The following is a 54,333-nucleotide window of genomic DNA, read 5'->3' as shown; positions in this document are numbered from 1 at the left end:
TTCCAGGAATGAACGCTGTATGGGAGGGGTGGTTGGCAGACAACAAAGCGGAGGCACCCGTTCGTACTACTGTCGAGGCAGCGCTCGCCACGGAGGGGCTACGAGTTGAAGTAACTATAGTGGCGGCAGAAGGAAGCGCGGCTGTATAGGAGAGTAAGAAACCTAGCGATCGCTGTCCGAACTGCTACGCGTGCAGCCCTTAAAATGTTATGCGCGTGCGTTCTCATACGACCGCTGTGGATCCGGCTGCGGTCGTATGATCTGATGCGGCGAAGGTCAGTCATTGGCCGGCAAGCGTCCCCTGGCCGGCCAATCTCTCCGACTACACGTCAATCTGGTCCGCCAAAATATGCCTGGCGACTTGACACCACATGCCGATAGGGTCAAGTCGGCCGGCGCTGTCCATCTGGCCTCAGCGGTCGCCTAGCGATTGGGAAGAGGCGCTGACAAATTCCACACGGCGCTCTTCGAGCCGGTCGAATTCCGCGTTATGAAGCATTAGGTAGGCTGCACGCCTCTCGCATGGCTTGTTCTCAAGATCTTGCAAAGGACCAAGCTTGTTCAGATCGCAATGCGTCATGGACTTGGAGACTGCCAATTTTCCGTCCGGTCGGAAAGTGATCATATATCGATCAAACAACGCATCCAGGTTGGCTGACAGCAGTAGGCCATTCTTGGGGTCGAGCCTCTGTGCGTCGGTCGAATGCTTCCACGGCACGATGTGTGAGGCGCGCAGCGCCGAAAGAACGGTCAACCGCGTGACTGCACACGCGCTATTGAACTCTTGCTCGAGGTCGGCCCGAAATTGCCCTTGCCCCAGACGCACAGCCACTTCTGCGAGACGCTCCGTTTCGGATTTCGACTTGTCTGTCAAGATCGTCTGCAAGTCTTCCTGAATATTCGCCGCGTCCAGACTGCTTTCCGGCGGAAAGAAGGCTGCGTCAATCCGTCTCGCCCAATCGCGCATCAGCAGTAGACTTGTCGCTTCATCCTCGATCCATAGATAAGACCCGCTGTAGTCCGTATAGACGTGTAGCCGATCCGGATCACAGCCATGGTCGCGGGCGAAAGCATACTTTTCGAAATCTTGAGGCGCTTTCGCGATAGAGACCTTAACGCCTTCCTTTGGAAAGCGGTACAGGCAAGCATACGGAACTTTACTCAACCAAAGCTGCTCGCTCATCAGTCCGATGTAAATGCCGCGCCAGGTGATACGCAATGTTCGTCGTTGAGCCTTCACCGGGCCCTGCGTCGTAGCTGCGACAGTAAAGCCCTCCTTCTCCAACGAACGAATGATACCCATTGCAAAGGCATTAGGCGGGGCACCGGTATAGCCTGAAAAGGCGGATGTCGAGCCACTGGAAGTCATTGGGGTCTGGCTCGATGATTTCCCAGTTCTATCCTGCAGGAGGGAAATTTCATGCTTGATCAACGCCGCAAGTGACTCTACAGATTCCACCCTCTCCAGCGAGCGATCGCCCCCGGACGCGTGGGACTGTGCAAGCTTCAGATCCCATAGGCCCCGAGGCGCCGACTTGAGCCGAAAGATTCGGTTCAAAACACTCTTCTTGCCAAGGAAATAGCTGGTGCTATTGGTGTTCTTCTCTCGCTCCAGTTCGGGGAATCGTTCGCGAACCAAGGCGTGGATCTGTTCGAGACTTAAAGCGGTCTTCATGGGCCTATTGCTGGGAGGAAACCATCATGATACCGATTCGTTGATCTGAGCGTCGATTCACCGTCAGCGACCTTTCCATTGATGGCGGTACTTGATCGGCGAGACACCACGCGCCAACTTGAAGGCACGACTGAACGAAAACTCCGATCCATAGCCGACGCGCGACGCGATCTCACTGAGGCGTAGTTCGGTTTCCTCCAGCAGTTGCGCGGCAATGCCCATGCGCCAACGCGTCAGGTACTGATGCGGTGGTTCGCCCACCAGGGCGCAGAAGTTGCGGGCGAAAGCGGCTCGCGACAAGGTGGCTTCTTTGGCGAGTGCCGTGAGCGTCCAGGCACGTTCTGGTGCTTCGTGCATCCGCGCAAGGACCCGCGTCATTTGCGGCGACCGTAGGGCCGAGAACCAAGCGTTATCTGTAGGGGACGCATTTTCAGCCCATTCGCGCATCAAGTAGACGAACAAGGACGAAAGCAGATTCCGCACCACGATGTGGTTGCCAAAGTTCGGCGTCTCTACTTCGTTACGGAGCATGCGCAGCGTATCGCTCAGAGGAGAATGCCCGGGTTCCATCCCGGCGCGAAGCAGCACGGCCTGCGGAAGCGCCCTTAACGCGGGGAGCGCCAGATGCTGATCCAGGTCGAACTGGCCGCAAATGAGCGTGGTGGCCTTGGGATCCGGGTCAACGACGCCGTCGCGTCTGGCAAGGAATGTATCGAGTGGAATGGCCTTGCCTCGCTTCGAATGCACGACTTCATGCGCACCACCGCGCGGGAACAGAACCAGTTCACCAGCACGCAATTCCAGCGTCTGCGCATCAGATTGACGCACGAAGGCATGTCCTTCCGCAGCGAAATGGAACACCACGGCATCGCGACGCTGCACCGCAAAGCCCCATGGCCCTGCCACGCGCGTGCGTACCAGCACCAGGCCATCGGCTCGGACCGCCTTTAACCAACCGTTCAACGCTTCCATGACCTCATCATAGCTGCTGAATGAGACGAAATGATATGAATTCTGGATGCATCGATATGGATCATCTTCCCTTGGGCTGCTTTACTACGGAACACCCCTCCCCGAAAGGCGAACCATGAACAGAGAACGCATTCAAGCTGCCATCGACACCATCTACGCACGCATCTTCAACAACGGCGAGTCCGAGCTATTGCCGGGCCTGGTTGCGGGTCCGTACATCCAGCACAACCCCCTGTTTCCGGATGGCACCGACTTCATCGCCGGCTACATCAAGCAGGCCGGCAAAGTGCCGTGCGAGGTCAAACGTATCGCGATCGATGGCGACCTCGCATTCATTCACGTGCGCTATCTGGACTGGGGCGGCAAGGAAACCGCAGGCGTCGACATTTTCCGCTTTGACGCCAATGGAAAGATCGTTGAGCACTGGGACGTGCTGCAGCCGGTACCGGAGACGGCCAACAACACGAACACGATGTTCTGAGCAGGCGAGGGACTCGCACGAAGCAACCCGTACGATGTTGGCCTGGCGCGCTGTCAACCTGAGTCAAAGGGAGCTGGCCCATGTCCGCCTATGAAACCGTGCGGGTCAATACATCACATGTGGTGATGACCCGGTGATGACCGTCACCCTATTCAATCCACCGATCCACCTTGAAACGGACGCGATGATGGCGGACCTCGATCGCCTTCACCGCCGTCTTGATCCTTGGCCCTGACTGGCTGTAGCCGCCACATTTGCCCGCGCCGAGTGCCATTTTTGGGTTCATCGCCGATTTGCGTGGGCAGCTTTGCGGGTTGCGTGTGGTGGTTCGTATGCAGCAGCCCGGTGTCCGGGCCTTGTTACCGTTGTCACGCTTGGCTGGGCCTGCTTCGCCGACGCCGCGGCCGCGGCGACGACCCATTCCCAACGGTTATGGCGTTATGCCGGGCAGCCTATTGCCGGATATCCGCTACACGCCGCATCCTCCGTTGCAACGCGCTAATCGAAGCGCGGGCAAACGGAGGAGACAAGGTGCGGTTCCCATTTTCCATTGGCAAGCCAGGCGTACGGCGCTGTAACGCAATCGCAGCGATGGCACTGCTGGGCACGCTGCCGGCGGTGACGTTGGCGCAGCCGCAGGCTGCCCTGTCGGCGGCAACCCCGACGTCAATTCCGGCGGCAGACCCGGCCACCAGCATCATGCAAGGGTTTCCGCCGCCACCCGACGCACAGGTCAACAGCAGCAACGCGTTTCGCTACCCCTACCTGCGCTGGGCCTTCCGGCACGCGCGCGAACTTTCGCCCACAGCAGGCATTCGGCACTCGGCACAGCCCCTGCCCATGCCGGTGCAACCCGTTGCGGGCCTGGACCTGGTCAGCTTTGAAGTCGACCGTCAGACCATCCGGCTTGATGAGTACTTGCGCCAGACCCATACGGACGGCTTCATCGTGCTGCACGAAGGGCGCATCGTCTACGAGCGCTACTTCAACGGTTTCGGCGCTGAACAGATGCATATCTGGGCATCGATGACCAAATCGGTCACCGGGCTGCTGGCTGCCATGCTGGTCGACGAAGGCAAGCTCGATCCAGAAACCAGATTGTCCACCTATGTGCCCGAACTGGCCGGCACCCCATTCGGCGAGGCCACCGTCCAGCAGAACCTCGACATGGAGGTTGCCGTCGGTTATCCGGAACACCTTCCACCAGATCTTGGCCTGTTCGGCGCGGTGGGCATCCTGCCGCGCCGCGAAGGTGCTCCGGACAATATCTATGCCTTCCTGAAGGTGGCCATCCCGGCCGCGGACAAGGCAGCGGATGTCTGGTACTACCAGAACGGCTCGCCCGAAGCCGTAGCCTGGGCCCTGCGCCGCATCACCGGAAAGTCGTGGGCGCAAATGGCTTCAGAGCGGATCTGGTCGCGCTTCGCCGAGGATGACGCCAGTGTCCAGATCGACCGCCTTGGCACCGAGATGGCCAGCGGCGGGATCAGTAGCACTCTGCGCGATGCGGCCCGTTTTGCCGAGTTCGTCAGACTGGCGCAAGCGCAACGCTTGCCAGACCACGTTGCCAATGCCACGCGCATCGCGCTGCAGCCCGGCCACAATCAGGCCCGGTTTGCGCGGGGCAACCTGGCAGCCGGTCGGCAGGGCTACGCCTATCGGGACTACTGGTACCAACGCAACGATGGCGACGGCTCGGTGGAAGCCGGCGGCCGCTTTGGCCAGAAGATCTACATCAACCCGCGCCGGGCGCTAACCATCGTCAAATTCTCTTCGAGTCCCGACACCGCGCCGCGCGCTACCAGCGCCAGCGACAAGCGGCAGACCGCGGCATCGCGCGGGCCGCTTGAATCGTCCGAGACATTCGGCCGGGCCGCGCAGGCCATCTACGGCGCCATCGCGCGCTGACGCCTGACGGCAGGCTGCCTGGCGGCCTGGCTGTGTGCGCCCGCGCCGGACGCCCGCTTCGCGTTCGTCCGGCGACTTCCGGTCTCGCTTGCGGTGCCACCTGCCGCGCCGTCCATGAAGAAATCAATAATAAAGGAGACCACCAGAATGAAGACGCCCCTATGGATGTTGTCCGCCGCCTGCGGCGCGCTGTCCGGCGCGGCCCAGGCGAGTGTCACGTTGTACGGCGTGGCCGATGCCAATATCGAGTACGTGAACCATCTCTCGCCGAAGCTGCCCACGCAGCCCGGCTTTCCCGGGCCGGGGGAAACACGTGTGGCGCTGAACTCGGGCGGCCTGTCCGGCTCGCGATGGGGCCTGCGTGGCACGGAGGACCTGGACGGCGGATTGAAGGCGGTGTTCGTGCTGGAAAGCGGCTTTGGCCTCGACGATGGCAAGGCTACGCAGTCGGGGCGCTTGTTCGGCCGCCAGGCGTTCGTTGGCCTGCAGAGCGAGCGCGCCGGGCGGATAACGTTCGGGCGCCAATACACGGCGATCTTCGACGCGTTCTCCAACTTCTCACCATCCGGCTATTCGACCCAATATGAACCGATCGCCGCACAGCTGGGCCTGGATTTCCGCTCGGACAATATGGCGAAATACACTGGCAACTTCGGTGCCTTGACGGCCACCGCCGACTGGTCGTTCGGCAACGGCGTGTTCGGCAACGGTGAGGCTCCCGGCCAGTTCCGCCGCGACACTGGCTATGGCGCCGGCCTGAATTACTTTTCCGGTCCCTTCGGCCTGGCGTTTGCCTTCAACCGCTACAACCCCACCATCCCGACCAGTGGCGACGTCGGCAATTTTCGCAAGGCCGGGGTGGCTGCCAGCTACAGCGCGGGCCCGGTCAAGCTGATGGCCGGCTACCGGTGGGGCCTGAACAAGGCGAGCAACGGTGCCACCATCGTAAGGGACGACTATTACTGGGCCGGCATCAACTACCAACCTACCACTGCGCTGGGCCTGACGCTCGGCTACTTCTATGACGACGTCAAGATGCTCAGCGGCACCAATGTACCCAACGCCTGGCAAATCAGCTTCATCGCCGACTACAACCTGTCAAAGCGCACCGATATCTATCTGACCATGGCCTACGTGCGAAATGCTGGCATCAATTTCGATACTTCGGCGGTCAGCTTCGCCAATGGCTATTTCCTCGGGGCGAACGACCGCACCATGACGGCGGTCGCCGTCGGCATCCGACACAAGTTCTGATGGGTGACCGCCGGGAAGGTGGCGGGGCTCATTCCCGGCGGCTACCCACTGATATCTTGCGGTCGACATCGCGCATGTAGGGCGCTAAGACAGCTCCCGGCAAGCCTTTGTCTGCGGCAAAGGCGCCGTGCTGCCCCCGAAGGCGGCGGAAAACCCCCTTCCCTAACGCCTTCCGCACACTCTGGCGAGCGCCGGGCTGCGCATCCCGACCCAAGCTCGCCCCACTATGGAGGGGTGCTGCCAGGTCGTGTTAGTGCTTAGTATCGCGCGATACAACAATAGGCGCAGGAGGGTCAAGTGAAAGCGATGCTCGGGCTGGTGTTCCTTTTCGGCATTGTCGTCGTTGTCCTGTCGGTACTGAAGGCGGCAGGCGCAGGCGGGAGTCCCTCTAAGCATTTTCGCTTTGCCCGCAGAGCGCCATTCTTGCGCCAGGATGAGATACAGCTCTACGAGCGGCTGAGCGCGGCGCTGAAAGAAACGCACGTCTTTCCCCAGGTCGCAATGTCCGCGTTTGTACAGCACAAGGGAAAATCACAGGCCGCCAGGAACCTGTTCGCTCAGAAGTATGTCGACTACCTGGTTTGTGAGCGCAAGACGATGCGGCCGCTCTATGTCATCGAGCTTGACGGCGCCTCGCACGGTAGCGCTAAAGCACAGAAGCGCGATAAGCAAAAGAATGATGTTCTTGCATCGGCCGGTATCCCGATCATGCGCTACACATCCAAGGACGTCGAACTGGGGACGATCCTCAGCGACTACATCACTGTTATCTCGCCACAGTCGACTGAAGGAACTGGCCCGTCAGGACCGGAGAGCGCGCGAAAGCTGCGCGCTGTGCAGGCACCCGTATCCTGAAGTTGCACCATGCAGAGGTATCTGACAATCGCGATGTTCGTCATGGCCACGAATGCCGCCGGCCAGACCATCTATCAATGCCGGAGCGCCGCGGGGCAAGTCACGTTGCAGGATGCCCCGTGCCAGAGCGACGCAAAGACGGAGATGGTAAAGAAATCCATCGGCCAACAAAACGCAGAGTATCGCGCTGAACCGTCATCCGTCTTCGATCCCAAGGGGCAGGCCAGGCTCACTTCAAGCATCATCTGCCCGTCGCTGCGCCAGTCCTACCAGGCTGCTGTTACCAACGCTGAGCGTGCCATGCTCAGCCATAATCCGGTACAGACGCAGCAAGCGTCGGAGGCTGTACAGCGCGCTGGCGCACAAGTATCCAGATACCGGTGCGAATAGCTATACGCTGAACCCACACAGCAATTCTCCTCTGAGATCTCCAAAAACACGGGCGTTCGCATCGGCGCCGATTCTGCCTAGCAGCAGTGTCAACGCCTCGGTTCGGTAATGAACCCGATTTTGTCGATGCCGCCGCGCTGCGCGGCCGCCATCACCTCGGCCACGCGCTCGTAGCGCACGTCGCGATCCGCGCGCAGATGCAATTCAGTTTGCGGCCGCAGCTTGACGGCTTCCGCAATGCGTTGCTCCAGCGCGGCGTTGTCTACCAGCTGCTGGTTCCAGTACACCCTGCCCTGCGCATCGATCGACAGCTTGATGTCCTGCAGCCTGGTGTCGTTGGGCTGGTTGCTCGCACGGGGAAGACTGATCTTCACCGCCTGATTGATGACAGGAATGGTGATGATGAAGATGATCAGCAGCACCAGCATGACGTCGACCAGCGGCGTCATGTTGATCTGGCTCATCAGTTCGTCATCGTCTTCGTCGAGCGTGCCAAATGCCATGATGCTTATCCCTCCTGTTTCGGGCCCAGGGATGCAGGCGCTCAGTTCTCGACAGCCAGCCGCATCGAACCGTCATCGGCGCGCGCGCTCGTGGTGGGGCGCACGCGGGCGCCGGTCACGAAGTAGGCGTGCAGGTCGTGCGCAAAGCGGTTGAGCTTGCTGATGACGCCCTTGTTGCCCCGGCTTAGTGTGTTGTAGCCGAGCACGGCCGGGATTGCCACTGCCAGGCCGAAGGCGGTCATGATCAGCGCCTCGCCCACCGGGCCGGCCACTTTGTCGATGGTTGGCACGCCAGCGCCACCAATGCCGATCAGCGCATGATAGATGCCCCACACGGTGCCGAACAGCCCGACGAAGGGCGCGGTCGAGCCGACCGAGGCCAGCACAGCCAGGCCCGATTGCATGTGCGCCACGGCTTCGTCGTTGGCGCTCCTGAGCGAGCGAGTCAGCCAGTCCGAGATGTCCAGTGCATCCTGCAGTTGCGGCTGGCTGGCGAGATGGTGCTGCGCGGCTTCGCGGCCGGCCATGGCCAGCGCGCGGAACGGGTTGGCATCGTTGGCGCCCAGCGTGTCGAGTGCGTGATCGAAATTGTCCGACCGCCAGAAACGCATTTCGGCGCCACGTGCCATCGACTTGAGGCGAACCAGATCCCACGCCTTGGTGAGAATCACGATCCACGAAAGCACCGACATGATCAACAGAATGATGGCGGTGGCGCGCATGACGACATCGCCTTGCGACCAGAGGTGTGAGAGTCCGAGGTCCTGCATGGTGGCTCCTGGATAGGCGGTGAACAAGCGGTGAATAGGCGGCGTTTAGCGGGCGCGGAAAGTTCCGGCAGTTCAGTCCAGTTCGAAGGTGACCGGCTGCTGTGCGGTGACCGCCACGCCACGGCCGTTCTCCATATAGGGCTTGCAGCGCATCGCCTGTACCGCATTGACCGCGGCCGTATCGAGGCGGGTGGATCCGCTTGAGCTGACAACGGCCGCTTTGACCACGCGGCCGTTTTCGTCAGTGGTCAGGCGCACGATCGTCTTGCCGGTTTCACCCGTGCGGCGCGATTGCGCCGGATAGGTGACCTGCGGCGACGAGCAAGCGATTTCACCGATTCCCACCGCGCGGGGCGCGGCGTTTGCCGCTGCGGCAGGTGCGGCTGGTGCGGGCGGCTCCAGCGCCGGAGCTGGGGCAGCGGGCGGAGGCGGCGGCGCCTCGATCGCGTTCGGCAGCGGCGGCAATGATGCTACGGCGGTCGGCGTGGGTTGCGGCTTGGGTGGGTTCGGGTTCGGGTGCGGCGTCACCACCCTGGCCTGTCTGGGCGGCGTCGGTTGCGGCGTGGGTGGCTCCGGCGCTGGCGGTTGTTGCGGCAGTTCCATCGGGATGATGCGCGCGATGATCTCGGGCCCGACAACCGCCTCGGTCAGCTTGCGGCCCAGGCCGGTCTGGATCAGATAGAGCAGCCCTGCGTGAAGGAGCAGGACGACGATGGCGACCTTGAGGAATCGTTGATCAAACATGGGAAGAGTCCCCGCTAATGGCGCTAACCGTTGCACGGCTCCGACTCTGGAAGCCACTGAGCCGACAGACGGCACTGCCGCTCTCGGGCGACAGCGCGTTGCGTACCTAGTCCAGGCGCCTGGCTGCGACCACGAGCGTGTGCAGGTTTTATCGCTTCCTGCTGTGTCAGGCTGCCCCGCGGTGGAGAGGGAGACGGTGAGAGAGGCGGATTGGATTCTGCCGATTGGGCATGGGCGACAGCGGCGACAGCGGCCGCGCCGCCGGCCGCGATGGCGCGTAGCGGAAAACGGGTCATGGCAAACGTGCGGGCCCGCACTGCCCGACATCGGCAGGTGCCGCACAGGGGTTCGTCTGCTGGTGAGCCTGCAGATGCGCGAGCGCATGGACCGCCACCACCGACTGAGCGAACAGCAGGAACAGGACCAGCAGGATCGATAAGCAGCGCTGCCGCATGGGAAGCAAGGAAAGAGGATCAGCACTCTTTGCAACTTTGTTGCAAGTCTGCCACCAACAAACCGGGCAAGCAATCGCTCAGTGGCGAGGTGGCGCTGCGCAGGACTGACGGGGATCGTCAGCTTGTCAGTTGTACTGCCACGACTGCCCCGCAGGTGATCGCGCCTTCTCTTCGCCACGCGTGTCCGTCAACAGGACCGAAGCTGGGACGCAGGTTTTGAATGTGGGTCCACGGCGTCGCGATGGCGGGCCATTCGCTCGTCTATCATGGTTGGCAGGCGCGCCTGTTTGCCGCTGAACCGTGCGGCAACCTATCGAAAGGAGTCTGGCATGAGCACTTGCGATCTGCCGCACCATGCCCACCATCATCACCGGCATGGCATGCACTGCGGCCATACGGCAATCCGGCACAACGGACACATCGATTTTCTGCATGACGGCCATTTGCATCATCCGCATGCGAGCCATGTCGATGAGCACCGGCTAGAAGTCGGTGAGAAAAATCCCGACCGATGCACGCCGGACCACAACTGCGGGGGGCACGAGCCCGGGCATGTCCACGGCCCCGGCTGCGGGCACGAAGCCGTGCCACACGGTGACCACATGGACTACCTGGTCAAGGGCCATCTTCACCATCCACACGGTGACCATTGCGACGATCACGGCCCTGTAGATCTGGCGTAGCGAATGGCGTGGTGTACTGGGTGCCGCTGAGCAGGCGGATGGGGGTGTTGCACACACCCCCCATGGCGACGATATTGGCTGGCATCCGCATCCCGACCCTTCTCGGACAATGACGAGATCATGTCTTCTGGCGGCTTAGGCATTGTGGATTCAACCGGTCAACGCAACGGATTGATGGAATCGTTCAGCCGGTGTATCGAAGTCCAATGTCTTTCGGGGGCGCTCCTACGCGCAACGCGTCAAGCCGCCCGTTGCTTCCATGGCGTTGGCTTCGGTACCGCACAAGGTCCTTCCACCTCAATGCTTGCGAAATCGGCAGGTCCCACTACCTCCAGATACTCCATGTCTTCAGAGTAATCGAAAAGGTAGTGCCTGATTCCCGGCGCCTGATGCACGCAATCACCTGCGGCCACCAGCGTCTCGCGGTCCTCGTACATGAAGCGTGCCCAACCTTTCAGCATGTAGACGATGTGAAACTCTGCCTTATGTACATGCCATCCAGTGCCGTTTTCCGGTGCATTATTCGCCCGCACCAATTGCGCGATCACGCGTCCGTTCGTGGCGGCAGCAATGCCAAGGTCGCGATACACAAAGAAGTCGCGAAGGCCTTCACCCCGGAACGCCGTGTCGGTTGGAAGCACGTGCGAGAAGCGGGTAATCGTTGTGGGTTTCATTACAGATCTCCTTTGCTGGATTCATTTCTGGCCGCCATACGGTGCAGTGAAATATTGGTGCTGCGGGCTGCGTGAAACGCTGCCGTCCTGATGGAAGCGAAAAGGCCTAGTCCGGTTGCGCGGCGCCCACACGCAAGGCGCTCTTGGGCAGTACAAACAGAATGGCGAGACCACCGATGACCATGATGGCAGCGATGACATAGATGCCGTATGACAAGCTTCCGGTCTGCCCCTTGATAAAGCCCAGTAGTGTCGGACTGACGAAGCCGCCAACCACGCCGATGGAACTCACTAGTCCGATTCCCACCGCAGCGGCCTCTTTGCGCAAGTACGTCGGCGGGATGGCCCAGAATGCAATGCCGGCACCGAACTGGAAGAAAGCGCCGAAGCAAAGGACTGCGAGGCTCGCGGCGAGCGAGGACTGAAGCCATGTGGTGGATGCCAGCGCGGCCGCCGCAATGATGAGAGCACCGCCGACGTGCCAACGTCGCTCCTTGAATCGGTCCGAACTGCGCGTCAGCAACAGGACGCCCGCACCAGCGCACACATACGGGATGGCAGAGTACCAGCCGATCTGCGCGACATCGGTGACGCCCAGTCCCTTGATCATCGTTGGCAGCCAGAACGTAAAGGTGTAGTTCGCACAGGCTGTAGCAAAGTAGATCAGCGCGAGCAGCCACACACGAGCATCAAAGAAGGCCTGGCGAAGCTCCGATCCCACTCCACTGTGCGCACTGGCGGCTCCAGATGCATCAGCACCGAGAGCGTTCTGGATAAGATCCTTCTCCGCGGGCGTCAGCCAACCGGCATCCGCAGGCCTGTTCTTCAGCAAAAGGAAGCAGGCGATACCCAGAAATGCCGTGGGCAACCCTTCAAGCAAGAACATCCACTGCCATCCCGCGTAGCCACCGACGCCGTTCATCGACGACATGATCCAGCCAGACACCGGACCACCGATGATTCCCGACACTGGAATGGCGAACATGAACATACCCGTGACGGCCGCACGGCGCGTGCTTGGGTACCAGTAGGTGAGGTACAGGATGATGCCAGGAAAGAAGCCGGCCTCGAAAACGCCCAGCAGGAAACGCACCACGTAGAACTGTGTGGAAGTCGTGACAAACATCGTAGCGGCCGATGTCAGGCCCCACAGCACCATGATCCGCAGAATTGTAAGCCGTGCGCCGATGCGTTCGAGCAGGAGGTTACTCGGAACCTCGAACAGCAGGTAGCTGAGAAAGAAGATGCCCGCTCCGAGGCCATACACGGCATCGGAAAAACCCAGATCTCCCTTCATCTGCAATTGCGCGTAGCCGACGTTGATCCGGTCCAGGAACGCCAGCAGGTATGAGAAGAAAATCAGCGGCAGGATCCGCAGCGTGATTTTTCGATAGACCTGGTCCTCGGACAGCGCGTGCCCGTTGGCATCGGCAGTCAGCCCTACGCTGACATTTGTGGTGGCAGGCATGTTGTCTCCATGTTTTCTAAGAGTAGATGGCGCATTCTTGGCGCGCATGGCAGCGCCCCCCCCCGCCTCGTGGCGGGGCGCGGTGATGCTTGAAATGGGAATTGGATAATCCGAAGCCGCTCAGAATCGGGTCTTGTCCCGACCCTTGAGTTGCAGGAACTCTCGCGCTTCTGCGGGAGTCGCGATCTCAAGGGAGAGTTCCTCGAGGATGCGACGGATCTTTCGGACCTGTTCAGCGTTGGTTTTCGCCATGACACCCTTGCCGAGATAGATGCTGTCCTCCAGTCCCACCCGGACATTGCCGCCCATGATCGCTCCCATCGTGAGCAGCGACATCTGGTGACGGCCCGCGCCGAGGATGGAGAACGCATAGTTCTGCCGGCCAAACAGTCGATCCGCTACCGTGCGCATCGTCGTCAGGTTCTCAGGGTCAGGTCCAATCCCGCCCAAGATCCCGAAGATGGATTGAATGAAGAACGGTGGCTTGATCAGTCCTTCATCGACAAAATAGGCCAGGTTATAAAGATGGCTGACGTCGTAGCACTCCAGTTTGAACCGGGTTCCATGCTCGCCCAGCTCGCGCAGCACGTGGGTGATGTCCTTGAAGGTGTTCCGGAAGATCAGGTCGTCCATCCCCTCAACGTATGGGCGTTCCCACTCATGCTTCCAGTTCGTGATCTTTCTTGCGATCGGATGGATCGAGAAGTTCATCGAACCCATGTTGAGAGAACACATTTCCGGCTTTGCGCGCAGCGGGTAAGCGAGGCGCTCTTCCAGCGTCATCCGCGTACTCCCACCCGTCGTGATATTGATCACGGCATCCGTGGCCTCGGCAATTCGGGGAACGAACTGCTGAAACAGCTCCGGATCTGGCGAAGGCCTTCCGTCGACGGGATCGCGGGCATGAAGGTGCAGAATGGAGGCACCCGCTGCGGCTGCGTCGATCGCCTGCTCCGCGATCTGGTCAGGCGTAATCGGAAGGTACTCCGACATCGTCGGCGTATGCATGGCGCCGGTAACCGCGCAGGTGATGATTACCTTGTTGTTGGCTTTGCTCATAGTGACACCCAAAGTCTCTGGTGGATGGTTAGCGCCCAAGGGCGGTAATCAGATGCATGGCAAGGGCGTTGCGCACTTCATCGGCGGACTCTTGTGTCCAGTCACGCAGACCCTTCCCGGTCCGCATGCCTGAATTTCCCTGCCCGAGCAGATCATCGAGAAGCGGAGAAGGCTCTCGCGAGTTATCGAGGTCGGGAAAGATGAGCTGATGGACGTTTCGGGTGAGTTCCAGGCCTACCAGATCGGCATTCTCCATGGGGCCCAGAACCGGTAGCCGCATGCCGAAACTCTGCTTCACGACGATGTCGATCGTCTTCGCATCACAGACACCCCGGTAGACGAGCGAAATGGCTTCCCTCCACAGCGCATGCTGAAGTCGGTTGCCAATAAATCCTGGTACGTCTTTATGAACTTTTACGGGGCATTTGCCGACTTGTTCCAGGAGGGCGAACGTTTCATTGAAGACATCGTCGGACGTTTCTTCGATCCGGATCACCTCGACCAGCGGCACCAGATGCGGCGGATTCCACCAATGGGTACCTAGCAGTCTTGCCTTGGCCGCATCGCTCAACTCGCGGCCGATCTCGCTAATTGGAATGACGGAGGTATTGCTGGCCAAGATGGCATGGCCGGGCGCTGACGCGGCGATTTCCCGGAACAGGTGCTGCTTCAATTCGATTCGCTCGGGTGCCGCCTCAATCACCAGGTCTGCCTCGGCAACCGCTGCTTTCAGGTCGCGTTCGAGCCGTAGATTGCGAAGAACCGAGAGCGCCTTGCCGCCCATCTGGACCAGATTGTGAGAGATGTGAGCCGGCGCCTTATGGAGCACTTCTTCGTTGGAGTCGGTCAATGTCACGAGGTGATTTGCGGCGGCAAAGACTTGCGCGATGCCATGACCCATCAGGCCGGCACCCACGACGGTCACGTTGAGGCGTTTCTGCACTTACTGTCTCCTAGCTGTTCTCATGTCCTGCGGCAGGTGCCGGGGATCAGGCTGTGCGGTAATACTAGAAAGCAAAGACTTGCCTGGTAAGGTCCCTTTCGGACATATTGATGTCCGAAAGAGACACAGGAGAGATCATGGCGGCTCGCCCCCCACTACTGAACGACCGGATCTACGCGCCGTACAAAATCGAAATGCTGGTAGAGGTGCTGGAACGCCAGGGCCTCTCGGCAGAGGCCTGCCTGCAAGGCAGCGGATTGGCAGTGGCGGACATTCATAGCCCCGAAACGCAAACCTCTGTCCGTCAGTACCTGCAGGTGTGCCAGAACGCCGTGCGTTTGTCGTCAGACCCGGCAACTCCCTTCGAAGTCGGTCTTGCCATGCACCTGTCCGCATATGGGATGTACGGATATGCACTGATGTGCAGCGAAACCGTAAAGGACTTCTTCAACCTGGGCGTGAAGTATCACAAACTCGCCACGCCAACCTTAACCATTCAGTGGCGGGAAGATCCAGACACGGCGGTGTGGGTATTTCCGGATGCCTTCATCACTAGCCCCTCGCCGGAACTGCGGCGGTTCCTGATCGAGCAGCAGTTCGCCCAGCATGTCACCCATCTGAAGGACATTGCCGGCGCCGGATGCCTTCCGGTCGAGGCCCGATTTTCCTATCCCGCACCGGCTCATGCGGGCCTCTATGCGACCTATTTCAAATGCACTTGCTTGTTCAACCAGGAGCAATGCGAACTCGACTATCCCCGCGCAATCCTTGACGGAAGGCCGCAGCTTGCGCACAGGCTGACCTCGACGCTGCTCCAGGATACATGCGACCGCCTGATAGGCCAGGCGAAGACTTCCACGGGAACCGCCGGCGAGATCTATCAGTTGATGATGCGCACACCCGGCCAGTTTCCATCAATGGATGAAGCCGCTGCCGCGCTACACATGACCACGCGGACATTGAGGCGCCATCTCCTTGCCGAGGGGGTATCGTTCGTTGAAATAGCCGACGACGTAAAGTGCTCATTGGCCACGGAGTATTTGCGAACAACCGAATTAAGCATCGACGACATCGCGGTACTCACTGGCTTTACCGATCCCGCGAATTTTCGAAGAGCTTTCAAGCGATGGACGGGAAAGAACCCCGGGGAATTCCGTGCGTAGTACGGAAGCTGACAACGCCGCGACTAGCGAGTGGAAGCGTCATCAAGTTCCTGGTAACTCAGTTTGACCCGACAGCGGTGTGCGTCCGTTGGGTCGCCGCAACATACCCCACTTCAGAAGCAACATCCCCCCGTTCTGGTGATGGTAGCTTGCAGTCCGCAGAAGGATTGCAATGCGCAACCATGAGCCTGGAGCGCAATCCGTGCGAAACGAGATTCCAGCCGTCCCGATCTGGCGGTATGGTCATTGCAGGCAACGAGGCGATCGAGAAGCACTTTTTGCACCCGCCATCTGCCCTGACCCAGCGACTCTCTCATTCCGCATGCGATCCAAATGGATAAATAACGGTAATAAGGGGAGATACGCCATGAAGCTGGTACGGGTACTACTGACGACCGCAGCGCTGCTGCTCTCGGTCTCATGTCTGGCGCAGGAGGCAAGCACGCCTTCAGCGCTCGATACCGAAGCTGCACGACTGCTACAGGAGGGTTCGCGACTGGCCATCGCGGGCAAGCGAGCAGAAGCGATCGAGGACTTCGACAAGGTAAGCGCCATGTATGAGAGCGCGCTCCAAGGCAGCAAGGTTAAGCTGTTTAGTGCCAGATTCCAGCCCGAGGCATTGTTTTACCTCGTGGAAGCATCCAATGCCAAGACGCCGGCCAGGGTTGTCTCCGGCAATTGGGCCTACGCGTATTACATGAAAGGCTACGTGCTGGTCGAGCTTGGCCGGCTCGCGGATGCCAAGGTCTCGCTGCAACAGGCCATTGATCTGGCTCCGCACAATTCCCAATTTCTTGCGGAACTGGCGAGTGTGTATCAACGCGAAAAGGACTGGTCTCTGGCGATGAAGACCTTCCAGGCTGCCGAAACGCAAGCGCGTGAATTTTCTCCACCGGCGCTGAAAAACGCTGAGCTTTCGCGGGCATGGCGCGGCCAGGGATATGTCTACGTAGAACAGCACCAACTCGCTGAGGCCGAGGCCCTGTATCGCAAATGCCTCGAATTGGATGCTTCCGATACCAGGGCCGCAAACGAGCTCCGTTTCATTCAGGCCCAGCGGGCGAAACAGGACAACCGGGCTCAGTGAGTGCCGGTGCGGCGCGACGGCGACCACGTTCGGCTAGCGAATTCGATGTGGTGACCAGAATCTCGAGTGTCCGCATCGGCCGACGAACCGACTAGTGCCGTCGATGCGCGAATGTCCGTTGTTTAAGTTGAAACGACGCCCGGGCGTTCGAATGGACCGGCGGGCCGACGGCCGTAGCCAATCTCGGGCGGATGACCCGCCGAGGAACTGCGACTGTCCCTGCCTGCCCTGAGCGGCCTCTGAGCTTTCTCGAAAGCGGACACTGAAGGCGAGTGCTTCCCGATGGAGGCCTTCCCCGCCTTCTTGATCCTTAGCCTTAACTGGCTATAGCCGCCACATTTGCCCGCGCCGAGTGCAATTTCTTGTAGCTGTCGATCAAGCGGTGGTGCCTGTCGAGCCCCTCCAACTTCATGCTGGTTGGCGTCAAACCAAAGAAACGCACGCTGCCGTCCACTGAACCCAGCGCCGCGTCCATCCGCGCATTGCCATACATCCGGCGGAAGTTGACCGCGTAGTCGTCCAGGTTCAGATCGTCATCCAACTGCACTTCCAGCACCACATTCAAGGCCTGGTAAAACAGTCCGCGCTCGACCGTGTTGTCGTTGTACTGCAAGAAGGCGCCCACCAGCTCGTGCGCCGCCTCAAATTGCTGCAAGGCGAGATTGATGAGCAGCTTCAACTCCAACACTGTCAGCTGCCCCCAATCCGTATTCTCGTCAAACTCGATGCCGATCAGCGTGGCGATGTCGGCGTATTCATCGAGCTCACTGTTATCCAGACGCTCAAGCAGGGCCTCCAGGCTTGCGTCGTCCAGGCGATGCAAGTTCAAGATATCTGCGCGGAACGACAGTGCCTTGTTGGTGTTATCCCAGATCAGATCTTCTACAGGATAAACTTCCGAATAGCCCGGAACCAAAATCCGGCAAGCAATGGCGCCTAGCTGGTCATACACAGCCATGTACACCTCTTTACCCATGTCCTCAAGAATGCCGAGCAAGGTTGCTGCTTCCTCGACATTGGAGTTCTCGCCTTGGCCAGAAAAATCCCACTCGACAAAATCGAAATCCGCCTTGGCGCTGAAAAAGCGCCACGACACCACGCCGCTGGAATCAATGAAGTGTTCGACAAAATTGTTCGGCTCCGTCACGGCGTTACTGACAAAGGTGGGCTGCGGTAAATCGTTCAGGCCTTCAAAACTGCGACCCTGCAGCAACTCTGTCAGACTCCGTTCCAGCGCCACCTCGAAACTTGGGTGCGCGCCGAACGAAGCAAAGACACCGCCAGTTCGTGGGTTCATCAAGGTGACGCACATCACCGGATAAATTCCACCCAACGAAGCATCCTTCACCAATATCGGAAAACCTTGCTCTTCCAGCCCCTGAATGCCTGCCCGAATGCCAGGGTATTTCGCCAGCACTTCCTGGGGCACATCGGGCAGTGCCATTTCGCCCTCCAGAATTTCGCGCTTTACCGCCCGCTCGAAAATCTCGGACAAGCATTGCACTTGCGCTTCGGCCAGTGTATTACCGGCACTCATGCCATTGCTGGCGTAGAGGTTTTCGATCAGATTGGAGGGAAAATACACCACTTCGCCGTCCGACTGCCGTACAAACGGCAGCGAACAGATACCGCGCTGCACATTCCCCGAGTTGGTTTCGTACAGGTGCGAGCCACGTAATTCGCCATCCGGATTGTAAATGGGCAGGCAGTATTCATCGAGAATTCCAGCCGGTAGCGCATCTTTGCGTCCAGGCTTGAACCAGCGCTCGTTCGGGTAATGTAAAAACGCCGCATTGGCGAGGTCTTCGCCCCAAAACGTACCGACATAAAAATGGTTGCAATTCAGGCGCTCGATAAATTCCCCCAACGCCGACGCCAGCGCGCTTTCCTTGGTCGATCCCTTGCCATTTGTAAAACACATTGACGAGTGTGCGTCACGGATATGCAGCGACCAGACATTGGGAACGATATTGCGCCATGAAGCGACTTCAATCTTCATCCCCAAGTCCGCCAAAATGCCAGACATATTGGCGATGGTTTGCTCCAATGGCAGATCCTTGCCCGCAATATAGGTGCCGGCGTCAGACGCCGGCTTCAAGGTCAGCAACGACTGAGCATCGGCATCCAGGCTCTCTACCTCTTCGATCACAAACTCGGGTCCGGCTTGCACCACTTTTTTTACCGTACAGCGATCGATGGAGCGCAAAATACCCTGGCGGTCTTTGGCAGAAATATCCGCGGGCAACTCGACTTGAATCTTGAAAATCTGCTGATATCGATTTTCCGGATCGACGATATTATTCTGCGACAAGCGGATATTATCGGTCGGAATGTTGCGATTTGCGCAGTACAACTTGACAAAGTAAGCCGCACATAATGCCGACGAGGCCAGGAAATAATCGAACGGGCCAGGTGCAGAGCCATCGCCCTTATAGCGGATCGGCTGGTCGGCTACCACCGTGAAGTCATCGAACTTGGCTTCAAGACGTAGCTTATCGAGAAAGTTGACCTTAATTTCCATGGGGGAATTCCAAAAATCCTGCTCAAAATGATGCGACCGCTATTATCCGACGCCGCGCTGGCGCATTGTAATATATCGGTGCTTTCTACAGGCGCCGTCGCATACGGATAATTTGACAAGTGAGCGCCAATTGCGCAGGACGTGGCTGGAACTTCACGCCATGGCGATATCCAGGGCAGCGAGTTGTCAAAGACCTATCGCAGGCTGCGTAGCGTACTGACCACTTGGAGGTGCCTTATTAGTCGTCGGGACGGAATGTGATGATGAAGCGGTCCCGCACCCGAGCCGACCGCACTGTCCGCGCCGCCTGCCAGCGCCTCGTCGCGGTCATTCGAACATTCGTAGGACGGAACAGCTGACTAGCAATCGGGCTGTATTCCGTAGAAGGTATAAAACTCCGCGATCGGGGCTTCGACGGCGAGCGCCTGCAGTGGGAAGGTGAGTGCCAAGTCTCGAACATTCGTCAGATTCAAGAGCCGTCTCTTGAAATCCTGCACAACGCCGAGTCTGAGCGAGCCATCGCGGTGGAGAAATTGTCCCCATAGCGATACGTGGCGATACCGCGGTTCTGCAACCCTGGCGCTCGCGACGTACGCCGCGGGAAAGCACCGCTGGTATGCAGGGAGGTTATAGAGCCACGAGGTGCCCACGACTCGTGTCACTTGTTGCCTGTTGCGCTTGACGTCACCGAAGAGTGACCGGAGTTCAGCAAGCCGTGCAGGCATGCGCTCCATGCTCAAAGGAGATGCCGTGGTGGATTCCGCATTCTGGAAATGAATTCGCACACATTCCGCGTCCTGCATCGCGTATGAAAAACAGCCAGCGGCCGCTGCAGTTCGGGAATCCTCACCTTGCGTGAGATAGAAACGATACGTCCATTCGCCAATATCCGATGTCCGGGTCAGTCCATCGACGTACTGACGCCAAATGGGATGACGCTGGTCAAAATCCCTGCCTAGCCCAAACCGAATGTAGAAGTTCGTGTAGTCGAGCAATGCTCGTTCGACGGGCATGTCGACAAGACCCGCAACTGCCCGGGCAAAATCAAGCTGCAACTCGAAAAAATCCCTGCTGTAAGCCATTGGCGCCGCCTCCCTAGAGCGTGGCAAGAGCGATGGCGACGGCTCGCATGTTTTCCTTGAAGCTTCGTTTTTTTGGCGATTGGTTTCGCATTAGACCTACAGGGAAATACGGCATTAATTTCCGGAAATGGTTACCAAAAGACCTCGTAATGTCTCTTGTGAAAGACAGGCAAATGAGGCGTGAATGTTGTTGGATTTGTGGAAACTGGCAAATGTCGCTTTATGGCCGGACTGGGGCGTCGAATCATTGGCCTTCCCCGGAAATCGGCGATGAATCTCTATTTTTGCTTGCCTTGAGCGGGCAGCGTAAGCCAATATCTTGAGTTCCAAGTATCATGGGGATTTGTTCGGCGTAGCTCCTCAAGACCACCAAGAAGAACAAACACCTGATGGACAACGACGTTCCACTCGACCCGCCGCGTCTGAGCGCGCGCAGCGAGCCTTTGCCGACGAGGTTGCCGCGCACGCTAGCCTCCGCGACACTTCTTGCCGCGCTGGTCATGATGGCTGCACTGGCCGGCTCGGGGCAGTTCGGGCGCTTGTCCCCGGCCTTCCTTCTGCACGACGTGGATCATCTCTCATCCGCGCAGCAGCAAGCAAGACTCGAGGCCTTCAACGCCGTCACCGCCTTGCCGGTCGCTGCCGTCGAACCAAAGGATGAAGAGACTGCCCTTGCAGGAATGCGGCTCAGCGCGATCGCGCGCGAAGCACTGACAGCCGACCTGCATGAGCGCCCGATTGAAGCGGCTGCGGCTTCGCCGAAGCCCGCCACCGGCACAGGCTCGTCCGTCACGCCACAGGCGCAGGGGCCCGAGACCGTCCCTCACCCTGCTCCGGTCAGCACCGTGCGGCCAGTCGCTCCGGCCAGGCACCCAACCCGGCTGATCTGGCTGACGCTGTGGGACACCGACGATGAGGATGGCGACGTCGTACGCATCCAGAGCCAGGGATACTCCCGGGTGGTCACCCTGACGCGCCAGCCAATGACGTTCGCGGTTCCTGCTGCGTCGTCCGGGGTCGTCAATATCGCCGGAATGCGCGACGGGGAAGGCGGTGGCATCACGGTCGGCGTGGCTTCCGGCGCCTCGCGCGTGACATTACCAATCATGAGCGTTGGGCAGACTATCGGCCTGCGCACCCAGGCTCCGTAAGATGGTCCGACTGCTGAACGCCGCCAGCCGCGTGCTCCCCCTGGCTTTTGTCGCGATCGCGTTGATCGCCATCGCCCAATTCTGGATAGAACATGGGCCTTCGGGAGCGGTCATGCACGACGGCCTGCAGGATGCTTTGCACCGGCTGCGCGAAGTGGCCTGGTATCTTTTTGCTGTGGCCTTCGGGCTATGGTTCTTCGTCTTTGCCGGACTAATTCATGAGCGCACGCGGACCTTGTCCGCCAGTGGCAATCGGGGGGGATGGGTAATGGATGTTCTGGATCGCTTGACCAACAAGCGTGTGCTTGAGGAAAAACTCGCGGCCGATGCCGAATCGGTCTTTATCGATGCGAACCAGCTCGCCGAGGCACTGAAAGGCAAGGTCATCGGACAGGATGCCGTGTGCGACGACATGGCAATGCAGATACGCAGGCGCCTCGCGCTGAAGCAGCGCGGCAAGCCGGTGGGTGTTTTCTTGCTCGCCGGACCGCCCGGAACGGGTAAAACCTATCTGGCCAAGCGCCTGGCCAGCGAGTTGCAACGTGCCTTGATGCACCTGGACATGACGCAGTTCTCGAAGGGCGGCTTCGCTGCCACCTCGCTGTTCGGTTCATCCAAGGGGTACGCCGGTTCGGACACCTATGGCAAGCTCACAGCCGCCTTGCGTGATGTACCCAACTCGGTCGTGCTGCTCGATGAGTTCGAAAAAGCGCATGCGGAAGTCCACAAGAACTTCCTGACTGCCTGGAACGACGGCTTTGTAACGGAAGCGTCTGACGGCAAGCAGATCCCGACCACGCAAGCCATCTTCATCCTGACTACCAATGCGGCGACCGATGCGCTCCAGGAACTGAGCAAACGCTTCGAGAATGATGCCGATGGCATGCGCCAGGCTGCCACCAACGCATTGCGTGAGGCTGGCATTGCGCCCGAAGTGCTCAACCGCATCGACCGCATCTTCGTGTTCAAGCCGCTCTCCGGAATGGATGTGGCGCGGGTAACGGCACTCGAAATCGAGGCGATGATTCAGAGCTACGGCCTCGAGATCGTGGACGGCGGCATCGCCCCGGAAGTGCTGATCGCACTGATGCAACGGCAGGCGCGGCTTGGCGGTGGCGCGTCGTCGCGGGATCTGGTGCGGGCAGCCGAGGAATCCATTGCCGACACCCTGATCGAAGCGCGACAGAAGGGCCATAGCCGTATTGCGCTGATTGCCGAAGACAAGCGCATTGTTGCCAAGCCCGTCTCGTGATGACCGCAAACGTTTCCTGGTCCGGTGCCTGGCGCAGGCTGTGGGCACGCGCTCCAATATGGCGTAGCGCCGTGTTGCTGGCGACGGTCGCCACCGTGCTGTTCGTTTGCCTCGGGCGGAATCCACCGCACCTGCGCGGTTCCACTTCAGAGGACCTGCAGGCCACGGCCTCCTACACGGCTCAACCCCGACCGCAGACCGAGCCGGCCCCACCGCCCGCCATTCCTGCGGGAGATCTCCCCCGTGCAGCGATGCCAGCACCACCGGAGGTGCCAGTCGCACATCCCAGAAAGCAGGAGGCCGCGCGCATCCAGCAGCCCGCGCCTGCCGCGCCGCGCGAGGTACCACTTGCACTGTCACGCCCGGCCGGCTCGGCTTACTCCGATCCGGTGCAAGGCGCGTCCCCTGGTGCCAAGGCTCCAATGGGCAAGACTTTCCGCGATATGTTCGAAGTTGGCGGGCACCGACTACCGTTGCCTCCCGGTACGTGGACGGTGCTATCTGATATCCGCGGCAACCGTCCAGATCAGACGATCGCGACCTATTTCCTTGGTCGCATCGAACATCAGCGACTCGCCGGCGCGCTGATAGTCCAGTCAGTCGTGGCGAAGACCTCACCAGCGACGGGGTTCCCGGTGGCGCGCTCCTGCGATGACGGTAATGCGCTCTACGTGGTCAACGAATCGAACGAACCCAATGGCAGTCAGTCTTGCTGGCTGATGCACAACATCTTCACGCCGCCGTGGACCCATTGGGACGACCGAAGCGTGCGCATTGGCCAGGCTGAACGCGCCGCTGCAGGCGAGATGTCCGTGCGCGGGATCTCCTATCCGCAGGATTTCGTAGTGGTCGAGTTCCATCGCGCCGAGAAGGCAGACCTGCTGCATGTGGCGTACCTGTTTAGTCCGGAGCAGGAACACATCAACACATCGCCGGCGAGTACGTTCCGCGATTCTGACTGGTATGGCCCGAATGTCGCGCGTGACGCCGCCAGGGTTGCCTATGTCGGGCGCCTGCGGGACTGGGGAGCAAATTGGTGGAACAGATACAAGCAAGCCTTCGCGTCAGTCGGGTAGGCCTGATGCCATTCGCCCTTGACTGGAGATGGCCGACCGTCCCGGCGCTGATGGCGGGGCTGGCCGCCCTCACGATAACAACCGTCGTGCGAGCCGATCCGCCGTCTCTCCCGCCCGGCGAAAAATTGCTGTTCCAGCCGGGCTTGCCGGCAGGCTGGCGTGGAATCCCCTCGCCAGCCAGGATGGCCGCCGAGGCACCGTCACAGGTCACGACCGAGCGTTTCGTACCGGAGAACCCGTGGCAAGCCGACTGGGAAGAACTGCTCGCAGTGACCATCTTTCTTGGCCAACGGCTGGATCCGGCCAGTGCGCTCGAGCTGGAGCGCAAACCAAAGAGCCAGCACAAGACTAGCCGCTGCCAGGCGGTGCCGCAGATGATGTACAGCGATACCGAAGCGGCGAACGGTTACCCTGCCGCCACTGATGTCGTGTTCTGTCCCGATGATGGTAACGGGAAGGCGTATCTGTCGATTGGCAAGTTCATTGCCGGCACCGTCAACTATTACGCGCTACATCGTACCTGGACATTCCCCGCCACGAGCAGCATCCCGGTTCCGACGGACGAGCAGCGCCGCTGGGTCAACATCATGACGGGGGCCATTGTTTGCGACAACCAGGCAGCCTCGAGTCCCTGCAAGATTCGTCCCGGCATCAGCTACATGGCCATCACGCCGCGCCAGGTTGCAGCCACATCGCCGGCAACAGAGCACATCATGGCGGCGCTGGCCAAGAGCCATTCCGCAGCATCGGCACAACTGGGGGATCAATCGCCCACGTTGCCGCAGCCTGGTCCGGTGCAGGCAACCAGCCTGTATGGCGTCCCGCTCAGCCAGGCGACGCGTACATCGCTACGGCGAGCCATCCAGGGAAGTGGCCTGATGAAAGCCATCAAGCTGGATCTCATTGATAGCGTCGACAGCTACACCCCCATCCCGTCCACGGCCGATGCCAGGCAGCTCGATGTCCATTACGCACCGGATGGACGGTTTAGCCAGGCCGAGTACCTGTTCAAGCCCGACGTTGGAATCGACAAACTCGGCGAGAGGATGAAGTCCAGATTCGGGCCACCGGCTGCCACTGCGGGGGACACACTGCGCTGGATGCCAGCGCCGACACTGACAATCGAATTGCGGCAGGGGGCGGGCGGTGCGGTGTTGGCATACAAGCGCGACTAGAGCGTGTTATGCATTTTTCGTCACGGCTCATGTCATAGGGAGATGACGAAACGCAGACCCTACCCAACGGACGTGTCGGACGAGGAATGGAGCTTTGTAGGTTCTCCTTCGGTTCTTTGAACGTTGGCAGCGGGCGCGGGCATCCGCTCGCGCACCGCCAGCACGACATGTGACGCTGTTATGACCTGGCACTTCCAGCGCTAATGGCATCAACGGCGGCTTCCAGCGTGATGCGTGCTTTTTCGCGCCGTCTGCGCGCGAGTCGCTCCTCGCCGGCGCTGCGTTCGGACTCACCGGCCAGTAGCGCATGAATGGCGGGCAGCCTGAGGATGACGCCGCGACTGCCCCAGGTACCGTCCGGAATTTCTGTCGGAAAGACCCATACCCGCGATACGACCTCGTCGAACGGTCGGCCCTCGGCACGGGCGACCGCTTCCGTGATCGCTTTAACCAGTGCGCTACGCGACTCATCGGTGTACTGCCCCTCGGGCGCCGAAGGAATAATCCGGTAGCGCACTGCCTTCGAGCGCTCTCCTCCGACGAATACCGCGGCCGGTCGATGCAGATGGAATACCGATACGGCTTGCGCAACCGGATTGCCCGGGTCGTACCCTTCGGCTTTGATCAGGATGTCAGTCAGTTCTTTAACCAGGCGTGCTTCCGCTTCAGGCGTCAAGGCATCTTCCGGCCACAGTGCGTCGATCATTGGCATGGTGTCACTCCTTCTTCAGGTGTTTCGGTTCGCTGATCATCGGCCTTTACGGGCAGACCTGGAAGTGGCAGTATTGCCATCATCCGAGGAATATCAGACACATACGCAAATGATCACGATCCGGATCTGGGTCTATGACGGCATCCTGGCATCGGGCGTTGCGGGACCCATCGACGTCCTCAATGCCGCCAACCACCTGAGTGCACGGGAAGCCGCACATAGTCGCCATCCTTCCCCCAAGTTCACCTGGCGCGTGGAGTCGCTGGACGGAGGACCGGTCAAGGCCGCATCGGGCCAGAGCATTGCCGTGGACGGGAAAATCGATCCCCGCAAGCGTTCGGACGCCATTCTGGTAACGGCCCCTTTCTTCTCCAACATGGAAGAATTCATCGGCCGCCACAAGCAGTTGAACGCGCTGACCTCCGCGCTACGGAGCCAAAGCGAGGCGGGCGCCGTGCTGGCCACATACTGCACCGGCAACTACCTGCTTGCCGAGGCGGGCTTGCTGGACGGCCGGGTCGCCACGACACACTGGGCCACTGCGGCGGACTTCGCCCGACGCTATCCGCGCGTCGAGCTTCGGGCCTCGGAGATCCTGATCGCGCAAGATCGCATCATCTCGGGCGGCTCCGTGACGTCGTATCTCAACCTCGCCGTGCGGCTGGTCGAAACGTTCGCGGGCGAGACGCTTGCCGCGAGGACCGCCAAGTCACTATTGATCGACATGAACCGGACTTCTCAAGCGTCTTATGCGAAGCTTCTCGACGACCACGGTCATGCCGATCCGCTCGTCGCACGAGCGCAACAGCGTATGGAGGCGACACTTCAGCAGGGGTTTCGGCTGAGCGAGCTCGCCGAGTGGCTCGCTGTCAGCGAACGGACGCTTAACCGGCGTTTCAAGCTGGCAGTAGGCCTGGCACCATTGGCGTATCTGCAGAACCTGCGCATCGAAGTAGCCAAACAGTTGCTGGAATCAAGGCCCATTGGCCTTGAGATGGTCAGTCAACGCGTCGGCTATGGAGACCTCAGCACGTTCCGGCAACTGTTCAAGCGCAAGACCGGCCTTTCGCCGAGCGAATATCAAATGCGATTCGCGCGCACTTCGATCACGGACGAGACAGAAAGCAAGTCGCACAGCCCTCCCGATTAGCAATCCGCAACGCCGCAAAGGCGGAATGCCGCGGAACCGATCCAACAAGCGGTTGATTGCGCAAATGGATGCACAGCTTTGTGTTGTTCGAGCGATGCGGTGAACTCCGCCGAAACAGGGGTGGCGCAATACACCGCGCCCGGTCAATGCCGACCGGCGACGGGCGACGTCGTGCTGGCTTCCTGGAAGAGAGTGGCGTAGCGTACGGAATGCGGGGAGATGCGGCGTAAGCTGGAAATATGAATGGACAGGGGCCGTTTGCGATGACTTCCGGCGCAAATGCCGATCCGGCGGCAGTGGGTGCGACTCGGTGTCCCCCCCGGTCTAGCTGAATCAAGCCCAAAGCGTCCTTTCAGGCGACGGCTCGCCACGATAATCAGCCCCCCATTTACACGAAGCAACATGTCCTTCACCCATCGGCTCGTCTTCTGGCTCGCGCTGCTGGGCATGGCGCTGCACGCGCCATTGCTGCCGATGACCCACGGGCAATCGGCCGAGGCAATGCTAGATCACTCGATCTGCAGCGCAAGCGGCATAAGCGTGGTCTCAGTGGCCGATCAAACGCCCCTCGGTCAGGGCGCCCCCGGCAACCACCAAAGCCTCGGCGATTCCCTCTGCTGCCTGGTCTGCGCGGATCTCGGCAACACTAATGCGATACCGCACGCGCCGTTTGTCTTTCAGCCTCGCCTCAGCCAGCCTGGCCTTGTGCGGCCGGTGTTACAGCGCAATGCCTATCGGCCTCCGAGCATTCTCCTCGCGACGGCCCGAGCGCCGCCTTTGGCATGATCGGCTTCGCCTGATCGCCCGCGCGCTGCACGGGCGCGCGCCCATGCCACGGGCGGACTACCGGTCCGCCCCCGTATTGCCCTGAACACCATGAATCCGATCCTTCGCGCCGGCACCGCAGGTGCCGCATTGCTGCTTCCCTCGTTTGCGTTCGGCTGCGCCACCTGCGGCTGCTCACTCAGCGCCGATGCCGCCATGGGCTACTCCACAATGCCAGGCTGGCGCATCAGCTTCGATTACAGCTTCATCAACCAGAACCAGCTGCGCCATGGGACAGGATCCGTCCCCGCCACGCAGGCTGCCGCAATCAACGACGCTGGCGGCAGCCAGGAGGTGGAGAAGCAGACAATCAACCGTTACTACAACCTGGGCCTGAGCTACAGCCCGAATAGCAGCTGGAGCTTTAGCACGATCGTCCCCATCATCGACCGCAGCCACACCACGTACGGCAACGCGACTTCCGACCAGCTCACGCCGGACAACGTGAGCGGTGTGACGGCCAGCGGCCTGGGCGATATCAAGCTCATCGGCACCTACCAGGGCTTCCTGCCCACCCGAAACCTTGGTGTGCAACTTGGCGTGAAGCTGCCCACGGGCGCCTACGGCAGCCAGAATGTCGTCACCGGCGCCACCGTGGGCCGCCCGGTGTTCTTCTCCTCAGGCCCGAATGCGGCTGCGGGCCAGGCGCTCGACGCCAGCCTGCAACCCGGTACCGGCAGCACCGACCTGATCCTTGGCGCGTACTATTACCAGCCGGTCAGCCAGAATTTCGACGCCTTCATCAATGGCCAATTCCAGGCGGCGGTGATGCAACGGCTGCACGACGTCAATGCGGACTATCGTCCCGGCAATCTCCTGACCGTGAGCACCGGCGTGCGCTACGTAGTCAAGCCAAAGGTGGTGCCCCAGCTACAGTTCAATTTCACGCACAAGAGCTCAGACCAGGGCGCACTTGGCGACACCATCAGTACAGGCGGTAGCGTGCTCTACCTGAGCCCCGGGGTCACCGTCGCCGTGAGCGAGCACGTGCACATGTACGCCTTTCTGCAGAAGGCAATCTATAGCAATCTTCAGGGGTACCAACTCTTTCCTCGCTGGACTGGCAACCTCGGGGTGTCCTATGCGTTCTGATCTCTCGTCTCGTCGCGACTGGATCCGCAAGGCCGCCGCGCTTGCCTGCGGACCTTCTCTTGCTGGCTGGCACACATCGGCGCGCGCGGAGAGCCTGGCGGTGGGGCGGCCGGCGCCACCGCTGGTGCTGCGCACGCTCGACGGGCGCAACATCGATACGCGGGACCTGCATGGCCAGGTAGTAGTACTCACGTTCTGGGCAACGTGGTGCGGCCCGTGCCACACAGAGCTTCCTGTCTTGTCGACCTATGCGACGGCTCACGCCCGGGAAGGACTCACCGTGCTCGGCTTCAGCCTGGACACGCCAGACTCGCTCGCCGACGTACGCAAGATGGCTGCCAGCCTCGCCTTTCCGGTAGGACTGCTGGGTAGTGCCTACGCGGGCGGCTACGGCCGGGTCTGGCGTCTTCCGGTGAACTTCACCATCGACCGCGCGGGGATCCTCGCCGATAACGGCTGGGATGATGCCAGCCCGGCCTGGACAGCCGAGCGGCTGGAGCAGGTCGTCACGCCTTTGCTGAAGCGGTAACTGGACAGCGCCTTGGGCGACATGCACTGCGGGCGGCGTTCCTGGTCATCCCGATGCGCGGCCGGTCAGACTTCCACAGGAGTGCCCCTCCAGAACGTGCTGGCGGGCGGGCGCCTTGGAGGCGCGCCAGGACCACGGCCGAGGGACCCGTCCAAATCCGACGACGTCGCGTCACTGGCCGACCTACAATATGACCAAGGTCAATGTGAGCAAGTGAGCGGGCGTTGCCAGCGTAGGGGTACATCGCCTGTTAGTGTTGTCGCTGGCGTCTGCCCAATGCCGAGGCAGGTCGTCGACGGTTATGTGCAGATGCCGGAGCCGGAGAGACTCGGCAACGGCGCCGGTGCCGAACACCGCTACGACGTTCTCCCTGCATCGGGACTGGATCTGCGCGATGCTTCGCGCCAGCTGATCCGGCCCGACAAACCACATCCCGTTCCCTTCGCCAGGTGTTGTTGTCGTCAATCTCAAAGGCCGCGTTGCGGCCCAAGCATGCGGAGGTTCACATGAGCAGCGCTGCAGTCGAGACCCCGAACGTGCGGGGCGTGGACATGAAGCTCGAGATCGTCGTCATCCCTGTTTCGGACGTCGATCGCGCCAAGCGTTTTTACGGCGGCTTGGGGTGGAGGCTTGACGCCGATTACGCCTCCGACGATGGCTACTTCCGCGTCATCCAGTTCACGCCGCCCGGTTCCGGGTGCTCGGTCATCTTCGGCAAGAACGTCACCGCGGCCACACCCGGCTCCGCCCAGGGACTGTACCTGATCGTCTCCGACATCGAGGCGGCTCGCAAGGAACTGCTGGGACGTGGGGTGGAGATCAGCGGAGTGTTCCACGACGCCGCCGGCGCGCACGCCGGCGCGGATGAGCCGTATCTGTTCGGGCGGATGCGGGTTAGCGGTCCGGACCCCGAGCATCGCAGCTACCGCTCGTTTGCCTCGTTCAGCGATCCGGACGGCAATGGCTGGCTGTTCCAGGAACTCACCCACCGAGCGCCCGGTCGCGTGGACACAGACGCCACGACCTTCGCCTCGTCAGCGGATCTCGCGGCGGCGTTCCGGCGGGCGGAGGCCGCGCACGGCGAGCACGAGAAGCGAACCGGCGGCCAACGCGATGAGAATTGGCCGGACTGGTATGCGGAGTACATGGCTTGCGAGCAGGCAGGCAAGGACCTGCCCTTGTGAGCTGGCGGCTCTGCCGATCGCTGTCGCCATCGCGGCGGTCGAACGCCCATGACTCGTGATTTCGACGCAGTCATCATCGGCGCCGGGCAGGCCGGTCCATCCCTCACGGGCCGGCTGACCGATCCCGGAATGGCCGTTGCGCTGGTCGAGCGCAAGCTCTTCGGGGGGGCGATGCCGGCGCTCGACCACGTGCCCGACGTGATGAGCGCCGGCATCCCGTATACGGCCCTCCAGCAGGCAGTCCCGATACACCCGACCGTATCTGAACTCATCCCGACCGTGCTCGGAGAGATAAGGGCTGTTTCTTAAGTCGACTTATCCGCGCAGTAGAGGTCCCCGATGTGCAAGCTGCCGGGACCCGAGGTCACCTTCAACGCCACGCTGGTCTACCAGTGCCTTTGGAGAAGCACCATGCCCGACTCTTCTCAGTTCGACATTGACCGCACCTATCCGGGCCGCTGGACGATTACCTTCAGCAACCCGCCGATCAATATGTTTGTTCCCACGACGATCGTCGAATTGGGAGCGCTCATGACCGACCTCGAGGCGGACCCGTCCGTGAAGGTCGTAGTGTTCCAGTCGGCGAATCCCGATTTTTTCGTCGCCCATCTCGACGTAGCCAAGGCAGTTGAACGACCTGAGGTGCTGGGCCTTTGGCGCGACTTCGTGCTGCGCGTCTCGTCCACGCCAGTCGTGAGCATTGCCAAGATTCGTGGCCGCACGCGCGGCATCGGTAACGAGTTCGTACTGGCCTGCGACATGCGCTTCGCCAGCCGGCAAAGCGCCCTGTTCGGCAATCCCGAGGTCGGCGTCGGCCTGATCCCGGGCGGCGGAGCGCTGGAATGGCTCCCGCGCGTGGTCGGCCGCTCGCGGGCACTTGAGATTGTCCTCAGCGCCGACGATTTCGATGCCGACGTCGCCGAACGCTATGGCTGGGTGAACCGCACGCTGGACGACGACGAACTCGACGCCTTTGTCGATACGCTTGCCAGACGCCTGGCCTCATTCGACCGTGAAACACTCGGCGCGGCGAAAGCCCAGGTGAATCGGTTCGGAACGCCGACGGGTGCCGAACTCCAGTCGAGCATCGACCTGTTCTTCCCGGCCCTAGCCTCGCCAAGTGGGCAGGCACGCCGCGCCAAGCTCCGTAGCCTGGCTTACGGCGTTCCGAGCGACTTCGAAATGAACTTCGGCAGGTACCTGCCTTCGCTCGGGCAGGCGGGCGACGATGACACAGACCCACCACCTGCCGGCGCGCCAAAGGGCTAAGCCTCGTCCCGCAATTCGTGCTGCGCCCGCAGAAGCGGCGCGGCGCTCCGCGCCCTATGCGCGCTCGCTCCCGCGTTCGGCAGTTCCGTCTGCCTCGTCGTCCGATAAATGCGAGGCACCGCCCTTAAGCGCGTGCTGCCGCCACTCGCCCGGCGTCATCCCCATCCGCTCAGCAAACACGCGCCGAAACGCAGACACCGACTGATACCCGACCAGATCGGCAACCGCCTCGGCGGATAGTGTGGATTTTCGTAGCGCGTTTGCGGCGGCGCTCATCCGGATGTCGGTCAGCAGATCCATCGCAGAGCGGCCGAGACTCGCCTGGAAATGCCGCATGAACGTGGCGCGCGACATGCTGCATAGTCCGGCCAGTTCCGGAAGCGTCCACGCACGAGCCGGGTCGTTGAGCATTGCAGCAGCGGCCGGCGCGAGCCTTGGGTGCGCGGCGAGCGCCAGTATCCCGGTACGTGCCTGACCGGCCTCACCGGCCGCCCGCAGCGTCAACGCAAACAACGCTGACGAAAGCGCGTTCAGGATCGCGCCGCTGCCCACTTCGTTGTCCATCGTTTCGGCTCGCATCAGCGCGACGAGCCGGCTCAGACGTTCGGCCTGCGGCAGGTTCTGTGCAGCGATGCCGATGTCTTCGGTGCGTACCACGAGTTCCGACGGAAGATAGCTCCGGATTAAACGGTCATGAGGCGGCGCGACGACAAATCGCCCGCACAACATGTCCAGCGCCTCGCCAGAGCCGCCATTTTCGCTAATCAGGAGACTGCCCGAAGCGCGTTCCCTGGCCGGAACCGGTACCGCACCGCTGCCGTCGTGCAACACGTGCGCAGAACCGTGCGGCAGTAACGCGATGTCGCCGGCCCGCAATTCATAGGTTGCCCCATCAACCGAATTCTCGAGTAGCGCCCTGCCGGTCAATATGATGTGGTACGGAATTTCTTGAGCTCCGGCCTGGGAGAAATTTTTTTCCCACGGCGCTCCCAGCGAGCACCGGGCATCCACTTTCCCGGTGACGGTCACGAGATCCATGAAACGGGTGAGCCAGTCGGTCTCGTATTGCATATCGGACATCTCCATCGATAGCGGCAATACGACCGCTAAGCGCTCGTTCGCCGTTTTGGACTGACTTGATAAGATTGCTTCGCAGCGCCACGATCGCCTTCTCTACTTTGGCGAAAGTGTCTGGCGCGAGGCCAGTCGCCTCAGAGAGATCCATAGTCGAGAACTCTTCGCGCAGCCGTCGACCGCTTTGCCTAAGTCTGAACCGCACCTGACGCTCGTCTTCGAGATCGCGCGCGGATGACCTCAAAGCCGCTTTGGCCCCAGTGTTCGCGGATGATGATGTCGCCTTCCTGCGGCTTAAGGTCAGGATGCCATCCTCCGCCCCACGTCCCCTTTCCCAGTCGGAAGACAAGTGCGCACAGGTTCGCTTCGCGCAGTCGGCGGCGCCCTGCTCGCGTAGGACAATTTGTGACGCCTCGCACATCGCAGATGGTGAGCCAAGAGTATAACTATGATATTCATAGTGTCAAGCACTGCGCGGCCTTATCGACGATTTCCGGGAAGTTGACAGCTCACGACGCCGCCGCTCACCAGACTGTGGAGCGGTGTCGGGTAGGCGGGTCGACCGACCCCGGCAAGCACACAGCAGCGGTCGCCCCGTTGGTACAGCGTCACGAACAGACGCCACCTGTCACTGCTTGATCCTTTCGAGCACGCCTTTGACCCATTCAAGACTCGGCGAGCGTAACGCATCGACTTACAGTCTGGGCTCCTACTTACACATCGAAGGAATCTCAAATGAGCAAGATCGAACAAGTCCTCCACTCAGGCAACAGTCACGCCACGATCAATCTCGACCCCAACGTCCAGCGCGGTGAACTCGGCGTCCTCGACCTCAACCTGTCGGCACCCGGCGGTGACAGCCGCGAGTTCATCGCCACCGAACTGCATCCGAGAGCCGAGCAGTTGTTTTCGGGCGCGTGGTCGGCCTGTTACATCAGCGCGTTCGAGATTGCGGCCTCGATGAAGAAGGTCACGCTGCCGTCCGACTATTCCGTGGACATCCAGGTCAGCATTGGATCGGTCGGAGCCGGGCATTGCCTTGGCGCCAAGTTCACCATCCGCGCGCCGGGTCTGGCAAAGGAAGTCGTCGAGGCAGTCGCGCACCTGGCTCATCAGCTCTGCCCGTACTCGAAGGCTGTGCACGGCAACATCGAGGTCGGCCTGGACATCGTCACGGCGTGATCGGATAAGGCATACGGGTCTCACCAAAATATGGTTGAGGAATCTGGTCAAAGCAAGATACTCATTCATGCTGAAACTCGCGTGCGATTAAATCTTATCCGCTTAATGCCAAAGACATCTTCGCCATTCATGCAACGCATGCGATCACATCGCACGAGCTTTAAATCCACTTAATTCAAGGAATCCATCATGGAAAAGATCGAAAAAGTCCTCGCCTCAGGCAACACCCACGCCACGGCCAATCGCGACCCCAATGCCCAGCGCGGCGAGTTTGGCGTCTTCGACCTCAAGCTGACAGCACCCGGCGTTGAAAACATCGAGTTCATCGCCACCGAGCCGCACCCGACAGCCGAGAAGTTGTTTGCGGGCGCGTGGTCAGCCTGTTACACCACCGTGTTCGGGATTGCGGCCTCGATGAAGAAGGTCACGCTGCCGCCCGACTATTCCGTGGACATCAAGGTCAACGTTGGGCAGACCGGTGCCGCGTGGTTCCTCGGCGCCGAGTTCACCGTTCGCGTGCCGGGTCTGGCCAAGGACGTCGTCGAGAAAATCGCGCACCTGGCCCATCAGATCTGCCCGTACTCGAAGTCTGTGCGCGGCAACATCGAGGTCAGCACCAACATCGTCACGGTGTGATAAGGCGAGCCATGTCGCCGTGACGCGGGCGCGGTAGTCTTTTCGCACACCGCTAGACCGCGCATTCCTCCGTCGCCGGGCCGTCGCGCATCTTCGTTCCTGATGCGCGACGGTCACGAAAGCACGGTTGGCCGCGGCGCAGCAGGGCCGGGCCGCATGTGAATGGCGGTTTGTGGGTCGTCAGCCGTCACTGACGATGGAACTTGGCCCCGACTACAACAGCAGCAGTCTCCGTGCGATGGGAGGCAATATCGATAGCACTTCATCGTGCTCATCGAATGCCAACCACGCGCTCCAGGCTCACTGGCAATATGTTCTCCATGTTGGGGGCCGATAGCCTGGAGCCTCTCATGGGGCCTGTAATCTCAGGGGCATACGCGATCTGTTTGAGCGACGGGTAGGAGATTGAGTGTGGCGCGATCGGTCAACGCTCCAAATTGACGCGCCGAAAAATCAGGTGCAACCTTTCATCATCTTCCCTCCGCATCGGAGCCCGCCATGACCTCCCAAGAATTCCGAGCATTCAAGGCAAACCTGGCGATGTTGCTACGCGACATGCCGATCGGAACCACTGCCGATTTCTCCGACGTGGCCATTGCCTACTGGGATGGCACGCAGGTGATCGGTGCTTATTTGCGCGACGGCGGGCGGCTGGATGAGGACTTCGACCGGAACGCGTGGGAGAGTTGGCACGACGAACTAGTCGGCTGGCAGGCCAATCCGACCTCCACCGACCGCGAGGAACTGAAGGCCACCCTGCAGCACCCCGCGCAACGCGCCGCCTGACCGCAGCACCTCGCCAGCATGTCTGCCGACCAGAGCGGGCGCACGCAAAGGCCAGCCACCGCGCACAGCAACGCGCACCCAAATCGCAGAGGAGCCCCAAATGCGGTTTGAATCATTCTCCTTCGGCACCATCAGTATCGACGGCGTCACATACGACCACGACGTAGTCATCGACCACGGCAAGGTCCGCAATCGCAGGAAAGGTCCCTCCAAGCCATTTCGCGAAGCGTTCGGCCACACGCCGCTGTCGATCCAGGAAGACATCCCCTGGAACTGCAGCAAACTCGTGGTCGGCACCGGAACTGGCGCGTTGCCGGTGATGGACGAGGTGAAGCGCGAGGCGAAACGACGCCATGTCGAGCTGGTCATCCAGCCGACAGCCGACGCCATCGAGACGCTCGAGGCGAATCCCAAAGGCGCCAACGCGATCCTGCACCTCACCTGCTAGCGCCGCCAGCCGTCCGCGTCGGATGACAGGCGTCGGGCGGCGTCCGTTCCGGGCATCCCGACAGGTCATATACGCCCCCATTTCGCCACGCGCGCAGACGCGCGCGATGTGCCAGGTAGGCTACTGCGGCTTGAAGAAATGTGCGAGGATCCGCTCGTCAGTACGGGGTATATAGACAATGCCCTTCAATCCGTTGCGTTGACCGGTTGAATCCTCACGGCAAAGCGGACCTTCAAATGCCCAACCCACCGAGAAACCTCGCCACTCGGCTCCGTGCAATAATCTGCATTTTTCGAGTGACGATCGACTTGAGCCATGACTGAACATCGCTGCAGCAGGTTGGAAATCAGAAGGCTGTCGCCGCCGGAATGGATGCAGGCATACCCTGTCATCGCTCAGCTTCGGTCCCTTGACGAACCCGAATTCCTGGAGCGGGCCCGCCGGCAATCGCATTCGGGCTACGAGCTTGTGGCGGCATTCCAAGATGGGAAGATTATCGGCGTGATGGGCATGAGACCCGTCCACACCTTGGCGCGCGGGGCGCACCTTCATGTTGATGACCTGGTGGTCGATGCGGCGGGCCGAGGGAGCGGTGTTGGCCGATCCTTGATGGACTATGCCGAAGCCGACGCCCGTGCCCGCGGCATGACCGCGATATTTCTTGATGCGCGGCCGGACGCCGTTCCGTTCTATGAGCGCGAGAACTATGTGCTACACCCCGCCCCATCAATGAAGAAGGCTCTGTTGCCTTAAGGCAGGCCGGCCACGGTCAACGCGATTCGTTCACGTCTTCAGCCTGCAGATTGGCAAAGATTTGCAGCCGCCGCGGAAGGTCCGCCTCGGCTGCGGATTCAACCGGTCGGATGCCCCGCCGCGAAACTGCGATCCGTCTCGGTCATTCGAGGGCTGACGCGGAACGGCCGGTTCGGCCCGAGAGGCGGCCGATTACCAAGATGGCAAGTGCCGCGCCCGAAAGCGCCACCCGTTGATCGCCTTATTGATTGTGCATGTCGGTTGCATGGGTGAGTTAATCTCTGCGCTCGACGCCTGGCGCCGTCCACTGGTGATTCAAGGGTTCCGGCTTTGGCCAGTAATAGCGCATGGCGACCATGAAGGGGCCGTTCGGGGCAGGCAGCCAGTTGGATTCCTTGTTCTTGCCTGGCGAATCCTTCTGCACGTAGATGGTCTGCCCCCCATCCTTGTCTCGCCTGAGGCGACGCCAGGAACTATTCGTTCGAAAAGCTCGCCCCACCCTTCGGGCGAATGTACTTCGGCACCGGCTTCCCTGCACGCTTCGCTGCACTCAGAATGCCGGCTTCGATAGCGCCGGCATCCCGTACGCTTTCGTACTCTCCGCCCGAGAAAATGACGTTGGCCCCGTACACTACCATGAAGCCTTCGGCCGCTTCCTTGGCGTCCGGCGGCACCATGAACGTATGCACTGAGCCACCAGGCTCGTAGAGGTAGCTCCCCGCTGTTTGGGGATCCTGAGGGTACTCTTCGTAGTTCCACTGCCCCTTCGTTGTGAAGAAATGCACCGTGCCCGTGTGAAAGTGGGGTGGAAGTTTAGTACCGGGCTCGAACTTCCCATAGAGAACCCAAACTCCGTTCTCCTTGTCGAGGAACAGTGGAATGATGGTCGAGCCAGGCTCGGAGCCAGGGAACTCTTCTACGTCGTGAATATTCAGCGTCAGCAGACGGTCCTGATGCGTGATGGTCTTGGGCAGCGGCATGCGAAGTACTCCTTTGGCGTCGCTTGGTTAATGTGGGCAGGCATTTGCTCAAACGCGGATGATGGCCTCTTTGCCACTCCACTCTTGCGCGGCTGCCGCCACCCTTTTGAAGTACTCCCCCTTGCCACCGCGTAACTCGGAGATCTCGATTACGCAGCTCGGAAGATCCTTGTGGACAAGGTAGGTGAACCGGCCACGCTCTCCCATTTGACCGGCGTGACCCTCAACGTAGCCGGACTCAATCAACTGAGCGCGAAGCGCGTCGAACTGGTCTTCCGTCCAGAAGGCGACATGCTGCGTGCAGTCGCCGCCGGCGGCTTTGAGAGAATCCAGATAAAGCGATGGCGCATCATCGTGCTGTTGAATCAGCTCGAGCTGGATGTAGCCAGAGTTGGCCACCGCAATCGAGACCTTCGGCGGTGTGGATTTTTCGCCGTAGTACGTGAAGGTCGAGGGTGTCGCGTCTTCACGATAGAACCACGGGCCAACGCCGAGCACGCGCGACCAGTGTTCCATTGCCTTCTCGATATCCTTGACGACGTAGCCGATTTGACGAATGCCGGCGTAAATTTGACTCATGAGTGTGCACTCCGAACGGATGATTGATTTGGTGGACGTGGCCACCATGGATGTGCAAAGCGACGCTGTGCCCGCGATAGCGTGAGCGGGCAAGGGCTATCGGTTGCGACTTAGAGGGAAAGTGCGCCGTCGACTCGCAGCTCGATACCCGTGATGTATTTGGCGTCGTCGCTGGCGAGGAATGCTGCTGCGTTCCCGATGTCTTCTGGCGTACCTTGTCTTCCCATGGGGCAACGCGCATCGCGGTCGATATTCGCCTGGATCGGATCGGCATAGAGCCTTGTCGCGTGCTCGGTGCGGATCATCCCTGGGAGAATGACGTTGACGCGAACCTGATCGCGGGCATACCGGCGCGCGAGCACTCTGGTCAGATGGTTCACCGCCGCCTTCGACGTGTTGTACGACAGGTAGAACGTAGTCGGGCTTGGCCGAATGCTGGCTGTCGACGAAATATTCATCACCGAGCCTCCGCCCTGCCTGACCATCAACGGAATGAACTGCTGACACGCGAACATGACGCTTTTCAGGTTGATGTCATGAATGCGATCCCATTGCTCTTCGGTGATCTCCTCCAGTTCGCAAACATGTTCGGCGCCCACGTTGTTATGGAGGATGTCGACCCGGCCGTAGCGATCGATCGTCAGATCTTTGATGGCGACAATGTCCGCCAGCTTTGCTGCGTCTGCTTGTGCGGCAACGGCCTTCCCGCCGGCTTCAACGATTTTGTCTACCGTTCGCTGAGCCGCGGCGAGATCAATGTCGACGCATACAACCGTAGCGCCATCCCTTGCGTAGCATTGCGCTGCCGCCCCGCCGTTGCTTTGACCCTGCGGCGGATTGCCACCGCCGATCACCACTGCAATGCGTCCTTCCAGTTTTCGATGCATGGTTTTACCCGATGTGAAGGTTTGCCTTCTGGGACAGCGATCGGTATTTGCTGACCTCGCTGGCCAGGAAGGAGGAGAATTCAGCCGGTGTGCTGGGTGTCGCGGTTACCCCGAGCGTGAGCAGCTTCTCGGCGACCGCGGGCTTGCGCAGAATGGAACCGACGTCACTGCTGATTTTCTGTGCGATGGCGCTTGGCAGGCGGGCGGGTGCAAACAGGGCTGCCCAGGAGGTAAGGTCGTACTCCGGCACACCGGACTCTGCAACAGTTGGCACACTCGGGAGCAAGGGCGACCGCGTCTTTGTCGTGACGGCGAGGGCCTTGAGCTTCTTTTCCCTGATGAACGGCAGCCCTGCAGACAGATTGTCGAACCCCAGCTGGATCTGACCAGCGAGAAGGTCATTCAACGCGGCGGCGCTCCCCTTGTACGGGACGTGGACCATCTTCAGCCCTGTCATCTCACAGAAGAGCTCACCCGACAGATGCGGAGACGTTCCGTTGCCGACCGACGCGTATGAATACTTGTTCGGGTTCGCGCGCACCAGGTCGATCATCTGCTTCAGATTCTCGGCCGGGAAGGATGGGTGCGCGAGCAGGACGTTTGCCAGTGTTCCAACCAGCGTCAGTGCTGTGAAATCTCGAATCGGGTCGTAGTTGATGTTTTTGTAGAGAGCGGGGTTGATCGCATGAGACGCGATACCGCCCATCAGCAGCGTGTATCCGTCTCCGGGCGAGCGGGCGACATACTCGGCGCCAATGCTGCCGCCTGCCCCTGCCCGATTCTCAACGATGACGGGCTGTCGCCACATCTGGCCGAGGTCGGTTGCAATCAGGCGCGCCATGACGTCCGAAGCGCCACCCGGAGGATTCGGCACGACGATCTTGACTGGCTTGTTGGGGAAGGCACCATCGGCTGCCCGAGCCGATGTGCACCACGGAATGGTGCCAGCAACGGCAAGCGTTGCCAGGAACCTGCGGCGATCAATCATAAAGCTGTCTCCAGATGTTCTTGAGCTGCACGCCAGCAGCGAACCACGACTAGCCAGCGGCATGGCATCTATACTAATATCGTTATTAGTCGTTTTCAAGAGGGAGCTTGCATCTGCAGGCGCCGCGACTGGACGCCTGGCACCCCATCAACATCGATACCGAGGAGAAAAAATGACGATTCCGTACCCTAATATGGAAAATGTGGCCAGTGAGTGGCGCGAAGTGGTCGAAAAGAAACCACTGAACGTCTTCAAGATGCTCTTCCACTCGCCAAACATGGCGCCTGGCTACTTCTCACTGGCGGAAGGGATACTTCGTGGCAACACACTGTCCGGACCGTTGCGCGAACTGGTGATCTTGCGCGTCGGCAATCTGTATGACGCTCCGTACGAGCTGTACCACCATGAAAGGCTGGCGCGCGCCGCTGGCCTGTCGGAAGCCGGAATCGCAGGCGCCAGGCTGGGAGCCAGGGCTGAGGGACTTAGCGATGCTGAGCGCTCTGTGATCACCTGGACCGACAGCATCGTGAACAATCACGAGCTGGTCGGACAGGAGCGTCATGACGCCGTCGACATGTTCGGCTACAAGGGGCTCATGGACCTTGTCATGACTGTCGGCTTCTACCAGCTAGTGTGCAACTACCTGCGCACCTTCGAAATCGCGATCGAAAGCTAGTTGCGGGCGCGGGGCGGCGCACACGAGTGCCGGATAACAAGCTCCACCGGGACCCGCGCCGTCTCCGCCTTGACATCAGGAGGCGTTCCGCCCCGAAGCCGGGCGAGCAGCATGCGCGCGGCAATCCTTCCACATTCGCCGATGTCCCATTTGAGCGAAGTGATCGGGGGCGTATGCAGGCGGACCAGGTCGGTATCGCCTACCCCGATGAGCGAAATCTCCTCGGGGATTTTCAGCCCGGATGATGCGATCGCGGAGAGGACACCCGCGAGCATGCCGGTTCCCAGGCAGATCACGGCAGTAGGGCAAGTGCCCTGCTCCAGTAGTCCTCGAGTTTGACTGTAAGCTTCGTGACCGGAGGCGTCTAGTTCGCAGATCAGCGAGGGATCCAATGCAATCCCGGACTCCGCCAGCGCCATTTCGTATCCGCGCAAACGTTCACGTCCGGGACGAATTCTCGAGGCTGGCGTCAGTACCGCGATACGCTTGTGACCCAGTCCGAGCAGATACCGCGTGGCTTCCAGGGCGCCGCTCATGTGATCGGCGATGACAGCGTCGCCCATGCCATGGCTTTCCCGGTCATGAAAGACGATCGGCAGCTTGCTCGCCTCCAGTACCTGTGCGACTTTTTTGTCGGCTTCGTCGGCATGGGCGACGATGAGCCCATCAACGCGACCCGAGCCGTAGGCGTTGAGAAGCGCGACCTCGCGCTGCGGCTGACTATGCGTGCTGGAGACGAATAGCAGGTAACCAGCTTCGTCGAGAACTTCTTCCGCAGCGGCCAGGAATACGCCGTGCAACGGGTTGGATATGTCGGAAACCAGTGCAGCGACGGCTTTCGAGCGCTGACTCTTGAGTCCTTGTGCCATCGGATTGGGCACGTATCCGAGTTCGCGAACGGATGCTTCGACGAGTTGCCGCGCCTCCTCGGATACCCAGTTCTTGCCGGTGATTACCCTCGATACCGTGCCCTGTGAAACGCCCGCATGGCGGGCTACATCGAGCACTGTTATTCGCTTTTTCTCCGCGGGCATTTGGTTTGGCGTGGCCATGGCAAGGCGCTCATTGTAAGCCAGCGCGCGAGCGCTCCCATGCCACGCGAGACCAGGCGCCATTTCACATGTCTCATACGGCACGTGCAAATCGACCTTTTCGCCGCCATGCGTTGCGATGTACTAATAACGTTTTTAGACTCGTAAAGTATTTGGCCAGATCGCGATGGATGGCGAGGGTGCCAAACGCCGTGAAAAAACTCGCCGGGGATGAGATTGGGTAACTCGAGATCAAACCGATGGGGCGCTGCGTAGATGCCCATAGTGCGCCGATTCATACGTCCAGTTGAGCGTTGCAATATATGAGTTTGGTGCAGTCGTGAGGGCGGCATCACTTGTACAGTACACGCGCCTCCTTAATGGATGGTCTAGGATCACTTAGGACGACCGCACAAGGCCGGCAATATCGGGGGATGGAACGCCATCGGTCTCGGCCCAACGAGGAGCGTACTGATGGAACAATTGCTGGCTGACTCGGTGATATTTCTAGCGGCGGCATTGATCGCGGTGCCGCTGTCGGTTCGTTTGGGCTTCGGCTCGGTGCTTGGCTACTTGGTAGCTGGGGCCGTGATCGGGCCCTGGGGGCTGAGGCTCGTCACGGATGTCCACTCGATCCTGGACATATCCGAACTGGGCATTGTGCTGATGATGTTCATCATCGGCATCGAGATGGAAATCGACAAGCTGTGGGCGATGCGCCACTCCATCTTTGGCTATGGCGCGGCCCAAGTGGTTCTGTGTGCGGCGCTGCTGGCAGTGGCGTTCATCGCCTTCGGCCTCCCTTGGCGGGTGGGTGTGGCAGCCGGCTTTGCCTTGTCGCTGTCTTCCACTGCGATGGTGATCGCTATCCTCGAGCAGAATCACCTGATGGATACGCCGCTTGGGCAAGCGAGCTTTGGCATCCTCCTGTTCCAGGATATCGCCGCCATTCCGATGATTGCCTTGTTGCCGCTGCTGGCGCCGATCCCTGCGGAAGCCAGCGCGTCGGGCGGGTGGCTCGCCGCCGGGAAGGCACTGGCCATGATCGCCGTGGTGCTCGTCGGCGGGCGCTTCCTGCTGAAATACATCCTGCACGTGATCCAGTGGAGCAAGACGCGCGAGATCTTCACCATCTTTGCGCTGCTCTGGGTCATCGCCATCGCCTTGCTGATGCACGTCGTTCACCTGTCGATGTCCCTTGGCGCCTTCATGGCCGGACTGCTGCTGGCCGGATCCACATGCCGCGAGGAGATTGAATCTGATATGGCGCCCTTCAAAGGCATCCTGCTCGGACTGTTTTTTATCGCTGTCGGCATGACGATTGATTTTGGTGTCCTGGCCGATAGGACATGGCTTGTGGCCCTGCTGGTGATTGCCCTGACTGGAGGCAAGTTTCTCGCACTCAAGTATCTGGCCAACCGGGTCAACCTGCCGCCTGAGCATCGGACTTACTTCGCGATCCTGCTTTCACAGGGCGGCGAATTTGCCTTTGTCGTGATGGGGGCAGCACAGTCGGCCAACCTGATCCATGCCGAGCAACTGTCTGTTGTCACCGTCGTCGTTGCACTATCGATGGCAACGACTCCGCTTCTCCTCCTTGCGCATCGCAAGCTGCTGGGCGCGAGGACCGCCGGGCATCAGATTGGTTCGTAGCGCAGGAGACGATGCGCTGGCATTGGCGTACCATTAAGCGACTGTGCTTATCTCGCCGCAATGCGTTGTCACGCGATCTGCTGAACCCATTGACTCCGCCAACCCGGCGCCTCAAAGGGATCCGAAAAATACTGGGTCTCGTGAACGACCTTGCCGTTGCAGAACTCCATGATGCTTACCGTGTAAGCCGGTCGCCCGTCATAGGTGATCGAGTATTCCGTGACCCACAGATTACCCTCTCCTTGAACTCGCCTGACATCGAAACCTGCTGGCTTGCCTGGATGATGACTCCGCAGTGCCTGCAAATTCATTCGCCCAAGGATTCGCTCACCTGACTGGGGATAGTCACAGATGGCATCGTCATCGTAAATATCGTGTTCTGCGTCGAGATCGCCGGCCGCCGACGCTTGCCAGTGCGCATTCAGGGTTTCACGTATTTTCTCTTCCTGCATGGAGTGCCTCCGGATACCGTTTAGCTTCATCTAATGCACGTGTCGAGGAATAAACCCCGGGCCGCCCGTCTTGCCGACTTCGAGACTCCACGAAGCATGTGCTCAATGAGTGCTCTTACCGCGGGCAGTGGAGGCCTCAACTTCATCGTGATGGGCAGTTGCTAGCAAGGGGGTGACTTTGCGAATTGTCTACGCTCTTCGAGGCGGTGTCTAACGACCCGTTCCTGGCCGGCAAGCGACGGCCGAGACCGACGGGCGGTCGACCGAGGCCGCCCCACTGCTGCCGATCGCGAAAGACCGGAGCGGACAGTCAACCCTGTGTTGATACCAGATCAACCGGGCGCTCAGTACGCGTTCGGTCTGAACTGTCTGGGGGTTGCACCGACAAGTTTGCGCATCATCCTTCTGAGAGCCGTTGCGTCTCTGTAGCCTACTTGCTCGGCGATCTGTTCCACGGTCATCCGGCTTGTGGCAAGCAGCATACGCGCCCTGCCAAGCCGGACGCTTTGCAACAAATCCTGCGTGCTACGCCCCGTGGCGGCCCGCACATGACGCGTTAGTGTGCGTTCCGACATGCAAAACTGCTCCGCCAGCTGGGCCAAACCGGGCAACTCAGGCAGCGAGGCCTCTGCATGCGCGACGATCTTGCCTATGAGCTCGCTTCCATTCGCGAGCAGCGACGGCGCGATGAACGGTGCCTGTGCCTGTCGCGCGTCGACAAGAAGCACACGGGATAAGGTATCCGCCAGCGCCGGCCCGGACTTGCTACGCAGCAAATACAACAGCAAATCGGTTTGCGCGAGTGCCGCGCCTGCGGTCACGACCCTGGAGTCCTCAATCACTATGCGGTCGGCATCGACTGTGCAGCGTTTCTCCAGCCGTTGAAGTAACGGCGCCAGCCACCACGACGTTGTCGCCCGGCGCTCGGCGAGCAGACCGGCCGCCTGAAGCAGGAAAACCGCGGAACAGGACGCCGCTACGGTGCCGCCACGCTGCGCATGATTGCGCAAGACCTTGATTGCCATGAGCGCGTCATCTTGTTCCATACGGCGCGATATATCGATTGCGCTTTCAAGTCCCAGTCCGGGCACGATCCAGATCGAACCATCGGCGCGCGGGGTCTTTGGCAACGGTTTCGCATCGATTGAGATACCGTGCCCGAGCTGCACCCTGTTGCCGGCAGTCGAGTAGATGCGCCATCGGGGCGCCGCGACGCCAACGCGCGCTGACACGGAAGCTGCGGCCGAAAGAATGTCGAGTGTTAGCGCGACGCTCGAGGAATAGGCGCCGTCAAGGACGAGGATCGTGAAATCATAGAATGGCTGGATACGCATGAAAGATGTCCAATCAGACACTCGGATTCTGCGCGTGCCGACGCTCTAATACAAGCTCCCGTACACAAACGAAGGAGCTGTCTTGCCAAACATTCTCGTCAAGCTTCCCAAGAATTCTTTTCCCACCCAGCATCGCGAGGCGCTGGTACGCCTGCTCAATCAGGCTGCTGCAAGTGCAGAACAGATTCCCGACGATGCAAAGAAGCGCTTCCTGTGCTGGGTTGTGATTGACGAAGTCGCGCCGGGATTCTGGACGTGCGGAGGAATTGATATGACAGCACAGATTCTGCCGTGCGTTGCAATGATTTACTTACCCGCCGGCGTGCTGGACGCGGCCACCCGCGCCCGATACGTCAGTCTTGTCCACGATGCCTTCAGGCAGGCGTTGCCCACTGCAGACCAACGCCGCCTCGCCACCTCGGTAATCGTTCACGATGTCACGGAGGGCTCATGGGGAGCAAACGGCGCGATCTGGCGTCTCCCGGACTTTGCGGAGGCGGCTGGCTTCGCTCACTTGAAATCACTTAACGCTGCGAACTGACAATGTGTGGGCGTTGCCCGGCAAGACGACCACCCCGCCATCTGCTGCATGGTGGTTCGGTCGCCGGTCAACGTCCGCTTGGCGGCTCACGCTCTGATCGGCCGCTCCTGGCCCGATCTCGGCCGGATGCCCCGCCGCGAAGCTGCGACCGTCCCTGACCGAACTTGCAGCTGTCATTGGTCTGAGCTTGAACAGGGCACAAATTTGCATGTCAAGCAGTTGGAGACTATAAATCCATCAATATCTATTGTTATGCGGACACCACTGTCCGTATAAATACGGCCAGGTCCCCCACAGCAGGTTGCGCACGCGGGACGAACGACGCTGTGGGGTAGCATCACAATGCGCTGAAGGGGCGGTGCGCGAATTCAAGGAGGCGCCCATGCTGAGTGTTTTTTTCCGGTTCCTCGTATCCTTGCTTGCGGCCGTTTCATTGTGCGCGGGCGCTCAGGACTCTGGTCCAAAACAGAAAGAGTTCCTACCGAAGTCAGGTAATGGACGCGTCGTCGTCCTTGTTTCTGGCCAAACGGGCATGCCTGGCTACGTGATGACCGCGCAGCAGATCGCCGACGCCGGCTTCGATGTCGTTCTGGTCGACGGCAATGAATTCTGGATCAAAGACACGAGCCGTGCCTGGAGCATGCTCAAAGAGGTGATTACGCGGGCTCAGGCGGGCGCGCGCGCGCTGCCAGGCAAGGTGGGCGTCGTTGGCTATTCGCTCGGCGGAGCGACCGCGCTGACCTACGCGGCGCGGATGCCAGAGCTCGTTGCAGCGGTCGTTGTAGGCTATCCGTACACCGCTTTCATCAAGGACCCGGCCGACTTTGTCGCCAAGATCAAGGTTCCAGTGCAAATGTTTGCCGGTACGGCAGACACCTACAAGGATTGCTGCCGAATCGAAACGGCGCGCCAACTCGCCGACGCTGCCAAGGCCTCCTCCCCACCCATGCTGACGCTGCATGAGTACGACGGCGTCGGTCACGGGTTCAACTTGGCCACGGCCGCACGTAAGGATCAAGCCGCAGGCCGGGACGCGATCGAACGGACGATCGCACAGCTGAAACAGGCATTGCCGGCGGAAGGAACGAAGTAGTAGCGGCGCGAGGCGTGTCAAGTGCGCCCTAACCACTCGTTCAACTGGACGCGCCAATTCTGCCATTAACCTGGCAAGCGTCGGTGGTGGCGCGCCGGTTAACTTGATCGTTAGCGGCAGCTTTCTAGCCGGCAAGCAGCCATTGTCAAGCTGGCCAAGCAATGGCACCTTGTCGGCTTCCCCTCCCTCGATCAGCTCCGCGCGCAGGTATTCGGTGCCAATCGCGTTGGCTTCCTACTCTTCGAGGTTCTTGCGCTGGTCCTATTCGGTCGAGCCGTCGGCGTTCCCGGCCGGCGCCTCGACGACGAGCGGGCCGTCTTTCCTGAGATCCATATAGCCCATCGCATAGACGACGTCGGAGTTTGGTGTCGTCACCTGCGTGGAAGCCTTGATCCGCTCTTTCCAGACCGGCAGGACGTTGTAGCCTGCGCCGAAGACCTTCTTCGATCCTTCCTTCATCGCCCAGATATTGAGGGCGGGCAACGCCCACAAGTAGGCTTGTGTCGCGCGCTGGAAGATCAGTTCGTCCTGCAGCACACGCGAGGTTTCCGGCGTGGGGTAGTCCTTCTCGAATGCGGCATTGGCGAGTGCGTCGTAGCGGGAACCCTGCCCCATTGCGGCGCCTGAGAGGCCCAGCGCCAGGGCAGCCAATGCCATCGAAGTCCAACGCAGTGCTTTCATCTCGGGCCGCAATTTGTGCGTGCTTGTGGTTGCAGCCGGCCGACGACTTCAAAGGGAATGTCAGGCCACCTTGCGGATGGCGGGCGGCTTCCACGAACCATCCAGGATCGGCTGCTTGCCCCAATAGGCACGGATGTAGAGTGAAAAGGCGCCGCCCGGCGCGGGCAGCCAGTTCGGTTCACGTTCGCCGCCAGGCGACTTTGCGCCGGCATGGAGTGTCAGAGAGCCATCGGGATTTCGCTTCAGCGAGGTGTTCTTGGTGCCGAGCGAGTAGCGCTTCAGGTTGTTCGCGTGGAAGAGGTGCTTGTCGTTGTAGAGCGTCAGCGACCAGAAGCCGTTGACGGGCGGCTCCTGCCCTGCGGGAAAGACGATCTCGTAGCTGTTTGCTCCATTGAGCGCGGCACCGGATGCGTCGTAGTCGGTGTAGAAGTACTGTGTCTCGGTGGGCCGGTTGTCGAACATGTTCGACTTGGCCGTACCGGTGCGGTCAAAGTAGTCGAAGCCCGTCTGGGCATTGTTGGTAGACCGGTTCCAGCCAATGCCCGCCGGCAGTCCGTTGCGACGCCATTCGAAGAACGGATCGATGGCATCCCGCTCGGTCTCGACCGCCGTGGAGACGAGCATCTTCTTGATTTCCGGGTCGCGGTTCGCCGCCTCCATCAGCGAGCGGAACTGCGCATACATCGCTTCCTCCCCCGGCAGCGGCGGCACGGTTTCCAGCACCTCGCCGAACTGGTCGAAGAACTTCTCAGGTATGACCCACTTGGTTTCGCCACCGCCGCCGCCATCGGACTTAGGGCCCGGGATCTCGGGCGCCCTGGCCCAGTCGATCGTCTTCATCTTCCCGTCGAACTGTTTGAGCGGATAGAAGACAACCTGGTTGAGCACGGGCTGGATTGCCTTTCGGTCATCCGCGGTGTCGTTCATGAACACGCGCGGGATGGCGTTGGCCAGCGCAGTCGGGCAACGGATGATCGCCGTGATGCCGGCCGGCTTGTTGCCCTTCCAGTTGGGCCCGGCCAGCAGGTAGAAGCCGGGCCGGGTCTTGTACGGCTTGCCCATCTGGCCGAACTGGTTGGTGCGGGCATCGTATAGCGCATAGACCCAGAACCGCTCGCCGAAGTCGGGAACCTGGGCGACAACCGGCTCCTGGTCGAGCGAAAAGAAGCCAAGCCCGTACACCACGTCCTGGTTGGGGCAGGTCACGAAGGTTTCGGACGGATCGATGTAGTCATGAAGCATGCCCACCTGGCCGCGCGGCGCGGCAGGCAGTACGCCGTTCAGCAAGCCGGGGTGTGGCGCCTGGGTGATGCGCGCATTGCGGTTGAGCATGTTCACCATCGGCCAACCCCACACATAGGCCATGCGGGCGATGACCTGTGCGTATCCCGCGTGCATGGGCAGCCCCGCAGGGGGTTGCACTTCCCGGGCTGGGGCGTGGCCTGTGGCGGCCGACGCCTTCGGCGCAGCATCCTTCGCGTCATTCTTTGCGGCGGCAGCGGCCGGCTGCGGCATGGCCGCCAGCGACGCATAGGCCAGGGGAAAGGCACCACCGAGTGCAGCAAGAAGCCTTCGGGTCGTATTGACATCGTCCTGGTCGCGCATGCCGGCCTCGCAGCTCTGGTCTTCGGAGATGGGTGGCGCAGGCGGAATATCAGCCACCCGTGCCTTGAACTCCCGATTTTGAACAGTCAGTGTGCAAACTGGAATTCAATTGTTCCGCCACTCGATTTAAGCGTTTTCAACATTGCGCTTGCGCGCCGGTTCCGGCCGGGCCCAGGCTGGGTCCAGCACTCCGACCAAGGTAATCCGCTCCAGGTGTTGCCGATATGGGATTCCAATAACGCGCTCTTAGCGGGCGCACCCGGCGAAGGAGGAGAGGTCGCTCCTGAAAAGAGCTGACGTTTGAATGCCCACCTGCAAGCGCCGGCCAACGGCCGGTCCTGGCTAATGGATTCAACCGGTCGAGTTGGAGGGCGCATTGGGGGCCAGGGAATTGATCCCCGGGCATCGGCCCGGATGCATCATGCGCCGGCCATGGTTTCCGCCGTGACGTCCCACCCTGCATCGATGCCACCGGGGAGCATTTGTCCACGGTCTTCACCCACTTCAGCGTCTATCAGCCGGTTCAGCTTGTCGTTCATGGCGAGAAGCAGATCGCGGTGGCTGCTGTCTGCCGCCAGATTGTGCATCTCGAACGGGTCGGCCTGCAGATCGTATAGCTCCACGTCATTGAACCGGTTGAGCTGTTCCAGCGTGGTGGGCCGGTTATGCTGCTTGGGCGAGAAGTACCGTGCGAAGGTGTAGCGTCCATCGTAGACCGAACGTACCGCGCCCCGCTTCATCAGGTTGGGCCGGATGCCGGCGCTCTTGAGCTGGTCCGGCTTGCCGCCCTTTTGCAGGTAGTCCACTGCCTTGAAAAGAAAGTCGCCATCGAGATAGGCGAGCATGTTGTAGCAGAACAGCGCGCCATTGCGGACGACTTCCAGGCCTGCCTGGTCGGGCGCGTCGAGTAGCCCCGAGAAGTCCTTCCCTGCCAGCCCCTTGACGATGGCAACGCGCTTGTCGGCGCCGATGCCAGTCATCGCAATCAAGGTCGGCGCGATGTCCAGGTGCGATGTGACTGCGCGGCATTGCCTGCCACCCTGATAGGCGGGGTGAGCGATGATCAGCGGGACGTTGTTCTGCTCCCGATACGAGACGGCGCCCTTGGCGTGGAGCTGGTGGGCACCATCCATGTCGCCGTGGTCGGACGTGAGGATCACGATGGTCTTGTCGGTGAGGCCGCTGGCGTCGAGTTCGGCCAGGACGGCCGCGATATTGCGGTCCACATCGCGCATGCAGTTCAGGTAGTAGTTGTGCCGCCGGCGCCAGCGCGCGTCCTCGTTTGGAATGGCGCCGACCAGCGCATCGTGCGAGCGAAGGAAATCGCGGTGCGCCGGCGGCCGCCCCGGCGCATCGAGGGCCTGCGCCCGGCTTGCCGGCAGCGTGAAGTCCCACTGCCTGGCATACAGCGGGTCAACCGGGTCGCGGGCGACATGGGCGAGTCCGCGCTTTGCCTGGACCTCGGTTCCGGGAGCGTCGGTGTCGTAGAACATCACGTCATGCGGGTTGACCAGGTTGACCGCGAGGAACCATGGCTTGCCTTGTGCCGCCAGCTCGCGGCCTTTTCCGCGCAGCCAGCTCACGCCCATTGCGGCGATCACCCCGTCGTGCAGGTAGCCGCCGCTTGTGTGGGCAATGATGTCGCCAATGCCGACGTAATCAGAGAAGCCGTAGGCTTCCATTTCGGCGGTAAAGATCTTGGTGGGTGTGCCGAGCTTGTTGACCGTCTCGAATTCCTTGGTGAGATGCCACTTGCCCTTGTACGCGGTGTAGTAGCCTGCGTCGCGAAGCATGTCGCCGAGCGTGCGTGTCTCGGTCGACATACTGCTGATCCACGGGAAGTTGGTGTTGTCGAACATCCGCGTCTGCTGGATGTGCTGCCCCGCGTAAAGCACGGAGCGCGATGGCGTACAGACGCACGAGTTGATCTGATGGTTCACAAACGTGGTGCCGCTCTTCGCCAGGCGCTCGTGTGCGGGCAGGCGATAGTCCGCCGGCAGGTCTCCAGGCTGGAAATGGCGCTCCTGATCGACCAGGATGAAGAGAATGTTAAACGGGCCCGCCGGGCGGCCACCCATGGCGGGTGCTGGCTTGTCGGCATCGGGCGTTGCGGCCTGCGTGCTTTCGCCCGAGCCAAGGCTCAACGCCACGGCGCCCTGCCCGGCCGTGCGCAGGAACTCCCGGCGCGTCAGCGTGGACCCCGGTTCCTTGTCATTTGCCATCACGCCTCCTCATCCATGGCGCTCGCCGCATGGCGGACTTCCGGATCGCGGCATGCTATCGGGCAGGTAAGACTACCGCAGCCTATCAATATCGCTCTTGAGCGACAAGCCGATTTGCTGCCGCTACTGCGTGTTGAACGTTGCCCACCGCACATAAGGGAGTTGACGCTGTGGCGAGGCCTGGAGCAAAGCGGCGGGGCTCATAACGGTGTCCTGAAGGACGACGAACATCTCAGGGAACCACATGTCGAGCCCGCGCTAACGGCAGTCGCCGCCATACCGCTTGCCGCATACCTTTCGCAGCAAGTCGCTCCCGCTACTTTTCATCGGGAGGTTTGCATGATCGACCTGAGCAGCCACTTGCACCCTCGATCATGTGGCGCTTGCCTAACAACTTGTAGCTGTCATTGGTCGTCTTGACTCTTGACTTGAACGGGAGCACCAGTCGCATGAGGTAGCGGACAGGAAAAACTGCCCCAATGGACTAGTCTTGACCATATCGCCCGGCTAGCGGTGCAAGCCGGCGCCCTTGCCTTGCGCTACTGATCGTGGCCGTCGGGTGTTCGCCGATACCCGATCGTTTGAGCGGAGAAGAACCGATGAGTGAATCAACAAGTGGATCCGTCAAGGTGGGCGTCATCACCGACATGACAGGTCCCCTCTCGTTCCTGGGTATCGCCAATGCAAATGTGGCCAGAATGGTGATCGATGAGATCAACGCAAGGGGTGGTTTGTTGGGACGGAAGATCGATCTGTACCTCGAGGACAGCGCAACGACCGATAGCGTCGGGGAAGCCAAGGCGAGGAAGCTCGTCCAGCAAGATCAGGTCGACGTTGTCTTGGGCGGCATTTACAGCTCCATGCGGCAAGCCATCAAGGGCTCTGCTGTCTTGCAGGGCAAGAAGCTCTACATCTATCCGGAGCAATACGAAGGAGAGGAATGCCACCCGCTGATCTTCTGCACCGGCCCGGTGCCGGCTCAGCAGCTTGAATCCACGATTCCATGGCTGATGCAGAAAACCGGAGCAAAGAAGTTCTACTGCCCATCGGCTGATTACATCTGGCCGCGCACGATGAACAGGAAGCTGCGTGAGGTGGCAACCGCCCATGGCGGCTCGATCGTCGGCGAGGAGTACTTTCCGCTCGACCACACCGACTATGGAGCGACAATCGAAAAGATCATCTCCAGCGCAGCCGAGGTGGTATTCAACACGATAGTTCCGCCCGGCCTGGGGTCGTTCCTCGAACAACTCCATCAGTCCGGCTTCATGAAGCGCGGCGGCCAGCTCGTGTGCACGTACTTCGAGGAGAACTTCCTGGGCTTCTTTCCGCCGGAACAAGTGGAGGGCCTGTACAGTTGCCTCGACTACTACCAGAACGTCAGCGATCCTTTTAGCAAGGAACTGCTGGCGCAGTATGACAAGCTCTATCCAGGCGACGCCAAATTCACCGCTGGCAGCGCAGCCACCGGCATGTACCGTGGCCTGAAACTCTGGGAGGCGGCGGTAAAAGAAGCCGGCTCACTGGACCAGGATGGTGTGATCAAAGCACTGGACCACGCGAAGATCGCTCAGGGGCCGGGCGGCCCGGCTGAAATGGTGCCCGGCCAGCATCACGTCCGGATGAACATGTATATCGCCCAGGTGAAGGGCACGAAATTCGAAATCGTCAAGGACCTGGGGGCCATGGATCCGAAGGAGACCGACTCTAGTATTTGAAATAGTGTGCAAAAGTGTATAATTATTGCCATGGAGCGCACATATAGCACTGGAAAGGCTGCCGAAATGCTCGGCGTGTCTGTGAAGACTTTGCAGCGATGGGAACGCGAGGGTCGGCTCATTCCGGCCTCTCGAAGTGATAGCAATCGGCGCGTCTATACCGAACAGCAACTGGCCGACTTCCGCGGCCTTCAGCGCTCGGGCGGCAAGGCACCCACTCGCGTGGTGGTCTATTGCCGAGTGTCCAGTGCCGCTCAGAAGCCGGATTTAGCCAATCAGCGGCGGGTCATGGAGGAGTTTGTTGTCGCGCGCGGGCTTGCAAACGTCGAATTCATTGAGGAAATCGGAGGAGGACTCAATTTTCAGCGCAAACGATTCCAGGCGTTGATGAACGAAATCGGCCAGCGTGAGATAAGAGTCCTGGTAGTTGCGCACAGCGACAGGCTGACTCGCTTTGGCTTTGAGTGGTTTGAGCACTATGCAAAAACTAACGGCTGCGAGATACTGGTATTGAATCAGGAGCGGCTTTCGCCTGAGCAAGAGATGGTTCAAGACCTTATGACGATCGTCCATTGCTTTTCCTCCAGGCTGCATGGCCTGAGAAACTATAAGAAGAAGCTTCAGGAAGCGTTGGATGCTGATCGCACACCGAATTGAACTCAAACCAACCGCGGAGCAGGAGGACTATTTCCGCCGAGCTTGTGGCACGGCTCGCTTCGTCTGGAATTGGGCCCTTGCCGAGTGGAATCGACAGTATGAGGCGGGCTCGAAGCCGAATGCACTGGCACTTAAGAAGCAATTCAACGCCTTCAAATATGCCGAATTCCCCTGGCTGAAGGACATGCATCGTGACTCGCATGCGCAGCCCTTTGCCAATCTGAGCAAGGCCTGGAGCAAGTTCTTCGACGACGT

At 60.4% G+C, this 54,333-nt stretch carries 57 protein-coding genes (1 of these 57 only partly in view); 32 read left to right on the top strand and 25 right to left on the bottom strand.

The genetic code is table 11. The features are described 5' to 3' along the window. Positions 1 to 149 carry the 3' end of a RidA family protein gene (locus AB4Z48_RS11845; protein WP_441614350.1) on the top strand. 229 nt of this gene lie to the left of the window's left edge, so 149 of the gene's 378 nt are visible here — the last part of the coding sequence; its start codon lies off the left edge, out of view; the stop codon is at positions 147 to 149. A 263-nt stretch (positions 150 to 412) separates the two neighbouring features. Here AB4Z48_RS11845 and AB4Z48_RS11840 read toward each other — a convergent pair whose 3' ends face one another. After that, on the bottom strand, positions 413 to 1,675 hold the full coding sequence (locus tag AB4Z48_RS11840) for an HNH endonuclease (protein WP_441614129.1): 1,263 nt from the start codon (positions 1,673 to 1,675) through the stop codon (positions 413 to 415). A 63-nt stretch (positions 1,676 to 1,738) separates the two neighbouring features. Beyond that, positions 1,739 to 2,647 (bottom strand): AraC family transcriptional regulator, encoded by a 909-nt coding sequence (locus tag AB4Z48_RS11835; protein WP_441614128.1) that lies wholly within the window; start codon positions 2,645 to 2,647, stop codon positions 1,739 to 1,741. Between the two features lie 115 nt (positions 2,648 to 2,762). Between AB4Z48_RS11835 and AB4Z48_RS11830 the strand changes: the two genes are divergently transcribed. From AB4Z48_RS11830 to AB4Z48_RS11810, 5 genes are all read left to right on the top strand, one after another. After that, entirely contained in the window at positions 2,763 to 3,128 is a 366-nt protein-coding gene (locus AB4Z48_RS11830) for a nuclear transport factor 2 family protein (protein WP_441614127.1), read from the top strand. 618 nt (positions 3,129 to 3,746) lie between these two features. After that, positions 3,747 to 5,036 (top strand): serine hydrolase domain-containing protein, encoded by a 1,290-nt coding sequence (locus AB4Z48_RS11825; RefSeq protein WP_441614348.1) that lies wholly within the window; start codon positions 3,747 to 3,749, stop codon positions 5,034 to 5,036. A 147-nt stretch (positions 5,037 to 5,183) separates the two neighbouring features. Beyond that, positions 5,184 to 6,290, top strand: a complete 1,107-nt coding sequence (locus AB4Z48_RS11820) for a porin (protein WP_441614126.1) — start codon at positions 5,184 to 5,186, stop codon at positions 6,288 to 6,290. Positions 6,291 to 6,596: 306 nt separating this feature from the next. Continuing rightward, on the top strand, positions 6,597 to 7,145 hold the full coding sequence (locus tag AB4Z48_RS11815) for a DUF2726 domain-containing protein (protein WP_441614346.1): 549 nt from the start codon (positions 6,597 to 6,599) through the stop codon (positions 7,143 to 7,145). A 9-nt stretch (positions 7,146 to 7,154) separates the two neighbouring features. After that, positions 7,155 to 7,535, top strand: a complete 381-nt coding sequence (locus AB4Z48_RS11810) for a DUF4124 domain-containing protein (RefSeq protein ID WP_441614125.1) — start codon at positions 7,155 to 7,157, stop codon at positions 7,533 to 7,535. Between the two features lie 89 nt (positions 7,536 to 7,624). Here the strand turns inward: AB4Z48_RS11810 and AB4Z48_RS11805 are convergent, their stop codons facing one another. The 3 genes from AB4Z48_RS11805 to AB4Z48_RS11795 all read right to left on the bottom strand — a co-directional run bounded on the left by AB4Z48_RS11805 (position 7,625) and on the right by AB4Z48_RS11795 (position 9,552). Continuing rightward, on the bottom strand, positions 7,625 to 8,038 hold the full coding sequence (locus AB4Z48_RS11805; protein WP_441614124.1) for an ExbD/TolR family protein: 414 nt from the start codon (positions 8,036 to 8,038) through the stop codon (positions 7,625 to 7,627). 41 nt (positions 8,039 to 8,079) lie between these two features. Next, complete coding sequence (locus AB4Z48_RS11800; RefSeq protein WP_441614123.1) at positions 8,080 to 8,808, bottom strand: MotA/TolQ/ExbB proton channel family protein; 729 nt, start codon at positions 8,806 to 8,808, stop codon at positions 8,080 to 8,082. A 72-nt stretch (positions 8,809 to 8,880) separates the two neighbouring features. Beyond that, positions 8,881 to 9,552 carry an energy transducer TonB gene (locus tag AB4Z48_RS11795; RefSeq protein WP_441614122.1) on the bottom strand — a complete coding sequence of 224 codons (672 nt, stop codon included), beginning with the start codon at positions 9,550 to 9,552 and terminating at the stop codon, positions 8,881 to 8,883. Between the two features lie 784 nt (positions 9,553 to 10,336). Between AB4Z48_RS11795 and AB4Z48_RS11790 the strand changes: the two genes are divergently transcribed. Beyond that, on the top strand, positions 10,337 to 10,690 hold the full coding sequence (locus tag AB4Z48_RS11790) for a hypothetical protein (RefSeq protein ID WP_441614121.1): 354 nt from the start codon (positions 10,337 to 10,339) through the stop codon (positions 10,688 to 10,690). A 239-nt stretch (positions 10,691 to 10,929) separates the two neighbouring features. Here AB4Z48_RS11790 and AB4Z48_RS11785 read toward each other — a convergent pair whose 3' ends face one another. The 4 genes from AB4Z48_RS11785 to AB4Z48_RS11770 form a co-directional block, all read right to left on the bottom strand. After that, positions 10,930 to 11,364, bottom strand: a complete 435-nt coding sequence (locus AB4Z48_RS11785; RefSeq protein ID WP_441614120.1) for a cupin domain-containing protein — start codon at positions 11,362 to 11,364, stop codon at positions 10,930 to 10,932. A gap of 106 nt (positions 11,365 to 11,470) precedes the next feature. Further along, positions 11,471 to 12,832, bottom strand: coding sequence for an MFS transporter (locus tag AB4Z48_RS11780; RefSeq protein WP_441614119.1), 1,362 nt, complete (start codon positions 12,830 to 12,832; stop codon positions 11,471 to 11,473). A 120-nt stretch (positions 12,833 to 12,952) separates the two neighbouring features. After that, positions 12,953 to 13,891 carry a 3-keto-5-aminohexanoate cleavage protein gene (locus AB4Z48_RS11775; protein WP_441614118.1) on the bottom strand — a complete coding sequence of 313 codons (939 nt, stop codon included), beginning with the start codon at positions 13,889 to 13,891 and terminating at the stop codon, positions 12,953 to 12,955. 28 nt (positions 13,892 to 13,919) lie between these two features. Continuing rightward, positions 13,920 to 14,834, bottom strand: coding sequence for a 3-hydroxyacyl-CoA dehydrogenase family protein (locus AB4Z48_RS11770; RefSeq protein ID WP_441614117.1), 915 nt, complete (start codon positions 14,832 to 14,834; stop codon positions 13,920 to 13,922). A 137-nt stretch (positions 14,835 to 14,971) separates the two neighbouring features. On the opposite strand from AB4Z48_RS11770, the gene AB4Z48_RS11765 reads away from it, so the two are divergent. Then, positions 14,972 to 15,997, top strand: coding sequence for an AraC family transcriptional regulator (locus AB4Z48_RS11765; RefSeq protein ID WP_441614116.1), 1,026 nt, complete (start codon positions 14,972 to 14,974; stop codon positions 15,995 to 15,997). Between the two features lie 367 nt (positions 15,998 to 16,364). Beyond that, positions 16,365 to 17,084, top strand: a complete 720-nt coding sequence (locus AB4Z48_RS11760; RefSeq protein ID WP_441614115.1) for a tetratricopeptide repeat protein — start codon at positions 16,365 to 16,367, stop codon at positions 17,082 to 17,084. A 316-nt stretch (positions 17,085 to 17,400) separates the two neighbouring features. Here the strand turns inward: AB4Z48_RS11760 and AB4Z48_RS11755 are convergent, their stop codons facing one another. Next, positions 17,401 to 19,605: an OsmC domain/YcaO domain-containing protein gene (locus AB4Z48_RS11755; RefSeq protein ID WP_441614114.1), complete on the bottom strand. Its 2,205-nt coding sequence runs from the start codon at positions 19,603 to 19,605 to the stop codon at positions 17,401 to 17,403. Between the two features lie 359 nt (positions 19,606 to 19,964). After that, positions 19,965 to 20,687 (bottom strand): hypothetical protein, encoded by a 723-nt coding sequence (locus tag AB4Z48_RS11750; RefSeq protein ID WP_441614113.1) that lies wholly within the window; start codon positions 20,685 to 20,687, stop codon positions 19,965 to 19,967. A gap of 389 nt (positions 20,688 to 21,076) precedes the next feature. Between AB4Z48_RS11750 and AB4Z48_RS11745 the strand changes: the two genes are divergently transcribed. From AB4Z48_RS11745 to AB4Z48_RS11730, 4 genes are all read left to right on the top strand, one after another. Further along, the gene (locus AB4Z48_RS11745; protein ID WP_441614112.1) at positions 21,077 to 21,838 is read left to right on the top strand and encodes a hypothetical protein; all 762 of its coding nucleotides are present in this window, start codon (positions 21,077 to 21,079) and stop codon (positions 21,836 to 21,838) included. A gap of 1 nt (position 21,839) precedes the next feature. Next, positions 21,840 to 23,090: an AAA family ATPase gene (locus AB4Z48_RS11740; RefSeq protein ID WP_441614111.1), complete on the top strand. Its 1,251-nt coding sequence runs from the start codon at positions 21,840 to 21,842 to the stop codon at positions 23,088 to 23,090. A gap of 422 nt (positions 23,091 to 23,512) precedes the next feature. Next, positions 23,513 to 24,166 (top strand): hypothetical protein, encoded by a 654-nt coding sequence (locus tag AB4Z48_RS11735; RefSeq protein WP_441614110.1) that lies wholly within the window; start codon positions 23,513 to 23,515, stop codon positions 24,164 to 24,166. Between the two features lie 5 nt (positions 24,167 to 24,171). Further along, positions 24,172 to 25,341, top strand: coding sequence for a hypothetical protein (locus AB4Z48_RS11730; protein ID WP_441614109.1), 1,170 nt, complete (start codon positions 24,172 to 24,174; stop codon positions 25,339 to 25,341). 178 nt (positions 25,342 to 25,519) lie between these two features. Here AB4Z48_RS11730 and AB4Z48_RS11725 read toward each other — a convergent pair whose 3' ends face one another. Next, positions 25,520 to 26,053, bottom strand: coding sequence for a tautomerase family protein (locus AB4Z48_RS11725; protein WP_441614108.1), 534 nt, complete (start codon positions 26,051 to 26,053; stop codon positions 25,520 to 25,522). Positions 26,054 to 26,162: 109 nt separating this feature from the next. Between AB4Z48_RS11725 and AB4Z48_RS11720 the strand changes: the two genes are divergently transcribed. The 4 genes from AB4Z48_RS11720 to AB4Z48_RS11705 all read left to right on the top strand — a co-directional run bounded on the left by AB4Z48_RS11720 (position 26,163) and on the right by AB4Z48_RS11705 (position 29,649). After that, positions 26,163 to 27,203 carry a GlxA family transcriptional regulator gene (locus AB4Z48_RS11720; RefSeq protein ID WP_441614344.1) on the top strand — a complete coding sequence of 347 codons (1,041 nt, stop codon included), beginning with the start codon at positions 26,163 to 26,165 and terminating at the stop codon, positions 27,201 to 27,203. A gap of 402 nt (positions 27,204 to 27,605) precedes the next feature. Continuing rightward, positions 27,606 to 27,989, top strand: a complete 384-nt coding sequence (locus AB4Z48_RS11715) for a DUF2946 family protein (RefSeq protein ID WP_441614107.1) — start codon at positions 27,606 to 27,608, stop codon at positions 27,987 to 27,989. A 90-nt stretch (positions 27,990 to 28,079) separates the two neighbouring features. Next, positions 28,080 to 29,120: a transporter gene (locus AB4Z48_RS11710; RefSeq protein ID WP_441614106.1), complete on the top strand. Its 1,041-nt coding sequence runs from the start codon at positions 28,080 to 28,082 to the stop codon at positions 29,118 to 29,120. Beyond that, positions 29,110 to 29,649 carry a TlpA family protein disulfide reductase gene (locus AB4Z48_RS11705; RefSeq protein WP_441614105.1) on the top strand — a complete coding sequence of 180 codons (540 nt, stop codon included), beginning with the start codon at positions 29,110 to 29,112 and terminating at the stop codon, positions 29,647 to 29,649. The genes AB4Z48_RS11710 and AB4Z48_RS11705 overlap by 11 nt, the downstream gene beginning before the upstream one ends. A gap of 183 nt (positions 29,650 to 29,832) precedes the next feature. On the opposite strand, the gene AB4Z48_RS11700 is transcribed toward AB4Z48_RS11705, so the two are convergent. Beyond that, positions 29,833 to 30,081 carry a DUF6130 family protein gene (locus AB4Z48_RS11700; RefSeq protein WP_441614104.1) on the bottom strand — a complete coding sequence of 83 codons (249 nt, stop codon included), beginning with the start codon at positions 30,079 to 30,081 and terminating at the stop codon, positions 29,833 to 29,835. A 74-nt stretch (positions 30,082 to 30,155) separates the two neighbouring features. Here AB4Z48_RS11700 and AB4Z48_RS11695 point away from each other — a divergent pair, with 74 nt between their 5' ends. The 3 genes from AB4Z48_RS11695 to AB4Z48_RS11685 are packed head-to-tail and all read left to right on the top strand — an operon-like array spanning position 30,156 to position 32,102. Next, the gene (locus AB4Z48_RS11695; RefSeq protein WP_441614103.1) at positions 30,156 to 30,833 is read left to right on the top strand and encodes a VOC family protein; all 678 of its coding nucleotides are present in this window, start codon (positions 30,156 to 30,158) and stop codon (positions 30,831 to 30,833) included. A gap of 48 nt (positions 30,834 to 30,881) precedes the next feature. Beyond that, positions 30,882 to 31,142 (top strand): hypothetical protein, encoded by a 261-nt coding sequence (locus AB4Z48_RS11690; RefSeq protein WP_441614102.1) that lies wholly within the window; start codon positions 30,882 to 30,884, stop codon positions 31,140 to 31,142. 30 nt (positions 31,143 to 31,172) lie between these two features. Next, the gene (locus AB4Z48_RS11685; protein ID WP_441614101.1) at positions 31,173 to 32,102 is read left to right on the top strand and encodes an enoyl-CoA hydratase/isomerase family protein; all 930 of its coding nucleotides are present in this window, start codon (positions 31,173 to 31,175) and stop codon (positions 32,100 to 32,102) included. Between the two features lie 54 nt (positions 32,103 to 32,156). On the opposite strand, the gene AB4Z48_RS11680 is transcribed toward AB4Z48_RS11685, so the two are convergent. Next, complete coding sequence (locus tag AB4Z48_RS11680) at positions 32,157 to 33,173, bottom strand: cupin domain-containing protein (protein ID WP_441614100.1); 1,017 nt, start codon at positions 33,171 to 33,173, stop codon at positions 32,157 to 32,159. A 738-nt stretch (positions 33,174 to 33,911) separates the two neighbouring features. Here AB4Z48_RS11680 and AB4Z48_RS11675 point away from each other — a divergent pair. The 5 genes from AB4Z48_RS11675 (at position 33,912) to AB4Z48_RS11655 (ending at position 36,981) form a co-directional block, all read left to right on the top strand. Then, positions 33,912 to 34,358 carry an OsmC family protein gene (locus tag AB4Z48_RS11675; RefSeq protein WP_441614099.1) on the top strand — a complete coding sequence of 149 codons (447 nt, stop codon included), beginning with the start codon at positions 33,912 to 33,914 and terminating at the stop codon, positions 34,356 to 34,358. 189 nt (positions 34,359 to 34,547) lie between these two features. After that, on the top strand, positions 34,548 to 34,994 hold the full coding sequence (locus AB4Z48_RS11670; RefSeq protein ID WP_441614098.1) for an OsmC family protein: 447 nt from the start codon (positions 34,548 to 34,550) through the stop codon (positions 34,992 to 34,994). Positions 34,995 to 35,492: 498 nt separating this feature from the next. Beyond that, positions 35,493 to 35,780 (top strand): hypothetical protein, encoded by a 288-nt coding sequence (locus AB4Z48_RS11665; RefSeq protein ID WP_441614097.1) that lies wholly within the window; start codon positions 35,493 to 35,495, stop codon positions 35,778 to 35,780. A gap of 100 nt (positions 35,781 to 35,880) precedes the next feature. Beyond that, positions 35,881 to 36,228 carry an MTH938/NDUFAF3 family protein gene (locus AB4Z48_RS11660; RefSeq protein WP_441614096.1) on the top strand — a complete coding sequence of 116 codons (348 nt, stop codon included), beginning with the start codon at positions 35,881 to 35,883 and terminating at the stop codon, positions 36,226 to 36,228. 315 nt (positions 36,229 to 36,543) lie between these two features. Next, the gene (locus AB4Z48_RS11655) at positions 36,544 to 36,981 is read left to right on the top strand and encodes a GNAT family N-acetyltransferase (RefSeq protein WP_441614095.1); all 438 of its coding nucleotides are present in this window, start codon (positions 36,544 to 36,546) and stop codon (positions 36,979 to 36,981) included. A gap of 274 nt (positions 36,982 to 37,255) precedes the next feature. On the opposite strand, the gene AB4Z48_RS11650 is transcribed toward AB4Z48_RS11655, so the two are convergent. The 5 genes from AB4Z48_RS11650 to AB4Z48_RS11630 form a co-directional block, all read right to left on the bottom strand. Beyond that, a complete protein-coding gene (locus AB4Z48_RS11650; RefSeq protein ID WP_441614094.1) occupies positions 37,256 to 37,405 on the bottom strand; it encodes a DUF1214 domain-containing protein in 150 nt (49 codons plus the stop codon). A 49-nt stretch (positions 37,406 to 37,454) separates the two neighbouring features. Continuing rightward, positions 37,455 to 37,961, bottom strand: a complete 507-nt coding sequence (locus tag AB4Z48_RS11645; RefSeq protein WP_441614093.1) for a 2,4'-dihydroxyacetophenone dioxygenase family protein — start codon at positions 37,959 to 37,961, stop codon at positions 37,455 to 37,457. 48 nt (positions 37,962 to 38,009) lie between these two features. Then, entirely contained in the window at positions 38,010 to 38,540 is a 531-nt protein-coding gene (locus AB4Z48_RS11640; protein ID WP_441614092.1) for a VOC family protein, read from the bottom strand. A 110-nt stretch (positions 38,541 to 38,650) separates the two neighbouring features. Then, positions 38,651 to 39,427: an SDR family NAD(P)-dependent oxidoreductase gene (locus AB4Z48_RS11635; RefSeq protein ID WP_441614091.1), complete on the bottom strand. Its 777-nt coding sequence runs from the start codon at positions 39,425 to 39,427 to the stop codon at positions 38,651 to 38,653. Positions 39,428 to 39,431: 4 nt separating this feature from the next. Continuing rightward, on the bottom strand, positions 39,432 to 40,415 hold the full coding sequence (locus AB4Z48_RS11630; RefSeq protein ID WP_441614090.1) for a Bug family tripartite tricarboxylate transporter substrate binding protein: 984 nt from the start codon (positions 40,413 to 40,415) through the stop codon (positions 39,432 to 39,434). 172 nt (positions 40,416 to 40,587) lie between these two features. Between AB4Z48_RS11630 and AB4Z48_RS11625 the strand changes: the two genes are divergently transcribed. Then, complete coding sequence (locus tag AB4Z48_RS11625) at positions 40,588 to 41,091, top strand: carboxymuconolactone decarboxylase family protein (RefSeq protein WP_441614089.1); 504 nt, start codon at positions 40,588 to 40,590, stop codon at positions 41,089 to 41,091. Here the strand turns inward: AB4Z48_RS11625 and AB4Z48_RS11620 are convergent. Further along, positions 41,088 to 42,143 (bottom strand): LacI family DNA-binding transcriptional regulator, encoded by a 1,056-nt coding sequence (locus tag AB4Z48_RS11620; RefSeq protein ID WP_441614088.1) that lies wholly within the window; start codon positions 42,141 to 42,143, stop codon positions 41,088 to 41,090. The genes AB4Z48_RS11625 and AB4Z48_RS11620 overlap by 4 nt on opposite strands. A 453-nt stretch (positions 42,144 to 42,596) precedes the next feature. Between AB4Z48_RS11620 and AB4Z48_RS11615 the strand changes: the two genes are divergently transcribed. After that, positions 42,597 to 43,775, top strand: coding sequence for a monovalent cation:proton antiporter-2 (CPA2) family protein (locus AB4Z48_RS11615; RefSeq protein WP_441614087.1), 1,179 nt, complete (start codon positions 42,597 to 42,599; stop codon positions 43,773 to 43,775). Positions 43,776 to 43,843: 68 nt separating this feature from the next. Here AB4Z48_RS11615 and AB4Z48_RS11610 read toward each other — a convergent pair whose 3' ends face one another. Continuing rightward, complete coding sequence (locus tag AB4Z48_RS11610; RefSeq protein ID WP_441614086.1) at positions 43,844 to 44,227, bottom strand: nuclear transport factor 2 family protein; 384 nt, start codon at positions 44,225 to 44,227, stop codon at positions 43,844 to 43,846. A gap of 344 nt (positions 44,228 to 44,571) precedes the next feature. Next, entirely contained in the window at positions 44,572 to 45,561 is a 990-nt protein-coding gene (locus AB4Z48_RS11605; protein ID WP_441614085.1) for a GlxA family transcriptional regulator, read from the bottom strand. A gap of 82 nt (positions 45,562 to 45,643) precedes the next feature. Here AB4Z48_RS11605 and AB4Z48_RS11600 point away from each other — a divergent pair, with 82 nt between their 5' ends. Together AB4Z48_RS11600 and AB4Z48_RS11595 are read left to right on the top strand one after the other, a co-directional pair. Further along, positions 45,644 to 46,102, top strand: coding sequence for a tautomerase (locus AB4Z48_RS11600; protein WP_441614084.1), 459 nt, complete (start codon positions 45,644 to 45,646; stop codon positions 46,100 to 46,102). 382 nt (positions 46,103 to 46,484) lie between these two features. Continuing rightward, positions 46,485 to 47,195 (top strand): dienelactone hydrolase family protein, encoded by a 711-nt coding sequence (locus AB4Z48_RS11595; protein ID WP_441614083.1) that lies wholly within the window; start codon positions 46,485 to 46,487, stop codon positions 47,193 to 47,195. Positions 47,196 to 47,456: 261 nt separating this feature from the next. Here the strand turns inward: AB4Z48_RS11595 and AB4Z48_RS11590 are convergent, their stop codons facing one another. The 3 genes from AB4Z48_RS11590 to AB4Z48_RS11580 form a co-directional block, all read right to left on the bottom strand. Further along, on the bottom strand, positions 47,457 to 47,876 hold the full coding sequence (locus AB4Z48_RS11590) for a DUF1254 domain-containing protein (protein WP_441614082.1): 420 nt from the start codon (positions 47,874 to 47,876) through the stop codon (positions 47,457 to 47,459). Positions 47,877 to 47,936: 60 nt separating this feature from the next. Further along, positions 47,937 to 49,274: a DUF1254 domain-containing protein gene (locus AB4Z48_RS11585; RefSeq protein ID WP_441614081.1), complete on the bottom strand. Its 1,338-nt coding sequence runs from the start codon at positions 49,272 to 49,274 to the stop codon at positions 47,937 to 47,939. Between the two features lie 626 nt (positions 49,275 to 49,900). Next, positions 49,901 to 51,703, bottom strand: a complete 1,803-nt coding sequence (locus AB4Z48_RS11580) for a sulfatase-like hydrolase/transferase (protein ID WP_441614080.1) — start codon at positions 51,701 to 51,703, stop codon at positions 49,901 to 49,903. A gap of 599 nt (positions 51,704 to 52,302) precedes the next feature. Here AB4Z48_RS11580 and AB4Z48_RS11575 point away from each other — a divergent pair. The 3 genes from AB4Z48_RS11575 to AB4Z48_RS11565 form a co-directional block, all read left to right on the top strand. Next, complete coding sequence (locus AB4Z48_RS11575) at positions 52,303 to 53,421, top strand: substrate-binding protein (protein ID WP_441614079.1); 1,119 nt, start codon at positions 52,303 to 52,305, stop codon at positions 53,419 to 53,421. Positions 53,422 to 53,451: 30 nt separating this feature from the next. Then, on the top strand, positions 53,452 to 54,078 hold the full coding sequence (locus AB4Z48_RS11570) for an IS607 family transposase (protein ID WP_441614078.1): 627 nt from the start codon (positions 53,452 to 53,454) through the stop codon (positions 54,076 to 54,078). Beyond that, on the top strand, positions 54,056 to 54,333 hold a 278-nt coding region (locus AB4Z48_RS11565; protein ID WP_441614077.1), incomplete at its 3' end, for a helix-turn-helix domain-containing protein. The genes AB4Z48_RS11570 and AB4Z48_RS11565, both read left to right, overlap by 23 nt.

Source organism: Cupriavidus sp. 2TAF22, assembly GCF_052115045.1.
GTDB lineage: Bacteria > Pseudomonadota > Gammaproteobacteria > Burkholderiales > Burkholderiaceae > Cupriavidus.
Note: the sequence above shows the minus strand (reverse complement) of the source record. Positions and strands in the feature narration are given on the sequence as shown.

What these genes read in the sequence shown, in the direction of transcription:
- AB4Z48_RS11840 (WP_441614129.1), bottom strand. Translation starts at nt 1,675, where the DNA reads ATGAAGACCGCTTTAAGTCTCGAACAGATCCACGCCTTGGTTCGCGAA.
- AB4Z48_RS11835 (WP_441614128.1), bottom strand. Translation starts at nt 2,647, where the DNA reads ATGGAAGCGTTGAACGGTTGGTTAAAGGCGGTCCGAGCCGATGGCCTG.
- AB4Z48_RS11830 (WP_441614127.1), top strand. Translation starts at nt 2,763, where the DNA reads ATGAACAGAGAACGCATTCAAGCTGCCATCGACACCATCTACGCACGC.
- AB4Z48_RS11820 (WP_441614126.1), top strand. Translation starts at nt 5,184, where the DNA reads ATGAAGACGCCCCTATGGATGTTGTCCGCCGCCTGCGGCGCGCTGTCC.
- AB4Z48_RS11815 (WP_441614346.1), top strand. Translation starts at nt 6,597, where the DNA reads ATGCTCGGGCTGGTGTTCCTTTTCGGCATTGTCGTCGTTGTCCTGTCG.
- AB4Z48_RS11810 (WP_441614125.1), top strand. Translation starts at nt 7,155, where the DNA reads ATGCAGAGGTATCTGACAATCGCGATGTTCGTCATGGCCACGAATGCC.
- AB4Z48_RS11805 (WP_441614124.1), bottom strand. Translation starts at nt 8,038, where the DNA reads ATGGCATTTGGCACGCTCGACGAAGACGATGACGAACTGATGAGCCAG.
- AB4Z48_RS11800 (WP_441614123.1), bottom strand. Translation starts at nt 8,808, where the DNA reads ATGCAGGACCTCGGACTCTCACACCTCTGGTCGCAAGGCGATGTCGTC.
- AB4Z48_RS11795 (WP_441614122.1), bottom strand. Translation starts at nt 9,552, where the DNA reads ATGTTTGATCAACGATTCCTCAAGGTCGCCATCGTCGTCCTGCTCCTT.
- AB4Z48_RS11790 (WP_441614121.1), top strand. Translation starts at nt 10,337, where the DNA reads ATGAGCACTTGCGATCTGCCGCACCATGCCCACCATCATCACCGGCAT.
- AB4Z48_RS11785 (WP_441614120.1), bottom strand. Translation starts at nt 11,364, where the DNA reads ATGAAACCCACAACGATTACCCGCTTCTCGCACGTGCTTCCAACCGAC.
- AB4Z48_RS11780 (WP_441614119.1), bottom strand. Translation starts at nt 12,832, where the DNA reads ATGCCTGCCACCACAAATGTCAGCGTAGGGCTGACTGCCGATGCCAAC.
- AB4Z48_RS11775 (WP_441614118.1), bottom strand. Translation starts at nt 13,891, where the DNA reads ATGAGCAAAGCCAACAACAAGGTAATCATCACCTGCGCGGTTACCGGC.
- AB4Z48_RS11765 (WP_441614116.1), top strand. Translation starts at nt 14,972, where the DNA reads ATGGCGGCTCGCCCCCCACTACTGAACGACCGGATCTACGCGCCGTAC.
- AB4Z48_RS11760 (WP_441614115.1), top strand. Translation starts at nt 16,365, where the DNA reads ATGAAGCTGGTACGGGTACTACTGACGACCGCAGCGCTGCTGCTCTCG.
- AB4Z48_RS11755 (WP_441614114.1), bottom strand. Translation starts at nt 19,605, where the DNA reads ATGGAAATTAAGGTCAACTTTCTCGATAAGCTACGTCTTGAAGCCAAG.
- AB4Z48_RS11750 (WP_441614113.1), bottom strand. Translation starts at nt 20,687, where the DNA reads ATGGCTTACAGCAGGGATTTTTTCGAGTTGCAGCTTGATTTTGCCCGG.
- AB4Z48_RS11745 (WP_441614112.1), top strand. Translation starts at nt 21,077, where the DNA reads ATGGACAACGACGTTCCACTCGACCCGCCGCGTCTGAGCGCGCGCAGC.
- AB4Z48_RS11740 (WP_441614111.1), top strand. Translation starts at nt 21,840, where the DNA reads ATGGTCCGACTGCTGAACGCCGCCAGCCGCGTGCTCCCCCTGGCTTTT.
- AB4Z48_RS11735 (WP_441614110.1), top strand. Translation starts at nt 23,513, where the DNA reads ATGGGCAAGACTTTCCGCGATATGTTCGAAGTTGGCGGGCACCGACTA.
- AB4Z48_RS11730 (WP_441614109.1), top strand. Translation starts at nt 24,172, where the DNA reads ATGCCATTCGCCCTTGACTGGAGATGGCCGACCGTCCCGGCGCTGATG.
- AB4Z48_RS11725 (WP_441614108.1), bottom strand. Translation starts at nt 26,053, where the DNA reads ATGCCAATGATCGACGCACTGTGGCCGGAAGATGCCTTGACGCCTGAA.
- AB4Z48_RS11720 (WP_441614344.1), top strand. Translation starts at nt 26,163, where the DNA reads ATGATCACGATCCGGATCTGGGTCTATGACGGCATCCTGGCATCGGGC.
- AB4Z48_RS11715 (WP_441614107.1), top strand. Translation starts at nt 27,606, where the DNA reads ATGTCCTTCACCCATCGGCTCGTCTTCTGGCTCGCGCTGCTGGGCATG.
- AB4Z48_RS11710 (WP_441614106.1), top strand. Translation starts at nt 28,080, where the DNA reads ATGAATCCGATCCTTCGCGCCGGCACCGCAGGTGCCGCATTGCTGCTT.
- AB4Z48_RS11705 (WP_441614105.1), top strand. Translation starts at nt 29,110, where the DNA reads ATGCGTTCTGATCTCTCGTCTCGTCGCGACTGGATCCGCAAGGCCGCC.
- AB4Z48_RS11700 (WP_441614104.1), bottom strand. Translation starts at nt 30,081, where the DNA reads ATGTGGTTTGTCGGGCCGGATCAGCTGGCGCGAAGCATCGCGCAGATC.
- AB4Z48_RS11695 (WP_441614103.1), top strand. Translation starts at nt 30,156, where the DNA reads ATGAGCAGCGCTGCAGTCGAGACCCCGAACGTGCGGGGCGTGGACATG.
- AB4Z48_RS11690 (WP_441614102.1), top strand. Translation starts at nt 30,882, where the DNA reads ATGACTCGTGATTTCGACGCAGTCATCATCGGCGCCGGGCAGGCCGGT.
- AB4Z48_RS11685 (WP_441614101.1), top strand. Translation starts at nt 31,173, where the DNA reads ATGTGCAAGCTGCCGGGACCCGAGGTCACCTTCAACGCCACGCTGGTC.
- AB4Z48_RS11680 (WP_441614100.1), bottom strand. Translation starts at nt 33,173, where the DNA reads ATGCAATACGAGACCGACTGGCTCACCCGTTTCATGGATCTCGTGACC.
- AB4Z48_RS11675 (WP_441614099.1), top strand. Translation starts at nt 33,912, where the DNA reads ATGAGCAAGATCGAACAAGTCCTCCACTCAGGCAACAGTCACGCCACG.
- AB4Z48_RS11670 (WP_441614098.1), top strand. Translation starts at nt 34,548, where the DNA reads ATGGAAAAGATCGAAAAAGTCCTCGCCTCAGGCAACACCCACGCCACG.
- AB4Z48_RS11665 (WP_441614097.1), top strand. Translation starts at nt 35,493, where the DNA reads ATGACCTCCCAAGAATTCCGAGCATTCAAGGCAAACCTGGCGATGTTG.
- AB4Z48_RS11660 (WP_441614096.1), top strand. Translation starts at nt 35,881, where the DNA reads ATGCGGTTTGAATCATTCTCCTTCGGCACCATCAGTATCGACGGCGTC.
- AB4Z48_RS11655 (WP_441614095.1), top strand. Translation starts at nt 36,544, where the DNA reads ATGACTGAACATCGCTGCAGCAGGTTGGAAATCAGAAGGCTGTCGCCG.
- AB4Z48_RS11645 (WP_441614093.1), bottom strand. Translation starts at nt 37,961, where the DNA reads ATGCCGCTGCCCAAGACCATCACGCATCAGGACCGTCTGCTGACGCTG.
- AB4Z48_RS11640 (WP_441614092.1), bottom strand. Translation starts at nt 38,540, where the DNA reads ATGAGTCAAATTTACGCCGGCATTCGTCAAATCGGCTACGTCGTCAAG.
- AB4Z48_RS11635 (WP_441614091.1), bottom strand. Translation starts at nt 39,427, where the DNA reads ATGCATCGAAAACTGGAAGGACGCATTGCAGTGGTGATCGGCGGTGGC.
- AB4Z48_RS11630 (WP_441614090.1), bottom strand. Translation starts at nt 40,415, where the DNA reads ATGATTGATCGCCGCAGGTTCCTGGCAACGCTTGCCGTTGCTGGCACC.
- AB4Z48_RS11625 (WP_441614089.1), top strand. Translation starts at nt 40,588, where the DNA reads ATGACGATTCCGTACCCTAATATGGAAAATGTGGCCAGTGAGTGGCGC.
- AB4Z48_RS11620 (WP_441614088.1), bottom strand. Translation starts at nt 42,143, where the DNA reads ATGGCCACGCCAAACCAAATGCCCGCGGAGAAAAAGCGAATAACAGTG.
- AB4Z48_RS11615 (WP_441614087.1), top strand. Translation starts at nt 42,597, where the DNA reads ATGGAACAATTGCTGGCTGACTCGGTGATATTTCTAGCGGCGGCATTG.
- AB4Z48_RS11610 (WP_441614086.1), bottom strand. Translation starts at nt 44,227, where the DNA reads ATGCAGGAAGAGAAAATACGTGAAACCCTGAATGCGCACTGGCAAGCG.
- AB4Z48_RS11605 (WP_441614085.1), bottom strand. Translation starts at nt 45,561, where the DNA reads ATGCGTATCCAGCCATTCTATGATTTCACGATCCTCGTCCTTGACGGC.
- AB4Z48_RS11595 (WP_441614083.1), top strand. Translation starts at nt 46,485, where the DNA reads ATGCTGAGTGTTTTTTTCCGGTTCCTCGTATCCTTGCTTGCGGCCGTT.
- AB4Z48_RS11590 (WP_441614082.1), bottom strand. Translation starts at nt 47,876, where the DNA reads ATGAAAGCACTGCGTTGGACTTCGATGGCATTGGCTGCCCTGGCGCTG.
- AB4Z48_RS11585 (WP_441614081.1), bottom strand. Translation starts at nt 49,274, where the DNA reads ATGCACGCGGGATACGCACAGGTCATCGCCCGCATGGCCTATGTGTGG.
- AB4Z48_RS11580 (WP_441614080.1), bottom strand. Translation starts at nt 51,703, where the DNA reads ATGGCAAATGACAAGGAACCGGGGTCCACGCTGACGCGCCGGGAGTTC.
- AB4Z48_RS11575 (WP_441614079.1), top strand. Translation starts at nt 52,303, where the DNA reads ATGAGTGAATCAACAAGTGGATCCGTCAAGGTGGGCGTCATCACCGAC.
- AB4Z48_RS11570 (WP_441614078.1), top strand. Translation starts at nt 53,452, where the DNA reads ATGGAGCGCACATATAGCACTGGAAAGGCTGCCGAAATGCTCGGCGTG.